This is a genomic window from Rhizobium sp. CBN3, assembly GCF_030518245.1.
Classification (GTDB): domain Bacteria; phylum Pseudomonadota; class Alphaproteobacteria; order Rhizobiales; family Rhizobiaceae; genus Rhizobium; species Rhizobium aethiopicum_A.
Window position 1 is genome coordinate 1 of sequence record NZ_JAULSE010000010.1, and the last position, 54923, is coordinate 54923.

The 54923-nt window shown below is 59.6% G+C and carries 61 protein-coding genes, 6 tRNA genes and 2 pseudogenes (1 of these 69 running past the window's edge); 32 read left to right on the forward strand and 37 right to left on the reverse strand.

Going from position 1 to position 54923, the window contains the following annotated elements:
• The first annotated feature begins 307 nt into the window (after nucleotides 1-307).
• Entirely contained in the window at nucleotides 308-619 is a 312-nt protein-coding gene (locus QWJ46_RS16125) for a hypothetical protein (RefSeq protein WP_302752102.1), read from the forward strand.
• Between the two features lie 163 nt (nucleotides 620-782).
• Here the strand turns inward: QWJ46_RS16125 and QWJ46_RS16130 are convergent, their stop codons facing one another.
• Nucleotides 783-1262, reverse strand: coding sequence for a hypothetical protein (locus QWJ46_RS16130; protein WP_302752103.1), 480 nt, complete (start codon nucleotides 1260-1262; stop codon nucleotides 783-785).
• 746 nt (nucleotides 1263-2008) lie between these two features.
• Here QWJ46_RS16130 and QWJ46_RS16135 point away from each other — a divergent pair.
• Both QWJ46_RS16135 and QWJ46_RS16140 read left to right on the forward strand, forming a co-directional pair.
• Nucleotides 2009-2212 carry a hypothetical protein gene (locus tag QWJ46_RS16135; RefSeq protein ID WP_302752104.1) on the forward strand — a complete coding sequence of 68 codons (204 nt, stop codon included), beginning with the start codon at nucleotides 2009-2011 and terminating at the stop codon, nucleotides 2210-2212.
• A 235-nt stretch (nucleotides 2213-2447) separates the two neighbouring features.
• Complete coding sequence (locus QWJ46_RS16140; protein ID WP_302752105.1) at nucleotides 2448-4553, forward strand: right-handed parallel beta-helix repeat-containing protein; 2106 nt, start codon at nucleotides 2448-2450, stop codon at nucleotides 4551-4553.
• A gap of 588 nt (nucleotides 4554-5141) precedes the next feature.
• On the opposite strand, the gene QWJ46_RS16145 is transcribed toward QWJ46_RS16140, so the two are convergent.
• Nucleotides 5142-5218, reverse strand: a tRNA-Arg gene (locus QWJ46_RS16145).
• Nucleotides 5219-5275: 57 nt separating this feature from the next.
• Nucleotides 5276-5581, reverse strand: a complete 306-nt coding sequence (locus tag QWJ46_RS16150; protein WP_008526983.1) for an ETC complex I subunit — start codon at nucleotides 5579-5581, stop codon at nucleotides 5276-5278.
• A gap of 670 nt (nucleotides 5582-6251) precedes the next feature.
• Here QWJ46_RS16150 and QWJ46_RS16155 point away from each other — a divergent pair.
• Nucleotides 6252-6328, forward strand: a tRNA-Pro gene (locus tag QWJ46_RS16155).
• Nucleotides 6329-6391: 63 nt separating this feature from the next.
• Here QWJ46_RS16155 and QWJ46_RS16160 read toward each other — a convergent pair.
• Nucleotides 6392-6877, reverse strand: a complete 486-nt coding sequence (locus tag QWJ46_RS16160) for a DUF192 domain-containing protein (protein WP_302752106.1) — start codon at nucleotides 6875-6877, stop codon at nucleotides 6392-6394.
• Nucleotide 6878: 1 nt separating this feature from the next.
• Entirely contained in the window at nucleotides 6879-7457 is a 579-nt protein-coding gene (locus QWJ46_RS16165; protein WP_064802232.1) for a cold-shock protein, read from the reverse strand.
• Between the two features lie 194 nt (nucleotides 7458-7651).
• On the opposite strand from QWJ46_RS16165, the gene gloA reads away from it, so the two are divergent.
• From gloA to QWJ46_RS16190, 5 genes are all read left to right on the forward strand, one after another.
• Complete coding sequence (gloA, locus tag QWJ46_RS16170; RefSeq protein WP_085778026.1) at nucleotides 7652-8092, forward strand: lactoylglutathione lyase; 441 nt, start codon at nucleotides 7652-7654, stop codon at nucleotides 8090-8092.
• Nucleotides 8093-8258: 166 nt separating this feature from the next.
• Entirely contained in the window at nucleotides 8259-9326 is a 1068-nt protein-coding gene (locus QWJ46_RS16175) for a D-Ala-D-Ala carboxypeptidase family metallohydrolase (protein ID WP_302752107.1), read from the forward strand.
• Nucleotides 9327-9525: 199 nt separating this feature from the next.
• Nucleotides 9526-9600, forward strand: a tRNA-Glu gene (locus QWJ46_RS16180).
• A gap of 75 nt (nucleotides 9601-9675) precedes the next feature.
• A tRNA-Glu gene (locus tag QWJ46_RS16185) sits at nucleotides 9676-9750 on the forward strand.
• A 176-nt stretch (nucleotides 9751-9926) separates the two neighbouring features.
• Nucleotides 9927-10001 (forward strand) — tRNA-Glu (locus QWJ46_RS16190).
• Nucleotides 10002-10051: 50 nt separating this feature from the next.
• On the opposite strand, the gene recJ is transcribed toward QWJ46_RS16190, so the two are convergent.
• The 5 genes from recJ to QWJ46_RS16215 form a co-directional block, all read right to left on the reverse strand.
• On the reverse strand, nucleotides 10052-11854 hold the full coding sequence (recJ, locus tag QWJ46_RS16195) for a single-stranded-DNA-specific exonuclease RecJ (RefSeq protein ID WP_302752108.1): 1803 nt from the start codon (nucleotides 11852-11854) through the stop codon (nucleotides 10052-10054).
• Nucleotides 11855-11934: 80 nt separating this feature from the next.
• Nucleotides 11935-12180, reverse strand: coding sequence for a hypothetical protein (locus tag QWJ46_RS16200; RefSeq protein WP_184460369.1), 246 nt, complete (start codon nucleotides 12178-12180; stop codon nucleotides 11935-11937).
• 157 nt (nucleotides 12181-12337) lie between these two features.
• Nucleotides 12338-13663: a homoserine dehydrogenase gene (locus QWJ46_RS16205; RefSeq protein WP_302752109.1), complete on the reverse strand. Its 1326-nt coding sequence runs from the start codon at nucleotides 13661-13663 to the stop codon at nucleotides 12338-12340.
• Nucleotides 13664-13725: 62 nt separating this feature from the next.
• Nucleotides 13726-14943: an LL-diaminopimelate aminotransferase gene (locus tag QWJ46_RS16210; protein ID WP_302752110.1), complete on the reverse strand. Its 1218-nt coding sequence runs from the start codon at nucleotides 14941-14943 to the stop codon at nucleotides 13726-13728.
• Between the two features lie 222 nt (nucleotides 14944-15165).
• Entirely contained in the window at nucleotides 15166-15579 is a 414-nt protein-coding gene (locus QWJ46_RS16215) for a hypothetical protein (RefSeq protein ID WP_184460370.1), read from the reverse strand.
• Nucleotides 15580-15725: 146 nt separating this feature from the next.
• Between QWJ46_RS16215 and phaC the strand changes: the two genes are divergently transcribed.
• Nucleotides 15726-17576, forward strand: a complete 1851-nt coding sequence (phaC, locus tag QWJ46_RS16220) for an alpha/beta hydrolase (protein ID WP_302752391.1) — start codon at nucleotides 15726-15728, stop codon at nucleotides 17574-17576.
• A 209-nt stretch (nucleotides 17577-17785) separates the two neighbouring features.
• On the forward strand, nucleotides 17786-19123 hold the full coding sequence (locus tag QWJ46_RS16225) for a tlde1 domain-containing protein (RefSeq protein WP_302752111.1): 1338 nt from the start codon (nucleotides 17786-17788) through the stop codon (nucleotides 19121-19123).
• Nucleotides 19124-19162: 39 nt separating this feature from the next.
• Here the strand turns inward: QWJ46_RS16225 and QWJ46_RS16230 are convergent, their stop codons facing one another.
• Nucleotides 19163-20320, reverse strand: coding sequence for a pyridoxal phosphate-dependent aminotransferase (locus QWJ46_RS16230; protein WP_302752112.1), 1158 nt, complete (start codon nucleotides 20318-20320; stop codon nucleotides 19163-19165).
• A 204-nt stretch (nucleotides 20321-20524) separates the two neighbouring features.
• Here QWJ46_RS16230 and QWJ46_RS16235 point away from each other — a divergent pair, with 204 nt between their 5' ends.
• From QWJ46_RS16235 to QWJ46_RS16260, 6 genes are all read left to right on the forward strand, one after another.
• Nucleotides 20525-21283: a DsbA family protein gene (locus tag QWJ46_RS16235; protein ID WP_064802212.1), complete on the forward strand. Its 759-nt coding sequence runs from the start codon at nucleotides 20525-20527 to the stop codon at nucleotides 21281-21283.
• Between the two features lie 160 nt (nucleotides 21284-21443).
• Nucleotides 21444-21881, forward strand: a complete 438-nt coding sequence (gene aroQ / locus QWJ46_RS16240; protein ID WP_302752113.1) for a type II 3-dehydroquinate dehydratase — start codon at nucleotides 21444-21446, stop codon at nucleotides 21879-21881.
• Between the two features lie 20 nt (nucleotides 21882-21901).
• Entirely contained in the window at nucleotides 21902-22378 is a 477-nt protein-coding gene (accB, locus tag QWJ46_RS16245; RefSeq protein WP_184460374.1) for an acetyl-CoA carboxylase biotin carboxyl carrier protein, read from the forward strand.
• Between the two features lie 10 nt (nucleotides 22379-22388).
• The gene (gene accC / locus QWJ46_RS16250; protein WP_184460375.1) at nucleotides 22389-23738 is read left to right on the forward strand and encodes an acetyl-CoA carboxylase biotin carboxylase subunit; all 1350 of its coding nucleotides are present in this window, start codon (nucleotides 22389-22391) and stop codon (nucleotides 23736-23738) included.
• Between the two features lie 7 nt (nucleotides 23739-23745).
• On the forward strand, nucleotides 23746-24360 hold the full coding sequence (aat, locus tag QWJ46_RS16255; RefSeq protein ID WP_302752114.1) for a leucyl/phenylalanyl-tRNA--protein transferase: 615 nt from the start codon (nucleotides 23746-23748) through the stop codon (nucleotides 24358-24360).
• A gap of 75 nt (nucleotides 24361-24435) precedes the next feature.
• Complete coding sequence (locus QWJ46_RS16260) at nucleotides 24436-25362, forward strand: DUF2167 domain-containing protein (protein WP_302752115.1); 927 nt, start codon at nucleotides 24436-24438, stop codon at nucleotides 25360-25362.
• Nucleotides 25363-25434: 72 nt separating this feature from the next.
• Here the strand turns inward: QWJ46_RS16260 and QWJ46_RS16265 are convergent, their stop codons facing one another.
• The 5 genes from QWJ46_RS16265 to gatB form a co-directional block, all read right to left on the reverse strand.
• Nucleotides 25435-25869, reverse strand: coding sequence for a DUF2155 domain-containing protein (locus QWJ46_RS16265; RefSeq protein WP_302752116.1), 435 nt, complete (start codon nucleotides 25867-25869; stop codon nucleotides 25435-25437).
• A 114-nt stretch (nucleotides 25870-25983) separates the two neighbouring features.
• Complete coding sequence (locus QWJ46_RS16270; RefSeq protein ID WP_184460379.1) at nucleotides 25984-26382, reverse strand: NADH:ubiquinone oxidoreductase subunit NDUFA12; 399 nt, start codon at nucleotides 26380-26382, stop codon at nucleotides 25984-25986.
• Nucleotides 26383-26484: 102 nt separating this feature from the next.
• Complete coding sequence (locus QWJ46_RS16275) at nucleotides 26485-26958, reverse strand: GNAT family N-acetyltransferase (RefSeq protein WP_302752117.1); 474 nt, start codon at nucleotides 26956-26958, stop codon at nucleotides 26485-26487.
• A gap of 4 nt (nucleotides 26959-26962) precedes the next feature.
• Nucleotides 26963-27466 carry a GNAT family N-acetyltransferase gene (locus QWJ46_RS16280; protein ID WP_302752118.1) on the reverse strand — a complete coding sequence of 168 codons (504 nt, stop codon included), beginning with the start codon at nucleotides 27464-27466 and terminating at the stop codon, nucleotides 26963-26965.
• Between the two features lie 3 nt (nucleotides 27467-27469).
• Nucleotides 27470-28972: an Asp-tRNA(Asn)/Glu-tRNA(Gln) amidotransferase subunit GatB gene (gene gatB / locus QWJ46_RS16285; RefSeq protein WP_302752119.1), complete on the reverse strand. Its 1503-nt coding sequence runs from the start codon at nucleotides 28970-28972 to the stop codon at nucleotides 27470-27472.
• A 141-nt stretch (nucleotides 28973-29113) separates the two neighbouring features.
• Here gatB and QWJ46_RS16290 point away from each other — a divergent pair, with 141 nt between their 5' ends.
• Nucleotides 29114-29425, forward strand: a complete 312-nt coding sequence (locus QWJ46_RS16290) for a DUF1294 domain-containing protein (RefSeq protein ID WP_302752120.1) — start codon at nucleotides 29114-29116, stop codon at nucleotides 29423-29425.
• A gap of 3 nt (nucleotides 29426-29428) precedes the next feature.
• On the opposite strand, the gene QWJ46_RS16295 is transcribed toward QWJ46_RS16290, so the two are convergent.
• Entirely contained in the window at nucleotides 29429-29938 is a 510-nt protein-coding gene (locus QWJ46_RS16295) for a GNAT family N-acetyltransferase (RefSeq protein ID WP_302752121.1), read from the reverse strand.
• Between the two features lie 298 nt (nucleotides 29939-30236).
• On the opposite strand from QWJ46_RS16295, the gene QWJ46_RS16300 reads away from it, so the two are divergent.
• Nucleotides 30237-30494, forward strand: a complete 258-nt coding sequence (locus QWJ46_RS16300; protein ID WP_302752122.1) for a YjhX family toxin — start codon at nucleotides 30237-30239, stop codon at nucleotides 30492-30494.
• 636 nt (nucleotides 30495-31130) lie between these two features.
• Here QWJ46_RS16300 and QWJ46_RS16305 read toward each other — a convergent pair.
• Together QWJ46_RS16305 and QWJ46_RS16310 are read right to left on the reverse strand one after the other, a co-directional pair.
• Entirely contained in the window at nucleotides 31131-31391 is a 261-nt protein-coding gene (locus QWJ46_RS16305) for a hypothetical protein (protein ID WP_302752123.1), read from the reverse strand.
• 44 nt (nucleotides 31392-31435) lie between these two features.
• Nucleotides 31436-31975 (reverse strand): Imm21 family immunity protein, encoded by a 540-nt coding sequence (locus QWJ46_RS16310; RefSeq protein ID WP_302752124.1) that lies wholly within the window; start codon nucleotides 31973-31975, stop codon nucleotides 31436-31438.
• Between the two features lie 70 nt (nucleotides 31976-32045).
• Here QWJ46_RS16310 and QWJ46_RS31270 point away from each other — a divergent pair, with 70 nt between their 5' ends.
• A complete protein-coding gene (locus QWJ46_RS31270) occupies nucleotides 32046-32138 on the forward strand; it encodes a hypothetical protein (RefSeq protein WP_368046092.1) in 93 nt (30 codons plus the stop codon).
• Between the two features lie 109 nt (nucleotides 32139-32247).
• Here the strand turns inward: QWJ46_RS31270 and QWJ46_RS16315 are convergent, their stop codons facing one another.
• From QWJ46_RS16315 to QWJ46_RS16325, 3 genes are all read right to left on the reverse strand, one after another.
• Complete coding sequence (locus tag QWJ46_RS16315) at nucleotides 32248-32901, reverse strand: hypothetical protein (protein ID WP_302752125.1); 654 nt, start codon at nucleotides 32899-32901, stop codon at nucleotides 32248-32250.
• A gap of 16 nt (nucleotides 32902-32917) precedes the next feature.
• Nucleotides 32918-33073, reverse strand: a complete 156-nt coding sequence (locus QWJ46_RS16320) for a hypothetical protein (protein WP_302752126.1) — start codon at nucleotides 33071-33073, stop codon at nucleotides 32918-32920.
• A gap of 65 nt (nucleotides 33074-33138) precedes the next feature.
• Nucleotides 33139-33600 (reverse strand): hypothetical protein, encoded by a 462-nt coding sequence (locus tag QWJ46_RS16325; protein WP_302752127.1) that lies wholly within the window; start codon nucleotides 33598-33600, stop codon nucleotides 33139-33141.
• A gap of 22 nt (nucleotides 33601-33622) precedes the next feature.
• Here QWJ46_RS16325 and QWJ46_RS16330 point away from each other — a divergent pair, with 22 nt between their 5' ends.
• Nucleotides 33623-33787, forward strand: a complete 165-nt coding sequence (locus QWJ46_RS16330) for a hypothetical protein (protein WP_221122832.1) — start codon at nucleotides 33623-33625, stop codon at nucleotides 33785-33787.
• A gap of 118 nt (nucleotides 33788-33905) precedes the next feature.
• Here the strand turns inward: QWJ46_RS16330 and QWJ46_RS16335 are convergent, their stop codons facing one another.
• The 5 genes and pseudogenes from QWJ46_RS16335 to QWJ46_RS16355 all read right to left on the reverse strand — a co-directional run bounded on the left by QWJ46_RS16335 (nucleotide 33906) and on the right by QWJ46_RS16355 (nucleotide 37297).
• Entirely contained in the window at nucleotides 33906-34181 is a 276-nt protein-coding gene (locus QWJ46_RS16335) for a hypothetical protein (RefSeq protein WP_302752128.1), read from the reverse strand.
• 26 nt (nucleotides 34182-34207) lie between these two features.
• A pseudogene (locus tag QWJ46_RS16340) lies at nucleotides 34208-34673 on the reverse strand (N-acetyltransferase family protein).
• A 20-nt stretch (nucleotides 34674-34693) separates the two neighbouring features.
• The gene (gene gatA / locus QWJ46_RS16345; protein ID WP_302752129.1) at nucleotides 34694-36175 is read right to left on the reverse strand and encodes an Asp-tRNA(Asn)/Glu-tRNA(Gln) amidotransferase subunit GatA; all 1482 of its coding nucleotides are present in this window, start codon (nucleotides 36173-36175) and stop codon (nucleotides 34694-34696) included.
• Nucleotides 36176-36235: 60 nt separating this feature from the next.
• Entirely contained in the window at nucleotides 36236-36523 is a 288-nt protein-coding gene (gene gatC, locus QWJ46_RS16350; RefSeq protein WP_011425142.1) for an Asp-tRNA(Asn)/Glu-tRNA(Gln) amidotransferase subunit GatC, read from the reverse strand.
• 69 nt (nucleotides 36524-36592) lie between these two features.
• Complete coding sequence (locus QWJ46_RS16355; RefSeq protein ID WP_302752130.1) at nucleotides 36593-37297, reverse strand: metal-dependent hydrolase; 705 nt, start codon at nucleotides 37295-37297, stop codon at nucleotides 36593-36595.
• 113 nt (nucleotides 37298-37410) lie between these two features.
• Between QWJ46_RS16355 and ruvX the strand changes: the two genes are divergently transcribed.
• Nucleotides 37411-37905: a Holliday junction resolvase RuvX gene (gene ruvX, locus QWJ46_RS16360; protein ID WP_302752131.1), complete on the forward strand. Its 495-nt coding sequence runs from the start codon at nucleotides 37411-37413 to the stop codon at nucleotides 37903-37905.
• Here ruvX and QWJ46_RS16365 read toward each other — a convergent pair.
• The 3 genes from QWJ46_RS16365 to QWJ46_RS16375 form a co-directional block, all read right to left on the reverse strand.
• Complete coding sequence (locus QWJ46_RS16365) at nucleotides 37842-38174, reverse strand: DUF6105 family protein (protein ID WP_302752132.1); 333 nt, start codon at nucleotides 38172-38174, stop codon at nucleotides 37842-37844. The two genes, ruvX and QWJ46_RS16365, sit on opposite strands and share 64 nt — an antisense overlap.
• Nucleotides 38171-38374 (reverse strand): hypothetical protein, encoded by a 204-nt coding sequence (locus QWJ46_RS16370; RefSeq protein ID WP_302752395.1) that lies wholly within the window; start codon nucleotides 38372-38374, stop codon nucleotides 38171-38173. The genes QWJ46_RS16365 and QWJ46_RS16370 overlap by 4 nt, the downstream gene beginning before the upstream one ends.
• 98 nt (nucleotides 38375-38472) lie before the next feature.
• On the reverse strand, nucleotides 38473-39132 hold the full coding sequence (locus tag QWJ46_RS16375) for a TetR/AcrR family transcriptional regulator (protein ID WP_302752133.1): 660 nt from the start codon (nucleotides 39130-39132) through the stop codon (nucleotides 38473-38475).
• A 237-nt stretch (nucleotides 39133-39369) separates the two neighbouring features.
• On the opposite strand from QWJ46_RS16375, the gene map reads away from it, so the two are divergent.
• From map to QWJ46_RS16410, 7 genes and pseudogenes are all read left to right on the forward strand, one after another.
• Nucleotides 39370-40206, forward strand: a complete 837-nt coding sequence (map, locus tag QWJ46_RS16380) for a type I methionyl aminopeptidase (RefSeq protein WP_302752134.1) — start codon at nucleotides 39370-39372, stop codon at nucleotides 40204-40206.
• 7 nt (nucleotides 40207-40213) lie between these two features.
• Nucleotides 40214-41038, forward strand: a complete 825-nt coding sequence (gene radC / locus QWJ46_RS16385) for a DNA repair protein RadC (RefSeq protein ID WP_302752135.1) — start codon at nucleotides 40214-40216, stop codon at nucleotides 41036-41038.
• A gap of 257 nt (nucleotides 41039-41295) precedes the next feature.
• The gene (locus tag QWJ46_RS16390; RefSeq protein WP_302752136.1) at nucleotides 41296-42483 is read left to right on the forward strand and encodes an alpha-hydroxy acid oxidase; all 1188 of its coding nucleotides are present in this window, start codon (nucleotides 41296-41298) and stop codon (nucleotides 42481-42483) included.
• Nucleotides 42484-42487: 4 nt separating this feature from the next.
• Nucleotides 42488-42619: pseudogene (locus tag QWJ46_RS16395) on the forward strand (JAB domain-containing protein); the annotation flags it as partial.
• A gap of 117 nt (nucleotides 42620-42736) precedes the next feature.
• Nucleotides 42737-44143 carry a Si-specific NAD(P)(+) transhydrogenase gene (sthA, locus tag QWJ46_RS16400; RefSeq protein WP_184452526.1) on the forward strand — a complete coding sequence of 469 codons (1407 nt, stop codon included), beginning with the start codon at nucleotides 42737-42739 and terminating at the stop codon, nucleotides 44141-44143.
• A 55-nt stretch (nucleotides 44144-44198) separates the two neighbouring features.
• Nucleotides 44199-45002, forward strand: coding sequence for an endonuclease/exonuclease/phosphatase family protein (locus QWJ46_RS16405; RefSeq protein ID WP_302752137.1), 804 nt, complete (start codon nucleotides 44199-44201; stop codon nucleotides 45000-45002).
• Between the two features lie 160 nt (nucleotides 45003-45162).
• Nucleotides 45163-46932, forward strand: a complete 1770-nt coding sequence (locus QWJ46_RS16410; protein ID WP_302752138.1) for a radical SAM protein — start codon at nucleotides 45163-45165, stop codon at nucleotides 46930-46932.
• Between the two features lie 137 nt (nucleotides 46933-47069).
• On the opposite strand, the gene QWJ46_RS16415 is transcribed toward QWJ46_RS16410, so the two are convergent.
• From QWJ46_RS16415 to QWJ46_RS16435, 5 genes are all read right to left on the reverse strand, one after another.
• A complete protein-coding gene (locus tag QWJ46_RS16415; RefSeq protein ID WP_302752139.1) occupies nucleotides 47070-47492 on the reverse strand; it encodes a nuclear transport factor 2 family protein in 423 nt (140 codons plus the stop codon).
• A 225-nt stretch (nucleotides 47493-47717) separates the two neighbouring features.
• A complete protein-coding gene (tig, locus tag QWJ46_RS16420) occupies nucleotides 47718-49202 on the reverse strand; it encodes a trigger factor (RefSeq protein ID WP_302752140.1) in 1485 nt (494 codons plus the stop codon).
• Nucleotides 49203-49382: 180 nt separating this feature from the next.
• A tRNA-Leu gene (locus QWJ46_RS16425) sits at nucleotides 49383-49467 on the reverse strand.
• A 152-nt stretch (nucleotides 49468-49619) separates the two neighbouring features.
• The gene (locus QWJ46_RS16430) at nucleotides 49620-50210 is read right to left on the reverse strand and encodes a GDYXXLXY domain-containing protein (RefSeq protein WP_302752141.1); all 591 of its coding nucleotides are present in this window, start codon (nucleotides 50208-50210) and stop codon (nucleotides 49620-49622) included.
• A complete protein-coding gene (locus QWJ46_RS16435; protein WP_302752143.1) occupies nucleotides 50207-51301 on the reverse strand; it encodes a DUF2157 domain-containing protein in 1095 nt (364 codons plus the stop codon). The genes QWJ46_RS16430 and QWJ46_RS16435 overlap by 4 nt, the downstream gene beginning before the upstream one ends.
• Nucleotides 51302-52184: 883 nt before the next feature.
• Here QWJ46_RS16435 and QWJ46_RS16440 point away from each other — a divergent pair.
• The 3 genes from QWJ46_RS16440 to trmFO all read left to right on the forward strand — a co-directional run bounded on the left by QWJ46_RS16440 (nucleotide 52185) and on the right by trmFO (nucleotide 54313).
• Nucleotides 52185-52331 (forward strand): DUF1127 domain-containing protein, encoded by a 147-nt coding sequence (locus QWJ46_RS16440; RefSeq protein ID WP_004678838.1) that lies wholly within the window; start codon nucleotides 52185-52187, stop codon nucleotides 52329-52331.
• 299 nt (nucleotides 52332-52630) lie between these two features.
• The gene (locus tag QWJ46_RS16445) at nucleotides 52631-52774 is read left to right on the forward strand and encodes a DUF1127 domain-containing protein (protein ID WP_085777942.1); all 144 of its coding nucleotides are present in this window, start codon (nucleotides 52631-52633) and stop codon (nucleotides 52772-52774) included.
• A gap of 105 nt (nucleotides 52775-52879) precedes the next feature.
• Complete coding sequence (trmFO, locus tag QWJ46_RS16450; RefSeq protein WP_184452540.1) at nucleotides 52880-54313, forward strand: methylenetetrahydrofolate--tRNA-(uracil(54)-C(5))-methyltransferase (FADH(2)-oxidizing) TrmFO; 1434 nt, start codon at nucleotides 52880-52882, stop codon at nucleotides 54311-54313.
• Between the two features lie 9 nt (nucleotides 54314-54322).
• On the opposite strand, the gene QWJ46_RS16455 is transcribed toward trmFO, so the two are convergent.
• Together QWJ46_RS16455 and QWJ46_RS16460 are read right to left on the reverse strand one after the other, a co-directional pair.
• On the reverse strand, nucleotides 54323-54790 hold the full coding sequence (locus QWJ46_RS16455) for a hypothetical protein (RefSeq protein WP_302752144.1): 468 nt from the start codon (nucleotides 54788-54790) through the stop codon (nucleotides 54323-54325).
• Between the two features lie 70 nt (nucleotides 54791-54860).
• Nucleotides 54861-54923 carry the final stretch of a phytoene/squalene synthase family protein gene (locus QWJ46_RS16460; protein ID WP_302752145.1) on the reverse strand. Its footprint extends 795 nt past the window's final position, so only the last 63 of its 858 coding nucleotides appear in the window; its start codon lies off the right edge, out of view — the gene reads right to left on this strand; the stop codon is at nucleotides 54861-54863.

The following is a 54923-nucleotide window of genomic DNA, read 5'->3' on the forward strand; positions in this document are numbered from 1 at the left end:
TCAGTCGGGCATTCTTATGAATGTTCATTCGCGGCGATCCCTCCGACTCGAGATGTGGTAGCTCCAGTCTCCTCGATCCGCTCCGAATGGACAACCTCCCGAAAGCTCACACCTAGAGCGGTTCAGCTTTTTCATGGAAGCGCAGAAACCGCTCTAAGTTTTTGTTTTTACGCACTCCGGGACGGAAAACCGATTCACACTTTTCCTAGAATTGCTCTAGCAGCCCAACCCTCTTGCCCGCAGGCGTCGAAACAAATAACCTCCCGCTCGATTACTTCGATGATCAACCAGAGGAGAACTAAACCCAATGAGATTGATGGCAGTCGTTGGCGTTGCACTTAGCCTGGGCTGTATTTCGGCCGCAGAATCTCCTTCAAACTATCAATCCTACAGCGGCGTACGCGTCGACACAGACGCCACCTTCCTCTCTCGATACGATAAAGCTCTTCAGTGGTGCGTGCCGGAGGCAGGCTCATGGCGACGCGGGTCACCGGATCCGCAGAGCCTGTACTATAACGCGGCGCTCAGAAATTGCCTCTACAGGCGCGGCTTTGTCGATCGAGGCGTCTACGCTTACCCCATCCCCAAGATTTACTTCGATCATTTTCTGGATCGCTGAGAAGAACCGAACGGTTCTAGTCTGCCATAGGACTTCAAAAGCCAGGAACACAAGCCCGGCTGTATCGGCGTGGCTTGTCGACGGCGGCGGCCGCATATCAGCTTTTGGCGCTGTCGGATGACCGGCCCTTGCCGTCCGGCAATTACCGCAGGGATGATGGAAGCTACAGCGCCGCTTTCAGGGCAACGGGAGCAGCGGGATCGGACCGAGCTCCATAAGTGCGGAGGTCGGGAGCTGCGGGATGGACTGCGAACCCGACGGTCGAGACAGCATGGACTTTCATGTCATCGCGAACTTCGTAGAACTTGTCGCCATCGATATAGATAAAGTGGCAGCTTGGCTTTTCGCCTTTACCGGCAGAACAGGCCTTATCGCCCTTGAAGGTGAGTTTTGTTTTCACGTCGATCGTTTTGCCGCCGATATCGGCTTTACCGGTAATGGTGCCCTTCTTCCAACTCCAAACGAGTTCGGCGGACACAGGCTTTTCCAGATCGAGAATTTCTACTTTCACAGGCTTACCGTCAGCCAAAGCTTTGAACTCGTCCATTGTAGCCTTTTTGGCCCCCGCAGGAAGATCAACGGCGTAGGCGTTCATTGCATATAGAAATGCAGCGGCGCCGATGCTCAAAAAAATCGTTCTCATACTCGCCCACTAAGAATTGACAGGGAGTGTACACGCCGTTTTCGGCGGCAGCATCCCACCTATTGTGGCTAGGAACAGTAAGGCTTAGGTTGAAACATATATAATTCTACAACATTTCAACTTTTCGGCGACATCCTCAGAATTTCCGTCTTTTTATTGGCTGCGGCGTACCACACGAATAAACCTCTTGCGACAATTACTGGACAGTCTTGGACAATATTATTCGCCTCCGCGACGTATCAAAGATGATCTCTATGGAACTGCTTGCCGCCTGCGTGACGACATGACAGCCAACCGAAATCGTCATGGCTCCGGTATCGGAAAGACCAGCCACGAAGAAGATCAATATTTCTCTCCCCATAGAACAACTGCGAGGCCGAGAGCGTCTGAACATTCGCCGTTGCGCTCGATGTGCCGCCGAAGGACCCGCGCCGCAATTGGGATCAGCCGCCTCCATGCCAAATGAGGCGTCCGAGCAAATTTCCCTTATAATCTGGCGATTGGAACCCGAGCCATGGATGAATTGCCCTGCCCACGCTCTCTAAATTGGCAGGTTCGAGTTCAGGATTGTTCGGGATACGCCACCACCTGAGCGGTGTTTTTCGGCGCGATCACACGCATTCGAAGCCGTTGCGCTGAGTATAGGCTTCCGCGAGAGCCTGCGCTTCGAAGGCGAATTCCACCTGCTGGCATGTGTCGGCGGAGGAGCGGTGTGCCCATTATCTAATCAGTTTTGAAAGCGACTCATGATCGAATCGAGCACCCCCGGAGAGGGTGTTGGCCTTGCCACAGCCATCCATTTAGCCCCAATCATGAAGGCGAAGCTGCCAAAAATTGAAAAATTCAGAAAAAATGTTGATCCCGCCTTGGCAGCAGGATTCCAGTCACGTCCATCAGATTTTCCTAATCTTTTCAATGGGCGAGTGTCGCCCTGGTTGCGGAAAGAATAATTCGCGGTAAGCGAGATATATATTTTGTCCCAATTTGGGCGAATCTGATTTCCGCAAATATTTCAAAATGTAACTTCGGAGTGATCCTGATATTGTGGCAGCAATATGGCTATTATTCTCAAGTACTTACTGGTTCGATGCTGTTGCGCCCTTGAGAACGTCGTCCTATAAGCCCCGCCGCAACGCATGATTAACCACAATATATTAGACAACGCTGAAGTTGAGGAACAAGACCATGACAACATACTACGTAGCTTCGAGCAGCAGCGGCGGCGGTAACGGCAGTGCCTCGTCTCCTTTTCGCACGATCAGTGAGGCGATGGCTTCGAACCTTAAGCCTGGCGACGAGGTCGTGGTGAAACCAGGCACCTATAACGAGAGCATCAACATCGACAAGGACGGCTCGGCGGCAGGCGACATCACGCTGCGCTCGGAAGTGCCCGGCGGGGCGCTGATCCGGCCGCCCGCGGGCTCGTGGAACGCGATCAGTGTCAACGCCAACCACGTAGTCATCGACGGCTTTGACATCAGCGGCGCCAACGGCGACGGCATCGAAGCGAACAATGTCCACCACGTCCAGATCCTCAACAACAAGGTCCACGGCAGCGGGGAGTCGGGCATCCAGTTCAACCAGTCGGACTTCGTCCACATCGAAGGCAACGAGACTTACAATAACGCTTCGACAGGCTGGTTCTCGGGCATCTCCATCTACCAGAACCGGAACATCACCGGTGATACCTCGACGGACGGATACCGGAACATCGTGCGCAACAACATCTCGCACGACAACGTCACAAAGTCTGGTGAGCACACCGACGGCAACGGCATCATCATCGACGATTTCCAGAGCACGCAGGCGAGCGGTAACCCGAACTACACGTTCAAGACCCTGGTCGACAACAACCTCGTCTACGGGAACGGCGGCAAAGGCATCCAGGTTACCTGGAGCGACTCCGTCACTGTGTCGAACAACACCGCATACCACAACAATCAGGACCCGGCGAACACCGGCACCTGGCGGGGCGAGCTCAGCAACTCGGCATCGAGCAACAACACCTGGGTCAACAACGTCGCCGTAACCGACCCGTCGCTGAACAAGAACAACACTGCGATCGACAATACGTCTACAGACGCCTACACCAACAAAAACGTCGTGTGGGCCAACAACATCACCTACAACGGCACGGCCGGCCAAGCCTCGGTTAAGACCGACGGCGGCAACGCGATGCCCACCACGGCGGACGGCAATAAGCTCGGCGTTGATCCGAAATTCCTGGGGGCATCGAGCGACGACTTCCACCTCGGTTCTGGCTCACCGGCGATTGACAGCGGAACCATCAAATACGGTGTCAGCTCGGTCGATCTGGACGGCGACGCGCGTGTCGTAGGAACTGTCGATGCGGGTGCTTACGAATCCGGCTCCGCCCCGGCATCGGGAACACCGACCGCACCAACGCAACCGACAACGCCAACCACCGGTACGCCGACTACGGAGACGCCAACGACGGAAACTCCCACCACGGGAACGCCAACCACCGGTACGCCGACCACCGGAACGCCAACGACGCCGACTACGGAGACCCCAACCACGGGAACGCCAACCACGACGACGAAGCTATACACCGGCACCAACGGCAATGACATCATGCCGCACACCGGTCAGTCCAACGGCGGCAACGAAACCTTCAAGGGTCTCGCCGGCAATGACGTGTTGAAGGGCGGCGCCGGCGCGGACGTGCTGGACGGCGGTAGCGGCAACGACACGGCCAGCTATGCGGGCTCCAGCGCCGGGGTCCACGTCGACTTGGCGACTTGGACCGCATCCGGCGGGCACGCCACCGGTGACAAGCTCGTCAGCATCGAAAACCTGACCGGCTCCAGCTATGACGACGTGTTGACCGGCGGCAATAACGGCGGCAACGTTCTCAACGGCGGGGCCGGCGCGGACAAGCTGAACGGCGGCGCAGGCGCAGACGTCATCATTGGCGGTGCCGGGAAGGACATCATGACCGGCGGCACCAGCTCGGATACGTTTGTCTTCAAAACGGCGACGGAAACCGGGTCCGGCTCGAACCGCGACGTCATCACCGATTTCCAGCACGGCATCGATAAGATCGACCTCTCGGCAATAGATGCGAATGGCTCTGCGCAGGGCGATGGAACCTTCCATTTCCAGGCTCAGGAGAATGCTCTGTTCGACCGTAAGGCTGGCGCGCTCGCGTGGCACTACGAGGACGACCATACCGTTATTCAGGCCGACTTGAATGGCGACGGCGTTCATGATTTCGAGATTCAGCTGCAGGGCCACGTCCAGCTGGGAGCAGGCGATTTTCTCCTGTAATCATACCCGTTGCGGCGGTCGTCCGATCGCCGCAACAATGGTGCTAACAATCGCCAAATGTCGACGGCGGGGTAAAACCGCCACGAGGCGCGCAAGCTTCGGCTACTTCAGCGCGTGGATGAGCAAGCTGGGAGGGCGTAGCCCGAGCGGCGATCCCATCCACGCGCTGCGGTTTTCAATCCACCTAATCTTGATCCACAGCAGCATTGAAGCCTCGTCTTAGGGCGAAACAGCGCAAGAACTGCTGCGACCAGCGGGACGCCTCTGTCCAACACCGTACTGGAAAACCTGGCAGATCCCTTTTCCGTCTTAGCAGCAGGAAAGCGCGGGTGTTCCTCCTGTGCGATCCGTGTTTGTCAAGACTTGCCCCGCTTCGGCGGGGCTTTCTCGGATCGAACACCCGAGCCGATGCAATCAATCAGTTGATCTTGGGCTAATGCGCGGCTGGGAGGCCGCGTATACTGAGCAAAACGCTCGCCCAGCAAGCGATTCGGCTGCAACTGTTGCCCGCGGAAGGCCGCCAAGAAAACGCTCGCAATATCTTTTGAGAAACTGAACGAGAACACCTAACTCCTTAACCGAAGCAGGTGGCGACCCCTGCAGGAATCGAACCTGCGACAACCTGCTTAGAAGGCAGGTGCTCTATCCAGCTGAGCTAAGGGGCCGTCCGGCGGTCACGTTTAAAGAGCGCGACCGAATGCGCCATATGTGGACGAGAAATCTCAATGCGTCCAGGGCTGTGTGCGGGTGTAGCGGAAATTATCCGGGTAGGCCACCACCTGACGAGCCGGGTCTTTCGGCGCGATGACGCGGTATTCGATGCCGTTGCGCTGGGCGTAGGCTTCGGCAAGTGCCTGCGTTTCAAAAGTGAGTTTTACCTGCTGGCGCATGTCACCCGAGGAGGTGTAGCCCATGATCGGATCGATCTTGCGCGGCGACTCCTGATCGAATTCAAGCACCCAGAGATGGGTCTTGGCCTTGCCGGACTGCATGGCGGTCTTAGCAGGACGATAGATCTTGGCAGACATGACTGCGGCATCTCCGAATATGCGGGGACAGGGCGCCCCGCCTTTCATGGTCTCAATCCCGTTGCCGGGCCCTTGCTTCGTCGTTTGCGATAACGCGAAGAGTTGAATTTTGCTTATCCGCGAATCCCCGTTTTTTCAAGAAAAAAGCGGATCGCGACGCCGCTGCGACAGCCACACCGACAATGCGCCAATGTGTTGGGGAGCAAGGCTTATCGTTAACTCAGGTGGCTCAGCACATTGTTCCCTCAAGTCGCTTGCCATTCCACCTAAATCCGCAGGAATTCCAGGCGATTGCGCAATATTACCAATTGTCTCATGTTGTGATCACAAGCTGATTGCCGCAGCCAGCCACGGGCACTAGTTTGCGGCTCAATCGGCTTCAGTGGATGCACGCATGATGAGACGTTCGACAGAGTTCAATGCCATTATGATAGGAGGTGGCATCACCGCTTTCTTCTATGTCGCTATCAGCTATGCCCAATATATCGGCCTGATTGCCCGCGGCTAAGGCTGATCGCCCTTACGTCCAATTGCGGCTCACAGGCAAATTGACGGCCGACCGGGATTTTCCCCTTGCGTCCACAGGCCTGGTGAGAAATCTCCGGCGACAGCTGGATTTATGGGTTGCGACGGCGAAGTGAACCGTGTATTCCCGCTGCCAATCACGGCACGGAGTGTAGCGCAGTCTGGTAGCGCATCTGGTTTGGGACCAGAGGGTCGGGAGTTCGAATCTCTCCACTCCGACCATTCAATATCCCGATTTCTTGGATTTCCTGTTGGCCACATCGCACCTAGCGAGTTGGTGCGCCGTCACTTCGCCTTCGTCGTCATGGCGCTGACGATTCTGTCGCCCGGCTTGATTCCGAATTTGGTGACGATGCCGGCATTGAGTTCGACGACGTATTTCACCGGGCTCATGGAATCGATGATGTCGCGTGAATAGGGTTTTGCGTTTTCCTTGATGTGGCGGATCGTGCCGGTGTCGTCGGCAAAGAGCATGTCGAGCGGCAGGATGGTGTTCTCCATCCACATGGCGACGCGCCGTGTTTGCCCGAAGTCGAAAATCATGCCGGCGTCATCGGCCATCGACTTGCGGAACATCAGCCCGCGGGCGCGCTGATCACCGGTGGCGGCGACCTCGACGGTGAAATGCAGTGTCTTTCCCGCGGCTGTCTGGATGAGCAGCGGCTCCTTGTCGAACCGCATCTCCTCCTCAGCCAAAGCCGGCAGGGCGACCAAGAAAAAAAGCGCCATGACGGCGCTTCTGATCGCATGAAACAGGACAAGACCGCACATGTCAGTGCGACCGGCTTGCCGGGCTCGGAACGTCGGGATGGATCTCTGCGGCCATCAGGCCCTTTTCGCCATCGCCGAACCGGACGAGGACCACCTGGCCGGGGCGCAGCTCCGTCAGCCCGAAGCGGCGCAGCGTCTCCATGTGCACAAAAATGTCTTCGGTGCCCTCACCGCGCGTCAGGAAGCCGAAGCCCTTGGTGCGGTTGAACCACTTGACAAGCGCACGCTCGAGCCCGCTCGTGGCCGTGACCTGCACATGGGTGCGCACCGGCGGCAGCTGCGAGGGATGAATGGCAGTCGACTGATCCATCGAGAGGATCTTGAAGGCCTGGTAGCCACGCTCGCGGCGCTGGACGAGAGCGACGATGCGCGTTCCTTCGAGAATCGTTTGGTAGCCGTCGCGGCGCAGGCAGGTCACATGCAGGAGGACATCCTGCATGCCGTTATCAGGCACGATGAAGCCGAAGCCCTTGGCGACGTCGAACCATTTGACGACACCGGTGATTTCGACAAGATCGACCGCTTCTGACGACAACTCGTCGACATCGGTGTATGCGTTCGATGAAATCCTATCAGCCATTATCGCCAGCCCCTCGAATACGCGTCACACTGTTACGGTTAACTGATTCTTGAAATCAAGATTAACATCTTGGTAACGGATAAGCGCAAGTCCTAGTTTTCGGTTATTCCCAGCTGCACATTTTATAAAGATGACTTGCCCGAAGCTGACCTCGGCTCGCCAAAAAGGCCAGCCCCTATAAAGGAGTAGATAGAATGCGTTATCTTCATACGATGGTTCGCGTCAAAGATCTGGACGCTTCGCTTGCCTTCTATACCACGCTGTTCGGACTGGAGGAGATTCGCCGCCATGAGAACGAGAAGGGCCGCTTTACCCTGGTTTTCCTGGCCGCTCGCGACGATCTCGACCGTGCGCGCAGCGAAAAAGCCCCCTGCCTCGAGCTCACCTACAACTGGGATACGGAGGATTATAGCGGAGGACGCAATTTCGGCCACCTCGCCTATGAGGTGGATGATATTTACGCGATCTGTCAGAAGCTGATGGATAACGGCATTACCATCAATCGGCCGCCGCGCGACGGCAACATGGCCTTCGTGCGCTCGCCCGATGGCATTTCGATCGAAATTCTGCAGAAGGGAAGCCCGCTTCCGGCCGCCGAACCCTGGGCTTCCATGGGCAATACCGGCGCCTGGTAAGGGTTTTGGCCGCAAGGCTTTTGCGAAGCTTGCGGCTTTTGCGATTTCGGGTCCGGCCGGCGCCTTGGCGCTTGCCGCGACCCGGCCCCGCAGGCAATCTCCCGGTGACTCGAAGCGGAGGATGGCGATATTTCGCCGTTTTTCGCATCAACCGGAGACCGATTGCTTGCGTGACCTCGAGATGCGGATGCCCATTACGGGCGCATTGCTGATCGCCACCTCGATGCTGGCGCTTTCCGGCTGCGTATCGAACAAGAAGACGCTCGATTCCGCCGCGGCGGTTCCGGCGACGGCGGCCGCAGCGCCACAGCTTGGCGCAACGGCGCCCGTGAAATCTGCCCCGCGCTCAGTCTATACCGACCCCCGGCTTGTCAACGTCTCCGGCGCCCGGGCCGCGCCACAGGTCGTGGCAGGGGATGCGAATGCCGCCGTCCCGCCGGCCGATCCGGCAATGGCGGCGCCTGCCAATATAGGCGGGCTCGTCATGCAGTCGACACGGATCAACGCGCAGGCGATGAGCATCTTTTCGGATCACCAGCCGCCGCCGCAGAACAACAGCACGTCCACCGTCATCCAGCCGCAGGCTTATGCGCCGACGGAAGGAGTGGCACCTGCAAAAAGCAGCGTCTACAGCCAGCCGATCATGCCCTCACAGCAGGCCGCCCCGGTGCGGCCGCAGCAATCGTCCGAAAATTCCGGCACGCAGCCTGCGCCCGTACAAACAGCCTCGCTGGCGACGGGCGGTATCCCGGCCTCGACGACAAACGCGCTTTACAGCGCGCCGAAGCAGAACCTGCTCGGCAGTCTTTCCGGCCTCCTACACAAAGCCGCCCTGCCCGGCATGACGCGTGTTGCGCCAAACGGGCTGCACGTCCAGAACGACAATGTCGAGGTCGGCTGCTTCAAGCCTGACCTGCTGAAAGTGATCAAGACGGTCGAAAACCATTTCGGCCGGCCTGTCATCGTCACGTCAGGCTATCGCGACGAAGAACATAACCGCCTGGTCGGTGGCGCTGACGAATCGATGCACAAGAGTTGTGAGGCCGCAGACATTCAGATCGACGGCGTGTCGAAGTGGGATATCGCCGTCTATATAAGATCCTTGCCGGATCGCGGCGGGGTCGGCACCTATTGCCACACCGACTCGGTCCACCTCGACACCGGCAAGAGCCGCGACTGGAACTGGGGCTGCGGCGATAAACGGGCGCCCGTAATCACCGCAAGAGCGATCTGACATCGTCGGCACGAAGTTCCCTCACCTTAGGTCAGCTGAACTTCATCTGCTTCTGGGAGGCGGTACAAGCCTTTGATTCGGCAGCGGTAATCTGAAATGCCAGGGCCGGCCGGAATATCTGTCATTTTTTTTGAAAAAATCGAATTTGCCGCTTGCGGCTTTCGAAGGTGCTGACTATAAGGGCGCCACCACGAAGGAAGCGCCCTTCGTCTATCGGTTAGGACACCAGATTTTCATTCTGGGAAGAGGGGTTCGACTCCCCTAGGGCGTGCCACTTTCTCTCCATATAGAAGCCATCGCATCCGCTTGCAGAAGCCGGCGCGTACGCCTATTTTAACGAGGCTGGCCTGCGCCCTTCGTCTATCGGTTAGGACGACAGATTCTCATTCTGTAAAGAGGGGTTCGACTCCCCTAGGGCGTACCATCGAGCTTATGATTGCTGCCCACCACCCTGTCGGTTCGATATTTCCAGCCATCCGTCGCCTCGTAGCACCATGGTTTTCCACAGCCCAAAAAAATCGGCGAAAACTGTGATTTTTTCGCGCCTTGGCGCTTGCGGCTTTCAAAGGTGCTGACTATAAGGGCGCCACCACGAAGGAAGCGCCCTTCGTCTATCGGTTAGGACACCAGATTTTCATTCTGGGAAGAGGGGTTCGACTCCCCTAGGGCGTGCCACTTTCTTCCTTATAGTTTGATTCATCCGCTACCCGTTTTTCGCAGTCATCCTATTTCGCCGGCGCTGCGTCGCAGACGCGCAGCTGGATGCGGCGCGCGCCTTGATAATGTTCGGCGCCGAGCGAGCCTGCGACGTGGAGGCTCGCGCCGCGTGAATTGATGAGAAGGTTGCCGAGGCCGGTATCGGCGGCGCGGAAGGCGATTCCATCGAGCCGTGACCCGTCCATCGCCTCCAGCGTCACCTTCACATGTTTCTCGCCGACCATGCGCGCGTCTCGTACCCGATGCGCCGGTACCGCAAAAAGCGGCTGAGCGTGGCCGGAGCCATAGGGGCCGGCGGCTTCCAGGCGGTCGATGAGTTCAAGCGTGGCGCCGCTCGCGCCGATTGCGCCATCGATCTTCAATGTCTCGTTGGCGACGAGGCTCGCCACCGTCCTTGCGGCCTTCTCCGTAAAGAAGGTCCTCAACCTGCCGAGATCGGCGCGCTCGACCGTCAGCCCCGCCGCCATGGCATGGCCGCCGCCCTTGACGAGGATGCCCTCCTCGACCGCAGCCCGCACCATCCTGCCCATGTCGAAGCCATTGATGGAGCGGCCTGAGCCGGTGCCGCGGCCGGAGGGATCGAAAGCGATCGCGAAGGCGGGCCGTTTGAATTTCTCCTTCAGCCGCGCGGCGATCAGCCCGACGATGCCTGGATGCCATTTCTCATGGGCGGTGACAATGACGGAGGCGCCCTCGCCGTCGCCGTATTCGGCAAGCGCCTCGGCTTCCGCCTCCTGCAGCATCATCGCCTCCATCGCCTGACGTTCACGGTTGAGCTCGTCGAGGCGCTGCGCGATCACCTCCGCCTCGCCGGCATCATCGAGCGTCAGCAGGCGGCTTCCGAGTGCGGCGTCACCGATCCGTCCGCCGGCATTGATGCGCGGGCCGATCAGAAAGCCGAAATGATAGGGGGTCACGGGGCCTGCGAGCCCTGCCTTGCGGAAGAGCGCGGCAAGCCCGGCATTGCTCTGGTGGCGGGCAGCGACCAGCCCCTTGACGACATAGGCGCGGTTGAGCCCCTTCAGCGGCACGACATCGCAGACCGTCGCAAGCGCCACAATGTCAAGCCATTGCAGCAGGTCGAGCGCCAGGATGCGTTTGTTGCCGGCCGCGCGCAGCAGCCGCAATGTCGCGACCAGCACCATGAAGACGACGCCGGCCGCGCAGAGATGCCCCTGCCCCGACAGATCGTCCTCGCGGTTGGGATTGACGAGCGCATGGCAGGGCGGCAGCTCATGTGTCACCTGATGGTGATCGACGACGACGACATCGATGTCGCGCGCGGCAGCGGCGGCAAGCGCGTCGTGACTGGTGGAGCCGCAATCGACAGTGACGATCAGCCGGGCGCCATTGTCGATCAGCTGGTTGATCGCCGCCGGATTGGGGCCATAACCTTCAAAGATGCGGTCGGGAATGTAGATGTTCGCCTTGACCCCGAAATGGCTGAGAAAGCGGAACATCAGCGCCGAGGAGGCCGCTCCGTCGACGTCGTAATCGCCGAAAATCGCCACGCTCTCGCCGCGCTCGATCGCACGCACGAGGCGGGTTGCCGCCTTCTCGCAATCGGTCAGCGTGTGGGGATCGGGCATCAGGCTGCGAATCGTCGGATCGAGGAATTCGATCGCTTCGTCAACCGGGACGCCGCGTCCTGCGAGAACGCGGGCGATCAGATCCGGCAGCCCGTGAACCTGCGCCATGGCGAGCGCCCGGTTCTGGCCGGCCTGGTCGAGTCTTGCAACCCAGCGATTGTCGAGTGCGGATTTCTCCACGCCAAGAAACGCGCGCTGTACCGGATCGACGAGATCTGCCATTCCAAACTCCGCTGACTTCATCTGTTCTTTCTACAGGAGCAGCGGAGATAACATAGCGACGGATTTGCAGACACGGATTTTTACCAGAAGATCAGCCAGACGATCACGGCGATGCCACCGATCTGCACCAGCAAGACCGAAAACAGCGTCAGCAGAATTGCCCAGTTGCGGCCTTCCGTATGTTCATCGTCAAGGGCCTCGTCATGGCTGTCGTCCCGAAGGTCAGGGCGCATCGGCTTGAGGATGTCTGCAAACATATCAGGGCGGGCTGGCGGCACCTTGCTCGGGCTGCCATGCTCCTTTCCGGCGTGGCTGTCCTTGCTCATGAAATACTCCACGCCGGCGACTCACCATCTGTGGTTTTATTTATATCAATATTTCGGCATTTGGTAATATAGACTTCCGCAGGAGAGGCTGAACGATTAACAAAAAAAGCCGCCCTGCCAGAGACAGAGCGGGCTCATACCCTCAGGCGAAAAATGCTTAAGCTTCTTCTTTCGGCCGTTCGATTCGAATCACCTGCGGTTCGCCGAAGAGATAGCCTTCCGACTTTATCGAGGCGACCGCCTTGCGCACGGACTCTTCCATCGTCGCATGGGTGACGAGAATGATCGTCTGGTGATGCGATGGGGCCAGATGCTGCGTGGAGCGCTGGACGATCGATTCGAGCGAGATGTGGTTTTCCGCCATGCGGGTGGCGACGCTTGCAAAGACGCCGGTGCGGTCGAGTACAGTCAGGCGGATGAAATATCCGCCCTCGTGACTCTGCATCTGCGCCTTGCGGTAAGGTTCCAGCGCCTTTGCGGGATGACCGAGCACCGGCACGCGCTGAGCGCCCGGCTGGCTCTTGGCGATATCGGCGATATCGCCAAGCACGGACGAGGCCGTCGCATTGCCGCCGGCGCCTGGACCGACCATCAGCAGTTCGCCGAGGACGTCGGATTCAATTGCCACCGCATTGGTAACGCCGTCGACTTGGGCGATGACGGAATCGACCGGGACCATGGTCGGGTGCACACGCTGCTCGATGCCGGTCTCGGTGCGCTGGGCAACGCCGAGCAGCTTGATGCGATAACCGAGTTCGGCGGCGGCGTGGATGTCCTCGATGGAGATATTGGTGATGCCTTCGAGATAGATGTCGTCGGCCGCGATGCGATTGCCGAAGGCAAGCGTCGTCAGGATGGCGAGCTTGTGAGCGGTATCGTTGCCCTCGATATCGAAGGCGGGATCGGCTTCGGCATAACCCAGCCGCTGCGCTTCCTTGAGGCATTCGGCGAAGGAAAGCCCCTCCTTCTCCATCTTGGTCAGTATGTAATTGCAGGTGCCGTTCATGATGCCGTAGATGCGCGAGACGGCGTTGCCCGTCAGCGATTCGCGCAGCGCCTTGATGACGGGGATGCCGCCGGCGACCGCCGCCTCGAAATTCAACAGCGAGCCCTTCTCTTCCGCGATCGTCGCAAGCTCGACGCCGTGATAGGCGAGCAGCGCCTTGTTGGCTGTCACCACATGGAGACCGCGCTGAAGTGCGGCGCGCACGGAGACGTTGGCAGCCCCTTCGGCGCCGCCCATCAGTTCGACGAAGACGTCGATATCGCCCTTTTCGGCCAGATCCTCGGGCCGATCGAACCAAGTGACGGCAGAAAGATCGACGCCTCGGTCCCGCTTCTTGTCGCGCGCGGAAACCGCGGTGATGGTGATCGGACGTCCGCAGGTGACAGCAAGCTCGTTGCTCTTCTGCTGAATGATGCGGACAAGCGAGGCGCCAACGGTGCCTAAGCCCGCAATGCCGATTTTGAGGGCATCTGCCATGGATCGATCCTGAAATGTCTGTGTGGCGGCAGCCGCCGAACGCGGCTGCCCAAGAGTTGGAATTAACGGTGGGCGTTGAGCGAGATGACGTTATGCATCGTCTCGTCTGCCGTCGACATGAACTTCTTGATGTTGCGCGCAGCCTGACGGATGCGGTGTTCATTCTCGACAAGCGCCAGACGGACATAGTCGTCGCCCATCTCGCCGAAGCCGATGCCCGGAGCAACGGCGACGTCGGCCTTTTCGACCAGCAGCTTGGAAAACTCAAGCGAACCGAGATGACGGAACTTTTCCGGGATCTTCGCCCAGGCGAACATGGTGGCTGCCGGCGGCGGCACTTCGAAGCCTGCCTTGCCGAAGCTTTCGACCATGACGTCGCGGCGGCGCTTATAGACATTGCGAACTTCGGCAATGTCGGAGCCATCGCCGTTCAGGGCATGCGTCGCCGCCACCTGGATCGGCGTGAAGGCGCCGTAATCGAGGTAGGATTTGACGCGGGTGAGCGCCGCGATCAGCCGTTCGTTGCCGACGGCAAAGCCCATGCGCCAGCCGGGCATGGAGAAGGTCTTCGACATCGAGGTGAACTCGACCGTCACATCCATTGCGCCCGGCACTTCGAGAACCGACGGCGGCGGAGCGCCGTCGAAATAGATCTCCGAATAGGCAAGGTCAGACAGCACGATGATGTCGTGCTTCTTGGCGAAGGCGACGACGTCCTTGTAGAAATCGAGCGTCGCGACAAAGGCCGTCGGATTCGAGGGATAGTTGAGGATCAGCGCCAAAGGCTTCGGGATCGAATGGCGGACCGCGCGCTCAAGCGGCGGGAAGAAGGTCTCGTCCGGCTCCACCGACATCGAGCGGATCACGCCGCCGGCCATCAGGAAGCCGAAGGCGTGGATCGGATAGGTGGGATTCGGGCAGAGGATCACGTCGCCGGGCGCGGTGATCGCCTGCGCCATATTGGCGAAGCCCTCCTTGGAGCCGAGGGTGGCGACCACCTGCGTATGCGGGTTGAGCTTGACGCCGAAACGGCGGGCATAATAGGCGGCCTGGGCGCGGCGCAGGCCCGGTATGCCCTTGGAGGAGGAATAACGGTGGGTGCGCGGATCCTGTACGACCTCGCACAGCTTGTCGACGATCGCCTGGGGAGTCGGAAGGTCAGGGTTTCCCATGCCGAGATCGATGATATCGGCGCCGCCCGCTCGCGCGCTTGCTTTCAAACGATTGACCTGTTCGAAAACATAAGGCGGCAAACGCCGGACTTTGTGAAACTCTTCCATTTCATTCCCCATGGAAAGGCGGCATTTTAAGCCGCGGTCGAAGTTCGTTCCGTCTCCCGGCAGCTGCGACACGAACTTCACAATCGCAGCGCCGTATTCATCAGACCCAAGCCAAGCGGCAAATCTTTGACGGAAAGGCCGCACGACCACGCATTATCGGGAAAATCGCATCTTCCGATCCATCCGGAAGGCTTTGCGTCCAAATTGCCTGAAAGGCAAGATTTATTTGGAGATTTCGGAAAGCGTCTGCGCACCGTGCTCGGCGGCAAGGCGGCGCATTTCGGCGACCTTGGCCTGATATTCGGCTTCCGAGATCGTGCCGGCCTTGCGCCGGGTGGAAAGCGCGGTCAACTGATGCTGCAGTTCGGCCGCCTGTTCATCGCTCATCTGGACATTGGCCGCCGTCAGCGGCGCGCCGAAATTCGGGTAGCCGTCCGGTGATTTCGTCAGACCGCCCTCGACCGCCTCGCCCTTGGTTGCCGGCATGACGACGGCGGTCGGCGCCGCCCGCTTGGCGGCGGCTGCGGCTTTTTCCTCCGCCGTCAGATTGCATCCGGCAAGGGTCATCGCCGCCGCGGCGCAGATCAATGCGGTGCGGTTGAAGGTTGCGATGCGCCGGATGCCGTTCTTGTTCATGCCTCAAAATCCAGTTCTGATTGCCTCGACTGTTAAATTTGTCGCAGCCACAAAGCAATAGCACGAGCCGATGCGGGTGGAACTTGTTTTCTCGTTCGGTCAGGATGTACAACAAACGGATAAAAAGAGTGCTGCCGCCGGAGGAAATGGTGACCGACAGCAAGCAGGAAAGTGGCGGCCAGAAGAATGGCGACAAGACCGGTTTCGACGCAACCGATCTCGAACCCTATCTGTTGAAGGATCCCGAGACCATGGCGATGAATTTCGCCCGGGCGCTCGAAAATCTCGGCCAGGCCGCCTCGGCCTGGCTTGCGCCGCGCGAACGCGGCGAGATCACCGAAACCGCCATCGATCCGATGACCGACATGGTCAAGACGCTTTCCAAGGTCAGCGAATATTGGATTTCCGATCCCCGCCGCACCTTCGAGGCGCAGACCCAGCTGATGTCCTCGTTCTTCGGCATCTGGATGCGCTCGATGCAGCGCGTGCAGGGCGAGCCCCTGCCGCCCGAGCCCGACACCCGCAAGGACAAGCGCTTTTCGGACGAGGATTGGCAGAAAAATCCGTTCTTCGATTTCCTCCGCCAGGTCTATTTCGTCACGAGCGACTGGGTGGACAAGCTGGTGTCGGAGACCGACGGCCTCGACGAGCACACCAAGCACAAGGCCGGCTTTTACGTGAAGCAGATCACGGCAGCCCTTTCGCCGAGCAACTTCATCGCTACCAACCCGCAGCTTTACCGCGAGACGATCGCAAGCAACGGCGAAAACCTGGTGCGCGGCATGAAGATGCTCGCCGAGGACATCGCTGCCGGCAACGGCGAGCTTCGCCTTCGACAGACAGACATGACGAAATTCGCTGTCGGCCGCGACATGGCGCTGACACCGGGCAAAGTCATCGCCCAGAACGATATCTGCCAGATCATCCAGTACGAAGCCTCGACCGAAACCGTGCTGAAACGGCCGCTGCTGATCTGCCCGCCCTGGATCAACAAGTTCTATATTCTCGACCTCAACCCGCAGAAATCCTTCATCAAATGGTGCGTGGACCAGGGCCAGACAGTGTTTGTCATATCCTGGGTCAATCCGGATGCGCGTCACGCCGAGAAGGACTGGGGGGCCTATGCCCGCGAGGGCGTCGATTTCGCGCTCGAGACGATAGAGAAGGCGACCGGCGAGAAGGACGTCAATGCCGTCGGCTACTGCGTCGGCGGCACGCTGCTGGCGGCGACGCTGGCGCTGCATGCCAAAGAGAAAAACCGGCGCATCAAGACCGCGACGCTCTTCACGACGCAGGTTGATTTCACCCATGCCGGCGACCTCAAGGTCTTCGTCGACGAGGAGCAGCTTGCCGCGCTCGAAGAGCATATGAAGGCGGCCGGCTATCTCGACGGCACGAAGATGTCGATGGCCTTCAACATGCTGCGCGCTTCCGAGCTGATCTGGCCTTATTTCGTCAACAGCTACCTCAAGGGTCAGGAGCCCCTGCCCTTCGACCTGTTGTTCTGGAACGCCGATTCGACGCGGATGGCGGCGGCAAACCACGCGTTTTACCTGCGAAACTGCTATCTCCGCAATGCGTTGACGCAGAACGAGATGATCCTCGACGGCAAGCGCGTATCGCTGAAGGACGTGAAGATCCCGATCTATAATCTCGCCACGCGCGAGGACCACATCGCGCCTGCAAAATCGGTCTTTCTCGGCAGTCAGTTCTTCGGCGGCAAGGTGGAATTCGTCGTCACCGGCTCGGGACATATCGCCGGCGTCGTCAATCCGCCCGACAAGAAGAAATACCAGTTCTGGACGGGCGGCCCGGCCAAGGGCAACTACGAGACCTGGCTCGAGCGGGCCACCGAGACGCCCGGGTCGTGGTGGCCGCATTGGCAAGCCTGGATCGAGACGCAGGAGGGCAGACGCGTTGCGGCGCGCAAACCCGGCGGCGGTGCGCTGAACGCGATCGAAGAAGCACCGGGAAGTTATGTGATGGAACGCACCTGAGACGCCGGCAGGCATCTCTTTTTGCAGACATCCTAAAAAACAGCGATATCGCGTAAACAAATTAGAAACCATAATTCGTCATCCTCGCGAAACAGTCGGAAGTCGCAAGCGGCCTAAATTCGGCCCCTTTGCGCCCTTACCGGCCCCGGCGAAGTTTTAGTCAGTCAGTGCCGCCGGCCTGCGTAGCGAGTTTGAAAGACGAGTGTAGTATGGCGTTTGCGGTAGGGACGTTGGATAACGTCGCCCCTCTTGGCGGATCTGCTTTGCGTTCGCACAGATCTCGCGGTTTTCTTTACGGTGTCATCGGCGCCGGGCTTTTAACCTCAACATGGCTGATCGCGACCTTGGCAACGATGCATTCGGTCGCTGCGCCCTTTTCTCCGCCCGATAGCCTGGCACAGATCCGGGCCACCTCGAAGGTGGCGTCGTCAACTCGCCTCGAGAGGTTGATCCATGTCGGCAAGGGTGACCGGCTGACCGCCTTCGACGCGAAGCCGAAAATGCCGCTGACCGCAAGCCTCATCCAGTCTCACGCCGAAAAGACTGCCGCTGCCGCAACGGCATTGGCGGCTCTGACGAAGAACAATCGGCTCGTCATGGCTGCCGAGCAACCGGTCGTCGCCGCAATTTCCGACAGCGCCAAGTTCCGCAAGGATGATGCGATCGCGCCGCCGCCGGTCGAACTCGCCTCGGCAGAGATTGAAGAGGACGACGGCGACCGGATCATCGTTCCGTCAAAGGAGGCCGTCGCCGCGGCCCAACTCCAGGCGATGCTCGCGCTGGCCGATGCAGGCCCCCGGCAGATCGCGCCTGCCCCGATCGAGCCGGTCGCCTCTCCTGTCAGGACCGCCTCGGCTCCCGCAACAGAATCCGCGGCGGTGGAGGTCGCAGCGGCAGAGGATCAACCCTTCGATCTCGTGCTGTCGCCTGATGCAGGTTCCGTGCCGTTGCCGATGGCGCGTCCGGACGGACTCGTCGGCAAACCGGCGCCGGCCGTCAAGGGTGCGCAGCGCTCCGCCGGGCCTGTCCTGGCCTATGCCCAGCCGAACTCACCGATCGAGGACGATGAGGACGATGCCGTGCCGCGCTACGACAAGCCGGTCTTCTCGCCGAAACTGCGGGCAGGTGTCGCGATCTATGATATCGAAAACAGCACCGTCTACCTGCCGAACGGCGAACGGCTGGAGGCTCATTCCGGTCTCGGCAAGATGCGCGACAATCCGCGTTACGTGGACAAGAAGATGCGCGGACCGACGCCACCGCATACCTATGTCCTCACGATGCGCGAGGCTCTCTTTCACGGTGTGGAAGCGCTGCGCTTGACACCGGTGGAAGGCTCGGATGCTATCTATGACCGCGTCGGCCTGCTTGCCCACACCTATATGCTCGGCAAGAACGGCGATTCCAACGGCTGCGTTTCCTTCAAGGATTACAAGCGCTTCCTGGCCGCCTACAAACGCGGCGAGATCAAGCAGCTGGTGGTGGTGCCGCGGCTGAACAACAAGCCCGCCTCGACGCTCGCCTCGCTGTTTTCGTCGCGAAGCTAGTTTAAGAAGGAGGTGGGCAAGCAGCCGCTTCCCGCAGCCCTACGTCAGCCAGACGGCTATCCGCTCCACCGCCTCGGCGATCTCTCCTTGCGAACCCGCATAGGAGAGACGCAAGGTTCGATGTCCCTCCAGCGGATCGAAATCCAAGCCCGGCGTCGCCGCGACGTTGATTTCTGCGAGCATGCGTTTGGCAAAACCCATGCTGTCATTGGTGAAGTGCGAGACATCGACATAGGCGTAGAAGGCGCCGTCCATCGGCGAAGCGGGCGCAAGGCCGATCCTGGGCAGGCGGTCGAGCAGCAGCGCGCGGTTTGCGGCATAGCTCGCCTTGACATGATCGAGCTCTTCGCTTGCGCCAAGCGCGGCCACCGCTGCGATCTGAGAGAGCTCGGGCGGCGAGATATAAAGGCTCTGCGCCACCCGCTCGATCGGCCGCACCAGCCGCTCCGGCAGCACCATCCAGCCGATTCGCCAGCCGGTCATGCAGTAATATTTGGAGAAGGAGTTGATGACGATCGCCTCGTTGGTCAGCTCGAGCGCGCTCGCCTCCTCTCCCGCGAAGGTCAGCCCATGATAGATTTCATCGGAGATGAAGGCGATGGATTGGGCGGCGCAGTAATCTGCAAGCGCCTTCAACCCGTCACGGCCGGTCACGGTGCCGGTGGGGTTGGCGGGGCTTGCAAGCAGCACGCCTTTGAGCCGGACGCCGCTTTGCTGCTGCGCCGCATCGAGGCTCTCGGGTGTCAGGGTGAAGTGGGTCTCGGCCGTCACCGGCACTTCGAGAACCTCCAGCCCCAGCGCGCCGAGAATGTTGCGATAAGCGGGATAACCCGGTCTTGCGATCGCCACGGCATCGCCGGCATCGAAAAGCGTGAGGAAGGCGAGATTGAACCCTGCCGAGGAACCTGTGGTGATGGCGATGCGCCTGGGATCGATCTCCAGACCGTGACGATCCTTGTAGTGCCAGGCAAGTGCGGATTTCAGCCGCGCCGTCCCCAGCGCATCCGTATAACCGATCCGGCCTTCGACAAGGGCGGCGCTTGCCGCTTCGAGGGCAGCTCGAGGCGCGGGATGCGAGGGTTGGCCGACCGCCATCGAGATGACGGAATGGCCGGCTGCCCGCCGCTTCGTCGCCTCCGCCAACACGTCCATGGCATGAAAAGGCTCGACTTCGCTGCGTTTCGATATGGAAAACAAGATCGCTTCTCGCTCGGCTTCTTCGCTATTGGCCAGACAATTGCCGCATTAATCGGCTCATCACAATCCCGCGAGGGCGGCGCAGGGATGAAAATTCCTGTTTGAACAGAACTCGACGCACCGTACCTTGACGCGACGCGTTCAAGTCCATAACCCGGCGACGGTTTTCTCGACCAAGACTGCATCGCCGATGACGAGGATATCATGGCCTTCTTCTCAAAAAGCTTCACCGCACTGGCGCTCGCCGCATCGATCGCGCTTCCGTTTCCGGCGGCAGCGCTCGACGATCAGCAGAAGAAGGAGTTCGGCGAATTCATCAAGCAATATCTGATCGAAAACCCGGAGATCATGCTCGACGTCCAGGACGCGCTGCAGAAGAAGCAGGAAGCTGCGCGGCTGGTGAAGGCCAATATGGCAATCGAGGAGAACACCGCCAACATCTTCAATTCAAAGGATGACGTCACGCTCGGCAATCCCAAGGGCGATGTGACCGTCGTCGAATTCTTCGATTATAATTGCACCTACTGCCGTCACGCGCTTCCCGACATGCAGGCGATGCTGAAGAAGGACACGAACGTCCGCTTCGTGCTCAAGGAATTCCCGATCCTCGGGCCGGATTCGGTTGCCGCCCACAAAGTGGCCGACGCCTTCCGCAGGCTGGCGCCTGCCAAATATGCTGATTTCCATGTCGCCCTTCTCAGCAGCGAAGGCCGCGCTTCGGAAGACAGTGCGATCGCTGTCGCAGGCTCTCTCGGCGTCAGCGAAGACAAGATTCGCGCCGAGATGGCGAAGAGCCCGAACGATGGGATCGTTCAGGCGACCTATCAGCTTGCCTCCAGCCTCGGCATCAGCGGCACGCCCTCTTATGTGATCGGCAACGAGCTGGTCCCGGGCGCCGTCGGGCTCGACGATCTCGAAGCCAAGGTCAAGAACATGCGCAGCTGCGGCAAGACCGCCTGCTGAGGAAGCGGACAGCCGACCGGCCGCTCATCAAATCGCCAGAATCGAAGCGTTTCAGCCATGTGGACAAATGTGGCGCGATTCCTGCCGGCCAACCCGTAAGGGCTTTCATTCAGACCTCGCGGAGTCTATAGGTTGCCGTCGTGCATTTACGGAACATTCGATGACGCAAACGATTTTTGTCCTGAACGGTCCAAACCTGAACATGCTGGGTAAACGAGAGCCCGGCATTTATGGCGGCAAGACGCTCAAGGACATCGAGGCAGACTGCAAGGCAGCCGGGCGCGAACTCGGCTTTGATATCGACTTCCGTCAGAGCAACCACGAAGGCACGCTTGTGGACTGGTTTCACGAGGCCGACGAAAAGGCCGCCGGCGTCGCCATCAACGCAGGTGCCTACACGCATACGTCAGTTGCGTTGCACGACGCGATCCGCGCTATTTCGATTCCCGTCGTCGAGCTCCACATATCCAACGTCCATACGCGGGAAGAATTCCGCCACGAATCGATGATCGCGCCGGCATGCAAGGGCGTCATCTGCGGCTTCGGGCCTCACAGCTACATCCTGGCGCTCCACGCGCTGAAGAACATCACGGCATAAGAAGAAGACAGGGCAACACCATGGCTGAAAAGAAATCGGGTATCGATCAGGCACTGATCCGCGATCTCGCCAACATCCTCAACGAGACGGATCTGACGGAGATCGAGGTCGAGCAGGACGACTTGCGCATCCGCGTTTCGCGCGGCGGCATGCCGCAATACGTCCAGGCACCGATCGCTGCACCGGCCTTTGCCGCTCCGGCAGCAGCCGCCGCTCCGGCAGCCGCCGCTGCCGCCCCCGCCGCAGCACCCGGCCGCAACCCGGCGAATGTCGTTAATGCGCCGATGGTCGGCACCGTCTATATGGCGCCGGCTCCGGGCGCACGTCCCTTCATCGAAATCGGCGCCACCGTCAAGGAAGGCCAGACGCTCATCATCATCGAGGCGATGAAGACGATGAACCAGATCCCCTCGCCGAAATCGGGCAAGGTCACCGAGATCCTCGTCGATGACGGACATCCCGTCGAATACGGCCAAGCCCTCGTCGTCATCGAATAGGCCCAAGCCCATGATTTCGAAAATCCTCATCGCCAATCGCGGGGAAATCGCCCTTCGCGTGCTTCGGGCCTGCAAGGAGCTCGGCATTGCCTGCGTCGTGGTTCATTCCACCGCCGACGCCGATGCCATGCATGTGCGTCTTGCCGACGAAAGCGTTTGCATCGGTCCGCCCTCCTCGCGCGAGAGCTATCTCAATATCCACCAGATCGTCGCCGCATGCGAGATCACCGGCGCCGATGCCGTGCACCCGGGCTATGGCTTTCTGTCGGAGAACGCCAAGTTTGCCGATATCCTGGAAGCGCACGGCATCACCTTCATCGGGCCGACGGCGGATCACATCCGTATCATGGGCGACAAGATCACCGCCAAGACGACGGCGCTGGAACTTGGCATTCCCGTCGTTCCCGGCTCGGACGGCGAAGTGAAGACCGAAGAGGATGCGCTGCGGACGGCCGCCGAAATCGGCTATCCCGTGTTGATCAAGGCAACGGCCGGCGGCGGTGGGCGCGGCATGAAGGTCGCCAAGAGCGAGGCCGATCTGATCGAGGCATGGTCGACGGCGCGCACGGAGGCGGCAGCCGCCTTCGGCAACGATGCCGTCTACATGGAAAAATACCTCGGCAAGCCGCGCCACATCGAAATCCAGGTCTTCGGTGACGGTGAAGGCAACGCCATTCATCTCGGCGAACGCGACTGTTCGCTGCAGCGCCGTCACCAGAAGGTCTGGGAAGAGGCGAATTCGCCTGCGCTCAACGTCGAGCAGCGCATGAAGATCGGCCAGGTCTGCGCCGATGCCATGAAGAAACTGAAATATCGCGGCGCCGGCACGATCGAATTCCTCTACGAGAACGGCGAGTTCTATTTCATCGAAATGAATACCCGCCTGCAGGTGGAGCATCCGATCACCGAAGCGATCACCGGCATCGACCTGGTGCACGAACAGATCCGCGTCGCCTCCGGCGGCGGTCTGTCGGTGACGCAGGACGAGGTGCACTTTTCCGGCCATGCCATCGAATGCCGGATCAATGCCGAGGATGCGCGCACCTTCGTGCCCTCGCCCGGCACGATCACGCATTTCCATGCGCCGGGCGGCCTTGGCGTGCGCATCGATTCCGGCGCGTATCAGGGCTACAAGATCCCGCCCTATTACGACAGCCTCATCGGCAAGCTGATCGTGCACGGCCGCACCCGTGTCGAATGCATGATGCGCCTGCGCCGCGCCCTCGACGAATTCGTCGTCGACGGGATCAAGACGACGCTGCCGTTGTTCCAGGATCTCGTCTCCAACCAGGATATCGCCAACGGCGACTACGACATCCACTGGCTGGAACATTACCTCGCCAACACGCCGGCGGCATAGGACAGGAATGGCAGGATCGCGCAGGAAGTCACCAGGCATAACCCCTGACATCCTCCTGCGCGCCTATTCCATCGGCCTCTTTCCGATGGCCGAATCTGCCGACGACCCGGAGATCTTCTGGGTCGAACCGGAATTGCGCGGCGTTCTGCCGCTCGGTGATTTCCACATATCGAAAAGCCTCGCCAAAACGGTGCGCAGGAAACCCTTCGAAATCCGCTTCGATCACGCTTTCGACCAGGTGATCGCGGCTTGCGCGGAGGAAACATCCGGGCGCCCGAGCACCTGGATCAACCAGACGATCCGGTCGCTTTATTCCACGCTGTTCGAAATCGGTCATGCCCATACCGTCGAAGCCTGGGACGGCGATCAACTGGTCGGCGGTCTCTACGGCGTCTCGCTTGGCTCGGCCTTCTTCGGCGAAAGCATGTTTTCACGCCGAACAGACGCCTCGAAAATCTGCCTTGTACACTTGGTCGACCGGCTGAGGGAAAAGGGCTTCACGCTGCTCGATACGCAATTTACCACCGAGCACCTGAAGACGTTCGGAGCGATCGACGTACCGAAGGCCGAATATGCGCTGTTGCTTGCCAGCGCGATGGAATCGCCACACCTCAAGTTTTAAACGTGATCGTTTCACCCTTGCGTTGATTTTCGAGCCGATTTGAATAGGTTCGGCCATGCAACGGGGGATAGAATTTTGAAACGATATTTTGCGGCTGCAATCCTTTTCGCCTTGTTCACGGGTCAAGCCGGGGCAAGCCCTTACCAGGAGATGTTCCCTGGCAGGGCTTTTTCGGACGCAGAAAAACCACTGCTGCAAAAGCTCGATTTTCAGCAGGGTGCGATCAAGCTGCCTGCTGCAAAGGCAACGATGAACGTGCCAGAAGGCTTCTACTATCTCAATTCCGCAGATACGAAGAAGGTGCTGGTCGATATCTGGGGAAATCCGCCGCAGGCGGCGGAGGGAACGATGGGGATGATCTTCCCGGTGAAATACGCGCCGACCGATATCGCGGCCTGGGGTTCCATCGTCGAATACAGCGCCGACGGCTATGTCTCAGATACCGACGCCGCCACGACCGACTACGATGAACTGCTGCAGAACATCAAGGATTCCATTCGGGAAAACAACGTCGAGCGCGAAAAGCAGGGTTTTCAAAAGATCACGCTTATCGGTTGGGCCTCGACGCCGCATTACGACAAGTCTGCGCATGCGTTGCATTGGGCGCGCGATCTGCTGTTCGGCGATGATGCGCAAGCCCCGCATACGCTCAACTACTCCGTACGCGTTCTTGGCCGCGAGGGCGTATTCGAGTTCGATTTCGTGGCCGGCCTGAGCCAGTTGAAGGAGATCGAGCAGGTCATTCCGACCGTCACGACGCTCGTGCAGTTCGACAAGGGAATGGCCTATACCGATTTCGTCGAAGGTGACAAGATCGCGGCCTACGGAATGGCCGGGATGATCGCCGCCGGTGCTGGCGCCAAGATCGCCGCAAAGGTGGGGCTCCTGGCGCTTGCCGCCGCCTTCCTCAAAAAAGCCGGCATCCTTATCGTCATCGTGCTTGGCGGTGCGCTTCGTTTTGCCAAAGGTCTTTTCACGAGGAACAAGACACCGTCCGCATAGGCTCGCGGCCTAACCGGGGGATGGCGCCGAAATTGTGAAGCTTTTTCGGCGTCTGCCTAGCTGATATATCAATCAGCGGGCTGTCGCCTTGTCCGGTGCCGGCACATCCGAGCTTGTCTTGCAGTCCTTCAGCCAGACGTCGTAGATCGGGTGCTCGACGGCGTTGAGGCCGGGGCTGTCGGCGAACATCCAGCCGGTGAAGATGCGGCGGATCTTGCGGTCGAGGGTGATTTCGTCGACCTCGACGAAACCGTCGATCTTCTGGGCTTCGGCCTGGTCGCGCGAATAGCAGGCCTTCGGCGTCACCTGCAGGGCGCCGAACTGTACCGTCTCATTGACATAGACATCGAACGTCGTGATGCGGCCGGTGATCTTGTCGAGACCGGAGAAGACGGCAACCGGATTGTCGATGCGGGCGGCATGCGCCGCAACCGGTGGAAGCAGAGCCGAGAGCGCCAGCAGCGATCCGGCGCCACGCAGGACCACGTTCCGCGTGAAGAGCTTCATATGCACCCGTCTCCAGATATTTTCGGTTCACGGCCGCGGTCAAGCGCGGCCAACCTGCGGGTAAAGGTCAATTGTGGCCAAAAGCCGGGCTTGCGATCGCCCGGTCGAGCCGTCTCAGTTGCCGGGCGTCCAGGCGTCGTAATCGCCGGTGACGCGCGGCCGCTCACCGGGAACTGCGAGCGAGCCCGGCGGACGGTAAGCCTGCGGCGAACCGGTGAGGTTCGGACGATGCGCCTTCTGCCATTCCTTGGCGACATAATTTTCCTTGGACGGCGGAACATCAGTGCGATGATGCATCCAACCATGCCAGCCCGGCGGAATGGCGGAAGCTTCGGCATAGCCTTTGTAGATCACCCAGCGCTTCGGCAGACCGTAGGAGGACATGCCGCCTTGATAATAGACGTTGCCGAATTCATCCTCGCCGACGCGCTTGCCAAAACGCCAGGTCGCAAAACGCGTGCCTATCGTCTGACTGTTCCACCAGGTGAAGATTTGAACCAGAAGATCCCGCATGTCTTTTCCTTGTGCCCGCCAGCGCGGGCCAAACCAGAATTTAGCTCCCCGCTTATGCCGTCGCCAAGCCGAATTGTCCAGCGATTCCACGAGAGGCGAGGGTCATTTCAAGGCCATCTTGAAACCGAGATGCGAAGGCTTGAAGCCAAGCCTTTCATAGAAACGATGGGCATCCTTGCGTATGACATTCGAGGTCAGCTGTACCAGCCGCACGCCGCGGCTTTTTGCCTCGGCAACGGCGAATTCGATCATTCCAGTGCCGATGCCCTGCCCGCGCATGTCGGCCCGCGTCTGCACCGCCTCGATGATCATCGTCGAAGAACCGCGGCCTGTCAGCGAGGTCGTGAGCATCGTCTGGAACGTACCGACGATTTCGCGGCCGCGCTCTGCGACATAAAGCGTCTGGTTCAGCGAAGTCTCGATGACGGCGAAGGCCTCGGCATAATCGGCAAAAGCCTCGGCATCCGTCGTATCGCCGTGACCGCCGAGAGGATCGGCGGCAAACAGCGCCACAAGCGCCGGAAGATCGTCCCTGTGCGCCTGGCGAATGAGAATATCGGACAATTCGACCGCCACGGGATCAATGCCCTTCCAGCGGTTTTTCGAAAATCAGCGAGGGAATGCCGGATTGTCCGGGCGCGCTGTTCTCGCTGCGGCCGACTTCGGCGAAACCATGCGCCCCATAGAAGGCGATCGCCGCCGCATTCTGCGGCTCGACCTCCAGACGCATGATCTCAGCATCCGGAAAGCAGGTTTCGAGCTCGGCGAAGATATCGCGGCCGATGCCCTGGCGCTGCAGCGACGGATTGACATAGAGGAGATGCAGCATGACCGTCTTCGTCAGCGCTGGCGACATCGCGGCATAACCTACGCCGCCGATGTTGCGGCCATTATCGGCGACGAGGAGCTCGGCATCTTTGCGCGCCAGCCGTGCCTTCAACGCTGCCGGCGTAAAGAGACGGGCGATCAGCTCGTCCACCTTTGTTTTGCCGTGGAGTTCATCATAGGTGGCGTGAAAGCTTTCCACCAGAAGAGCGCGCACCTTCTCGAGGTCGCGCTCGCCGGCGGTGCGGACGAAATACACCGCTTATTCCTCGATTCCGAGCTTCGCCTTGACGAGCGCCTGGACCGCCTGCGGATTGGCCTTGCCGCCGGTCGCCTTCATCACCTGGCCGACGAACCATGCCGCCATGGTCGGCTTCGCCTTGACCTTTTCGACCTGTTCGGGGTTGGCGGCGATGATCTCGTCCACGGCCTTTTCGATGGCGCCGGTATCCGTCACCTGTTTCATGCCGCGCGATTCGACGATCTCGGCGGGATCGCCGCCTTCGGTCAGCACGATCTCGAAAAGGTCCTTGGCGATCTTGCCGGAGATGGTCCCCGCCTTGATGAGGTCGATGATGGCGCCGAGCTGGGCCGGCGAGACCGGTGTCTGTTCGATGTCCTTGCCGGTACGGTTGAGTGCGCCGAGTAGGTCGTTGATCACCCAGTTTGCCGCCGTCTTGCCGTCACGGCCGGCGGCCACGGCCTCGAAATAATCGGCGATCGCCTTTTCGGAAACGAGCACGGAGGCATCGTAGACCGACAGGCCGAGTTCACGCACGAAGCGCTCCTTCTTGTCGTCGGGCAGTTCCGGCAGATCGGCTTCGAGCGCCTTGATGAAGGCGTCGTCGAATTCGAGCGGCAACAGATCCGGATCGGGGAAGTAGCGATAATCATGCGCGTCTTCCTTCGAGCGCATCGAGCGCGTCTCGCCCTTGTTGGGGTCGAAGAGGCGCGTCTCCTGATCGATCGTGCCACCGTCTTCCAGAATGCCGATCTGGCGGCGGGCTTCGTATTCGATCGCCTGGCCGATGAAGCGGATCGAGTTGACGTTCTTGATTTCGCAGCGCGTGCCGAAAGCCTCGCCCGGACGGCGGACGGAGACGTTGACGTCGGCGCGCATCGAGCCTTCGTCCATGTTGCCGTCGCAAGTGCCGAGATAACGGACGATCGACCGCAGCTTGGTCATATAGGCCTTGGCTTCGTCGGACGAGCGCATGTCAGGCTTGGAGACGATCTCCATCAGCGCCACGCCGGACCGGTTGAGGTCGACATAGGACATGGTCGCGTGCTGGTCGTGCATCGACTTGCCGGCATCCTGCTCCAGGTGCAGGCGCTCGATGCCGATCTCGATGTCCTCGAAATGGCCCTGACGGTCCGGCCCGAGCGAAATGACAATCTTGCCCTCGCCGACGATCGGGTCCTTGTACTGCGAGATCTGATAGCCCTGCGGCAGGTCGGGGTAGAAGTAGTTCTTGCGGTCGAAGAGCGAACGTTTGTTGATCTCAGCTTTGAGGCCGAGACCGGTGCGCACGGCCTGCTTGACGCATTCCTCGTTGATGACGGGCAGCATGCCGGGCATGGCGGCATCGACCAGCGAAACGTTCGAATTCTGCGGCTTGCCGAATTCCGTCGAGGCGCCGGAGAAGAGCTTCGAGTTGGACAGCACCTGGGCATGGACTTCCATGCCGACGATGACTTCCCAGTCGCCGGTGGCGCCGGGGATGAAGCGTTTCGGATCGGGCGTGCGGACGTCGACAAGGGTCATCTGATGCTCTTTGCAGGCTGTTCTTTTCCACTGGTGAGGTAAAGGAAATGGCGTTCCGGTGCAAGGCTTTCGCCATCGCGCACCGCGGTTTGACGGAGCGACATTTGCCGCGGGTTAACCGAGGCATGGCAGTGTAGCCACATGACGATGACCGACATCACCAAAATGGCCGTACTGTTTCTGGCGCTGAACCTCATCGTCTTTTCGATCTATTTCCTCGATAAGCAGGCGGCGCGCAATGGCGGGTGGCGCATCAGCGAGCGCACGCTTCTGACTCTTGCGCTGATCGGCGGCAGCCTCGGCGCGGTGGCGGCGCAGCAGTTGCTGCGGCACAAGACGAGAAAGGAGCCGTTCCGGTCGATCCTGGCGGCAATCCTGATCCTCCACGGCGCCTTGGCCACGGCGCTGACCCTCGCGCCGCTATGGGCCCCTCACCTTCATCTGGATTTTTAAACGTCAGAATTCCTGCCCATAGCCGCCTTGGCTGTCCGAAACCAGCGGCTTCGTCAGCCCGACAGAGGGCACGTCGCGGTCAAGCTTCGGATTATAGGCGACCGACAGCCAGTGGATGCCATAACCGTGCTTCCGAAAAAAGCCGATTGCCTCGCTATTGCCGGAATGGGTCTGCACCGTCGCCGTGTCGAAACCTCGACCGGCAATATCCTTCTCGATGCGTTCGAGGAGGGCTGAGCCGAGTCCCTGCCGGGTGAAGATGGGATCGATCCAAAAATCCGAGATGGTTTCATCCAATCCCTCGCGTGCAGCCCAGCCTACGACCTGGCCGTTCTGCTCGATGACGGTGATGGTCAGCCAGTCATTCTCCACGAAGTTGCGAAAGGCGTTGCGCGCCGCGTCGATCATCGCATCCGATTCGCCGATCGACGCCATCGCCTTCTGCCAGGCCCTGAGCCCGATCTCGCTCAATAGCTCCGCTTCCCCGTCTCGGGCGTTGCGAATGTGGATCAACGACACCTCCGCGTTACCCCTCTAACTAGATCACTGAGTCGCGGAATTTACCAGTAGCGGCAAAGGGACGATCAACCGAAACCAGGGTTTTCGACCGGTTTTCACCGACAGGGATGCTCTTGACCGCTTTTTTCGGGCTGAATAATAGATGTTTTATGTTGAGCCAGTCTGAGACCCGGTAAAGGCCCTGCCCGCAAGTTTTCTTGCGCGCATGGGCCCGAAAAACGAAGCCCTGACGTTCGAATGAGCGCCAGATCGTTTTTGTGCGCGCCTACGGCGCGATACCGGATCTCACAACATGGACATTTCCCGCACGGAGCAGCGCATCCTGCATCTCATGGCCCAAGGTGGCCGTATCGAAATTACCCGCGACGACAACAGAAAAATCGAGAACGTCAGTTGCTTCACCCGAGACGGCTGGCTCTATCCCGGCGTCGACCTCGATCTCTTCAGGAGATTGAAACGGCTGAAGGCGATTAGGTCTTCAGGCGGCCAACCCTACCGGATAACCGAACGAGGACTGAGACTGGTCAGGTCTCAGTTGGACAATAGATAGGTCAATTGACTAACTCACCCTGATCGCGCCTTGAACCGGCGCGGTCAGGGCCAGTTCCTATTCACGTGCGACCATTTTCAACAGTTCGCATAAAAAGTGAGCTCCATTCTAGGCGTGTAGTCCCGGAGAGTAACGGGGTAACCTACGCACGACTTACCGCTGAGACAAACAGGTTAGAATGGATGGAACTGAAGCGCGGCCATCCCAATTGGCTTACCTATTGCGTCCCGACAGTTCTCAGCCAGGCGTCTCCAATTTCTGCGCGCTCAGCTTCCCACTCGGGCGGAAGATCTGCGATCTGATTAAGCGTCGGGTCGGCATCGAGCAAGACGCCCACGCTAACATGGTATGGTTCAAGCGGATCACTATGATCAACACCCCCGCATATAAACTGCCAGTCGCCGTCTCCTCTAATAACGAGGAGTGCAGGTCGTTCACGCCGGAACAGATGGCCACAGCAGTAGACGCCTAACCGTGGATCTTCGAACTTTGAACTGCCCATCCCGTATTCCTATCTAGCCATGTGGCATCCATTGCCGCCGCTCTTCTTCACCCTTGCTCCGTCGGGGCCATAGGCGAAGCTCACCGTGGCGCCGTTCTGGGTGATGCTCGCCAGCCGGTTGGCGCCGTCCCAGCTCAGCGTGCGGGCACATCCGAGACCATGTTGCCGTTGGCGTCATAGTCGATGGTCTTGGCGCCAATCTGCGTTGCCGCATGCGGGCGGATCGCGGATGCCGCCGCGGGATAGACATAGCTGCCGATCCGGGTGCGGGAGAGAAGATTGTGATTTGTATCGTAGCTGTAGGTCTCGTCGAGCGTGTTGTCGCCGGCATTGTCGGCGCCGGTCAGGCGAGAGAGATCGTCATAGGTGTAGGTAAATTTGCCGTTGGCTGCCATGTCTGTGCCCGAAAAAGCGATCCGTTGCCCTCGCGGAGACTCAGTTACGTCTGATACCGACGAAACTCGTGAATCAATAAGGAACTTCTCTCATCTGGTTCAAACAATTTGCTAACGACGATATATTTGCCCGGCTGAAAATCCAAACTCAAGTACGCATCCCCGACTTCAGAAAACGGATAAGCGGAGTCGAAAATTACTATTTCACCCTCTCTTATTTCAACATTGACAGACTCGACGGAATCTATCTCATCAAGAACTTTTAGATCATTCAATTTTTCGACCACATCAACTCCCTGATCTGAATAAAAAATTCTTACTATAAATGGAATATCCCCAACTCCGTAAGAAACCCGTGTTTCCAGCGGCATATCTCCAAGGACGACCGCGAAGCCAGTATTCAGCGGGATGACACCCAGATAATCTTGAACATCACAAGCTCTTTCGTAGTCACTAAAAAATTTAGTATAAATTCCATTCCCGAAGTTAGTCCCTCCGACTCCGAGCCATTGAGCTGCATTACGCCTTTCTATACATACAAGCGGTCCGCCACCAGATTTAATCCGATCTAACGAATTCTTCATGATTATCTAACTCCACCGAGCCATCGGAGCTCCTGCCCTGTACATTGCTGCACATTTTACATGCAACCCGCTGACGGCAAGCGATCCGGATCTCGGCAACTGGTCCTATGACTATGACGATGCCGACCGGCTGATCCGCAGACGGATGCACGCGGCGCGGTGACGACGATGGCCTATGACAGATGGGCCGAGTCACCCGCAAGGAGATGACGGAGCCGGTGCGATGGTGCCGACGCTGCTGGCCGAGAACAGCTGTGATGAGCTGGCCGCAATCACGTTGATATCGCGCCAAGATCCCGGAACACGTTATCCAAATACTCGCGAACTTCAACAGAGCGATCTAGGCCGGATCTTATGTTTACATTCTCGTACGGTCTAAGAGCAGCACGTATTACACCTGGGCTTGTGCCGTCGATGCTTGAAGCGAGGTAGGCATATTCCGCAGCCCTTGCCGCGCCATTACACCAGGCCCACGGCATCCATTTGTAATCACTTATCAGAAGATCGCAAAGCTTGTCCTTCGAGATCAAAAACCCTCCCAGCTCACGGTCGAAGCGATGGATGTCGGCTTTAGCCTTCTCAAGCATTAACTTCAAATTCCCGCCATGGTCACTCAACCGTAGCGATGACCGTTCTCCCCATGAGTAGTATTGCCCCAATTGGCACCGCTGATTAAATCGGCTTTCCACCCTACTGTTTCTCCCGCCGTAGAGTTTCAAGCACTTTTCTGCAAAACTAAACGCGCCAATGTTCCGCAGCCCAAAGTCACATGCGAAGTTGTTTACGGGTCTGCCAAATAAATTCCACTCAACAAAACTCTCTGTCTCGCCATCATTGCTACGGCAATATAAAAATTTTGATACTTTCATGAACCCTATCTGCGCCATTTTTTCGTCTATCGCAGATGTGATTTCTTTTAGAAACATTTAGGCGCTGCTCCCATCACTTCACAATCGCGTCGAGCAGTATCTTGCTCTCAGATAAGAGAGAACGAAGAACGGCGTTTGGCGCATGCCGATTTTCGAAGCGCCACCAAATTGCATTACAGAAATATTTTTCCGAACCTTGGCTGCGATCAAGCTTCACCGTATCAGACATTGATGTTTTCACCTCGAAACCGACAATCTTTCCGAACTAGTCGCCCCAAGGATGAAAGCTCTATGTCACGCCGAATCTGTTTCCGGTGTCCAACCAGATTCAATTCGCTCGACCAACAACGTATCGTTCCACACCCCACGAATCGGCAGCTGACGCTGTTCAGCAGATAACTGCCCGATCAGCCATTCCTTTTCACCGTCCCACAGCCACCACACGCCCACCTTCCGCGTAGCCGGATCTACAACACCGGCACGGAACGTCGGGAATTTCGTGGCGTAAGATGGCAGCGGCACATTGTCAACAATTGACACAATGCCTCGATCAACCGCTGCGCTTAGCGGAAAGAAACACATAAACACTGGCCGGCTGTTTGCTAAATCGGCAAAGCTGTCGGGCCGATCATCAAAAAAATTCCCAAATACCCGAAGCAACGCACCATATTGCTTATGCTTGTGCGCGTAATGCGCGTAAGCCAATCCTTTCGCGGTGTTGATCTCGATAATATCGCCGATTCTCAGCATCGCCATTTTAGTACCCCGGATAGCCAACTTGTTTCAACAGATCGGCCCACGTTGCTTTGCTCCAGCATATGCAGTTGAGATGCTGTTGATCACGTTCATCAATCCAGCATTTCTGGCCAAACCGTACTTCTCAAAAGAATTTGCACAACAGCCTTGGCAGGTTGAAGACTGTCGGCTGCAGCGCATCCTTTGACGCGGGAGACAAGGAGCCCATCGCGGCCGGGGGGCTGTCAGGTCGCAGCTGGACAATAGATAGGTCGGCGACCAACTCACTCTGGCCGCGCCTTAAACCGGCGCGGTCAGGGCAAAGCTCAAGCCTTTGCAGACAATTCCGCCCGCATCGCCGCCCACTCGTCGGCGATCGTGCCCGTGCCGCGCATCTTGCCGGCGCGGCGATACCAGTAGTCGGCATTCCAGTCGTCGCCCTCGATGCGATGGCAGAGGGCGTGGCCCCAGTCGAACGGCTGTTCGCCTTCGTGGCGCTGACAGATATCGTGAACTGCCTGCCAATCCGCGCCCATCGCGAAGCCGCCGGCGGCAAGGTGATCGATTGCCTCGATCAGGCGCACAAGATCATTGCCTGCCATGTCGCCCTCCCAGTTTCGGCTATTGCTCAGCCTAGCTGCTTCTCCAGGTGCACCTTTTCGAGCGGGACGCCCATGCTCCTGGAGAATTCGATACCGTGCCAGATGATGGTGAAACCGCACCGTTTGTAAAGCCGGATCGCGCCTATGTTCCTGGCATGGGTGTCGATCCGGGCGGTCGTCAGTCCTTCAGCCGTCATCAACTCGCACAGATACGACAGCAGAGCCTCGCCCCCCCCCCTTACGCTGATGATCGGGATTCACCCAGAGATCGGACACATAGTTGGGTTCGCCTTCACGTGCGCCCCACCCGACGATCTCACCACCTATTTCAGCAACGAAGATCTCGCCTTTCGTGTCTTTGGGAAAGACGGCGAACTCATGCTGCACTTTGGCAATCACATCAGGGTCGCGATAATTCTCGTCGAAGGCGTCGGCTGCGGCCCGTGCGGCGAAGCCGACGGCTCCGACCGTTTCTCGGTCGGCGGAGGTCATCTTTCGGATCGTGAGACCCGTTACCACCACTTGGCCGGCGTAAATTTGCCGGCGGCCTGTTCGATGACGTAGGCGGTCTTGAAGAGGGTCTCCTCGTCGAAGGCCTTGCCGATGAGCTGCAGGCCAAGCGGCAGGCCCTTATGGTCGAGGCCGGCAGGCACGGCGATGCCGGGCAGGCCCGCCATGTTGACCGTCACCGTGAAGATGTCGTTCAGGTACATCTTCACCGGATCGGCCGCGAGGTTTTCGTCAGCAACGCCGAAGGCGGAGGACGGCGTCGCCGGCGTCAGGATGGCGTCGACGCCCGCATCGAAGGCCAGTTCGAAATCGCGTTTGATCAGTGTGCGGACCTTCTGGGCGCGGATGTAATAAGCGTCGTAGTAGCCGGCCGACAGCACATAGGTGCCGATCATGATGCGGCGCTTGACTTCCTGGCCGAAACCTGCGGCGCGCGTCTTTTCGTACATGTCGACGATATCCTTGCCGTCGACACGCAGGCCGTAGCGCACGCCGTCGTATCGCGCGAGGTTCGAGGACGCCTCGGCAGGCGCGACGATGTAATAGGCCGGAAGCGCGTATTTGGTGTGCGGCAGGGAGATATCGACGATCTCGGCGCCGGCATCCTTCAGCCAGGCGATGCCGTGGCGCCAGAGGGTCTCAATCTCCTCAGGCATGCCGTCGACGCGGTATTCATTCGGAATGCCGATCTTCATGCCCTTCAGCGACTGGCCGAGGACGGCCTCATAATCGGGCACCGGCAGATCAACAGACGTGGTGTCCTTGGCGTCGACGCTTGCCATCGACTTCAGCAGGATAGCGGCATCGCGCACATCACGGGCAATCGGGCCTGCCTGGTCGAGCGAGGAGGCAAAGGCGACGGTGCCCCAGCGCGAGCAGCGGCCATAGGTCGGCTTGATGCCGACGGTGCCGGTGAAGGCGGCCGGCTGGCGGATTGAGCCGCCGGTATCGGTCGCTGTGGCGCCGGCGCAAAGATGGGCGGCAACAGCAGCGGCCGAGCCGCCGGAGGAGCCGCCTGGAACGAGTTGCTGGTTGGAGCCCGACGCACGCCAGGGATTGATCACCGGGCCGTAATAGGACGTCTCGTTGGACGAGCCCATGGCGAACTCGTCCATGTTCAGCTTGCCGAGCATGACGGCGCCATCGTCCCAGAGGTTCTGAGTGACGGTCGATTCATAACGCGGCTCGAAACGATCGAGGATATGGCTACAGGCTTGGGTGTGGACGCCGACGGTTGCAAACAGATCCTTGATGCCGAGCGGAATGCCTTCGAGCTCGCCCGCCGTGCCGGCTGCAATCCGCTCGTCGGACTTCCTGGCCATGAGGCGGGCGAGATCCGGCGTCACCTTGACATAGGCGTTCAGCCGGTCGTTGGCCGCGTCAATTGCCGCGATATAGGCTTCGGTCAGTTCGAGCGCGGTGATTTCCTTGGCGCGCAGCTTCTCGCGGGCTTCGGCAATGGTCAGACTGGTGAGTTCGCTCATCTTTGTTTTCGCTTCAGGTCTTGAAAATGGCAACAGGGTCGGAAAGAGGCTTTCGACGCCTTATTCGACGACTTTCGGCACCAGGAAAAAATTATGGTCGGTGACCGGCGCATTGGCGACGATATCGGCGGCCTTGTTGCCGTCGGTCACCTCGTCGGCCCGCTTTTTCATCGCCATCGGCGTCACCGACGTCATCGCCTCGACGCCATCGACATTGACTTCGGAGAGCTGCTCGACGAAGCCGAGGATGCCGTTCAACTCGCCGACCATGCGATTTGCCTCATCCTCGGAGACGGCAATACGGGCAAGTTTGGCGACGCGCTTCACGGTGGCAAGATCGACGGACATGGCATTCTCCGGATAGGATTTTTCCCACCCGCTATAAAGGCCATGTCCGCCCGGTGCAACGGGGTTTCGTCAGATCGACAGGCTCTCGGCAGGCTTAAGCGCCCTCGCCTCAGTCTTCGATCCCTCCATGCCGGCAACGAATTTATCGGCCGTCTGGTCGATGATCGGGAAGGTGCCGTAATGGCAGGGGATCGCGGTCTTGAAGCTGAAATAGCGCTGGCAGGCGAGTGCCGCCACCGCGCCGCCCATGGTGAAGCGATCGCCGATCGGCACGAAGCCGATATCGGGCTGGTGCAACTCGTTGATCAGCGCCATGTCGGAGAAGATGTCGGTGTCGCCCATGGCGAAGATCGAGGCTTCGTCGTCAAAATGCAGCATCAGCCCATTGGCGTTGCCGAGCGCATGCGAGACGCCGTCCTCGGTGATCTGGGCCGAGGAATGCAGCGCATTGGTGAAGGTCGCGGAGAAGCCGCCGAACGTGACCGTGCCGCCGGTATTGCCCATCTCGACCCTCCCGACGCCCTTGGAGCCGAGCCAAGCGGCGAGATCGGCATTCGCAAGAACGACGGCGCCGGTTTCCTTGGCAAGCGCCACGGTATCGCCGACATGGTCGCCATGGCCATGGGTCAGCAGGATATGCGTGATGCCTACAGACACATCCTTGATGTCCTGGCCGGAAAAGGAGGCGTTATGGCTGAGGAAGGGATCGAGCAGGATCTTCGCCTTTGATGTCTCGATGCGGAAGGCGGAATGGCCAAGCCAGGTGATCTTCATGAAATCTCTCCTTACGTGATGCAAAATCTGATTTCGATGGTAAGGACATATCTCATGCCCCGGCAAAGGAAAGCGGCGGCGGCTTCAATTTCTTTTGACGGGATGAAACGGCAATGACGGTGCTGACGATCGAGGAAATGGCTGAAACCCTCGCCCCCGGGCAGGCGATCGCCGGGCTCGATCTCGGCACCAAAACGATCGGGCTTTCGATGTCCGATCTCGGCCGGCGTTTCGCCACGCCGCGTCCGGTGATCCGGCGCGTCAAGTTCACCATCGATGCGCAGGCGCTGCTGGACTTTGCGGCAGCCGAAAAGGTCGCAGCCTTCATCATCGGCCTGCCGATGAATATGGACGGATCGGCGGGTCCGCGGGTGCAGGCGACACGCGCCTTCGTGCGCAACATGGAACAGAAGACGGCGCTGCCCTTCGTCTATTGGGACGAGCGGCTTTCGACGGTGGCGGCCGAACGGACCCTCATCGAAATGGACGTCTCGCGCGCCAAGCGGGCCGAACGGATCGATTCGGCCGCGGCAAGCTTCATCCTTCAGGGCGCGCTCGACAGGCTGTCCTCGCTGACAAGGTCTGCGGGAGACGAATTCAGCGCCTGACGCGCCTGCCACCAGGCGGCGATCGACTTCCGCTTTCTGAAGCCCAGGATGGCGAAGACGACGAGACTGTCCGCCGCAATGGCGCGAGCAACGAGCGGCGGGATGGTTTCCGGCGGAATACCGAGGGCTTCGCCATAAATCGCGAAGGTCAGGTCATGGACCTGCCGTGTCAGCATGAAGATGCCGAAATTCATGTCGTAATAGGAGAGCCAGTACCATGCGCCCAGAAAGACGATAGGACCGGCCCAGAAGACTAGAAACCACTTCATGCGGCTTCTCCTCCCTTGTGGGCAACGGGCAGATCGAGCGAAACCAGCCAGGTCGACAATGCCATGATGCAAAGCACCAGCGCCGGAACTGCAATATCCAGCGCCAGGACTGCGAAGAACATCATTGCCGTCACCAGAATTGCGGCTTTGGCGATCTTGCTTCCCATGGGCGTCAACTCGCAGGTTCTCACTCGTATCATCTCTGCTCTCCGCCACACTGTCGGGTTAACCGGCCCCACGCAACGTAAACCATTCGTTAAGGTTAACACTGCGGCGCCTCCCTGTGGATGAAGGAGTGTCAGCCGTAGACGCCGCGCACGAGACGCTTCAGTGCCGTCGCTGCCTTCTCCCAGTCCTTTGATGTCTTCAGCGACAGGCCGGCGCACTGGCCGCCGGCTGCGCCGGACAGCACGAGGTGCTGGATCGCCGCGATGACGACGGCATTGACGGCTGCCGCATCCACGCCCTTCGGCGGCGCCAGCGAACCGCGCATGCGATCCTGCCAAAGGGCGAGAGCCTTCGAACGGGCCTCGGACAACCGCCTCACCTGCTCGGTGTTTTCCGATACTTCCCAGGCGAGGATGCGGCGCATCAGCGGATCATTTCTCAAGGCGTCGAGCAGCAGAAGCGCCAGCCGCTCCATCAGATCGCCATAGGTGAGCATGAACATGCCGCCGCCGTCTTCCGGGATGCGATCCCTCACCCACGTGCCGAGATCCGCGCCGATCGCCTCGACCAAACCGTCAAGGCCGCCATAGTAGCGATAGATCAGCTGCTTGTCGCAGCCGGCGCGGCGGGCGACCGCATTGATACCGAAATTCTGGAAGCCCTCCTCGGCCAGCAGGCTCTTGGCGGCGGCAAGGATGGCGCGCTCGGTGGCGCCGCGATCGCGCACGCGCCGTTCCGGCTCCGCGCCGACCCCAAGCGAATTATCAAGATTTTCAGCTTCATTCAGCATGACCGACCCTTCCCCGCTGTCACCAATCGGTGAGTAGCGGGGAGCCCTTATCCGATCAATCCTATCTCCTTGGGAAGATTGTGGATATTTCCTCCAGCACTCAGAATCCGGCGTCGGATGGGCGCGGAAGACGGCGCGAATCCTTTCAGAAATCTCGCCCCGACGGTTGATCGCGATGGACGAACCCGGCATAGCTGCATTATGAACAAATCTAACAATCTCCGCTAAGGCCCTGCAATGGTGAATTATATCGAAGCCTCCTCCGCGCCGCCGAAGAATACGGGCGCCATCCGGCTTTATGATGCGCAGGCGTTCGAAGGCATGCGCAGGGCTTGCCAGCTGACCGCACGCTGCCTCGATGCGCTTGCCGATATCGTCAGGCCCGGCCTGCTTACCGACGAGATCGACCGATTCGTATTCGATTTCGGCATGGATCACGGCGCCTTTCCCGCGACGCTGAATTATCGCGGCTATACCAAATCCACCTGCACCTCGATCAATCATGTCGTCTGCCACGGCATTCCAAACGACAAGCCGCTGCGCGAAGGCGATATCGTCAATATCGACGTTACCTTCGTGCTCGACGGCTGGCATGGCGATTCGAGCCGGATGTATCCGGTCGGCACGATCAAGCGCGCCGCCGAGCGGCTGCTCGAGGTCACTTATGAATCACTGATGCGCGGCATATCAGCCGTCAGGCCCGGCGCCCGCACCGGCGCGATCGGCGAGGCGATCCAGGCCTATGCGGAGGCCGAGCGCTGTTCGGTGGTGCGCGATTTCTGCGGCCACGGCGTCGGCCGGCTGTTCCACGATTCGCCGAACATCCTGCATTATGGCCGCGCCAATGAAGGGCCGGAGCTGCGCGAAGGCATGATCTTCACCATCGAGCCGATGATCAATCTCGGCCGGCCGCATGTGAAGGTGCTCGCCGACGGCTGGACGGCCGTGACCCGCGACCGCTCGCTTTCGGCGCAGTATGAACACACGGTCGGCGTCACCGCCGAAGGCTGCGAAATCTTTACGCTGTCACCGGGTGGCCTCGACCGGCCCGGACTGGCGCCACTTGCCAGGTGACGATCTGATGGCGAAGCGGCCTGTTGCGACATCTTCCGACGACAAGCTGCCTTTCGAGACTGAAGAGCCTGTTGCCGACGAACGCTCGTTCTTCGGCGGTCGGCCGCAAAAACCAGCCTTGCCAAACGCCCGGACCGCCCTACCCGCCTCGCTTTCCGGGCCGGAACATTATCACGGCCATCGCGAGCGGCTGCGTGACCGCTTCCGCGAGCTGGGCGATACGGCGCTTGCCGATTACGAGATCCTCGAGCTCTTGCTCTTCCGGCTGATCCCGCGACGCGACACCAAGCCGATCGCCAAGGCGCTCATCGAACGATTCGGCTCTCTCGCCGGCGTCTTTGGCGCGCCGGCTGGTCTCCTGACGGAGGTGAAGGGCGTCGGCGAGAATGTCGCCCTCGACCTCAAATTGATCGCAACCGTGGCTCACCGGACTCTGAAGAGCGAGATCAGAAGCAAACAGGTTCTCTCCTCCTGGTCCTCGGTTATCCAGTATTGCCACGCCGCCATGGCGCACGAGACACGCGAACAATTCCGCATACTGTTCCTCGACAAGCGCAACGTGCTGATCGCCGACGAGGTGCAGGGCCGCGGCACGGTCGACCATACGCCGGTCTATCCCCGCGAGGTGGTCAAACGCGCGCTCGAACTATCGGCAACGGCGATCATCCTCGTCCACAACCACCCGTCCGGCGACCCGACGCCCTCACGCGCCGACATCGACATGACGAAGGTGATCGTCGAGGCAGCCAAGGCGCTCGACATCACCGTGCACGACCACATCATCATCGGCAAGGACGGCCATGTCAGCCTGAAGGGGCTGAAGTTGATGTAATCCCGCTACGTTGAGGCGCGACCACACAACCAGCGCCCAACCTTGCCCGGCCCCAAGCCCTGCACGGAGACGATCAGGCGGCATGCTGCTGACGCTCATTCTGCCCTCGATCCGGAGAGGTCGCAGGCAAGCATGCGAAGCGCGCGAAGACTGGCGGAAAGCTTCAGTTGACAGCAGTCGCCGGCGCGGGATTCTATGCAATCCTGCGCCGCTACGCTGAATAATACCCGCCCGAAATACCGAGAAGATAAAGCTTCATGACGATCTCCAGCGGTAACACCGATCGATCGACCAGGCTCTGCCGCGATGCGCTCTGCCTCGATGACTTTGAAATGCGGGCACGGCGACATCTGCCAAAGCCTCTGTTCGGTTATATCGCCGGCGCGACCGAGACCAACGCGTCGCTGCGGCATAACGCAGAAGCCTTCCAGGCCTATGCCTTTCGGCCTCGTGTACTTCGCGACGTCTCGAGGCGCAGCACCGAGACGAGCCTCTTCGGCAAGACCCATGCCGCACCGTTCGGCATCGCGCCGATGGGGATCAGCGCGCTGATGGCTTATCGGGGCGACATCGTGCTCGCGCAAGGCGCGGACCAATCGGGAATCCCGATGATCATAAGCGGTTCGTCACTCATTCCCCTGGAAGAGATCGCTGCGGTTTCGCCACAGGCATGGTTTCAGGCCTATCTCCCCGGAGAACCCGACCGTATCGACGCTCTCATCGATCGGGTCGCTGCCGCCGGCATCGGCACACTTCTGCTGACCGTGGATACGGCCACGCTGCCCAATCGCGAGAATAATGTAAGGGCGGGGTTTTCGACGCCTTTGCGTCCCGGGCTCCGCTTGGCATGGCAGGGCATCTCGCATCCCCGCTGGACAACCGGTACATTCCTGCGCACGATCGTCCGGCACGGCATTCCGCATTTTGAAAATTCCTACGCGACAAGAGGGGCGCCGATCATCTCCTCGAACGTCACGCGCGATTTCGGCAAGCGTGACCATCTCAACTGGAGTCACCTGGAACGGATACGGAAGCGCTGGGCCGGCAAGCTCGTGGTCAAGGGGATCATGCATCCTGAAGACGCGGCACGGGCTGCAGATACCGGGGCGGATGGAGTGATCGTCTCCAATCATGGCGGCCGCCAGCTCGACGGCACCGCATCTCCCCTTCAGGCCCTTCCGGAGATTGCGGCACGTGTTGGAGACAGCATTGCCGTCATGATCGACGGCGGCATCCGGCGTGGAACGGATGTCATGAAGGCCCTCGCGCTCGGCGCCTCTTTCGTATTCGTGGGCAGACCGTTCCTCTATGCTGCAGCCGTCGCGGGGTTACCGGGCGTGCGCAGAGCGGCGGATATCCTGAAGACGGAACTGCATAGCAATATGGCGTTGCTCGGGGTCACCAGTGTGACCGATATTTCCACGGACTACATCACTCGGGCATGAACAACCGTCGCGCGCTGACATCGATATGACGAAGGTGATCACCGACGCGGCGATGGCACTTGATATCACTGTCCACGACCCCATCATCATCGGCAAGGACGGCCATGTGAGCCTGAAAGGGCCGAAGCTGATCTGAAAAGCACAGGTCCGGCTGAATCGGCAGCCGTAAAACAATCTGTAACATTGACCGGCTACCGATAGAGGAGCGACATTTTTGTCGCAAATGATTCCATTTCCAATCCGAGGCTAGAGGATGTTTCAGTACGATCTCGTTGTAGTGGGTAGCGGTCCCGCAGGGCGCCGCGGCGCGATCCAGGCTGCGAAACTCGGCAAGAAAGTGCTTGTCATCGAACAGGGCAAGCGCGTCGGAGGAGTGTCCGTCCATACCGGCACCATCCCTTCGAAGACGCTGCGCGAGACCGCGCTCAATCTCTCCGGCTGGCGCGAGCGCGGCTTCTATGGGCGATCCTACCGCGTCAAGCAGGAGATCAGTGCGGAAGACCTGCGTCGCCGCCTGCTGATTACCCTCAACCATGAAGTGGAAGTGCTCGAGCATCAGTTCGCCCGAAACCGTGTCCACCACATGCGCGGCAAGGCGAGTTTCGTCGATTCCACCACCTTGCAGGTCATCAAGGATGACGGCGAAGCGCTGACGGTGAACGGCGCCAGCATTCTGCTTGCGGTGGGCACGAAACCTTTCCGCCCGGATTACATGCCATTCGATGGCAAGACCGTGCTCGACAGTGACGAGCTGCTTGATATCGAAGAGCTGCCGCGCACCATGGTTGTCATCGGCGCCGGGGTTATCGGCATCGAATATGCGACGATCTTCTCGGCCCTTGATACTGCAGTGACGGTGATCGATCCAAAGTCGACCATGCTCGACTTTATCGACAAGGAAATCGTCGAGGATTTCACCTATCAGCTGCGCGACCGCAATATGAAGCTGCTGCTTGGCACGAAAGCCGAGAAGGTCGAGCGGCTCGATAGCGGCAAGGTCCAGCTGACGCTCGACAACGGCCGTCATCTGGTGACCGACATGGTGCTCTTTGCCGCCGGACGCATGGGAGCGACCGACGCGTTAAACCTTCCCGCCATTGGACTGGAGGCCGACAGCCGTGGCCGTCTCAAGGTCAATCCGGAGACCTTCCAGACCTCTGTGCCGAATGTCTACGCCGCCGGTGACGTCGTCGGCTTCCCGAGCCTTGCCTCGACCTCGATGGAACAGGGCCGCATCGCCGCGCGTGTGGCGATCGGCGCGGTCGCCAAGGAGCCGCAGAAATATTTCCCCTACGGCATCTATGCGGTGCCGGAGATCTCGACCTGCGGCCTGACCGAAGAGGAAATGAAGGAGCGCGGCATCGCCTATGAATGCGGCATTGCCCGCTTCCGCGAAACCTCGCGCGGCCATATCATGGGCCTCGATACCGGGCTTCTGAAGCTGATCTTCTCGCTGAAAACCCGCCGACTGCTCGGCGTGCATATCGTCGGCGAAGGCGCCACCGAGCTGGTGCACATCGGTCAGGCGGTGCTCAACCTGAAGGGCACGGTTGAATATTTTGTCGAAAACACCTTCAACTATCCGACGCTCGCCGAAGCGTACAAGATCGCCGGCCTCGACGCCTGGAACAGGATGGGCGACATCAAATCGGAACTCTGAAAGCCCGACGGCGGCGCCACCATCTGATTCCGCCAACTAGGATGGAGCCGGGAGCTTGCGCATCATTTCGCTGAATGCATGGGGCGGCCGACTGCACGAGGCCCTGATCGCCTATGTCAAGCAGGCCGACCCTGATGTGCTGTGCCTGCAGGAAGTGCTGCGGGCGCCGAATGCGGATAGCGGATGGTCGATATACCGAGATGCGGGGCTGGAACTGCCGCAGCGTGCCAACCTGTTTTACGAGATCAGCGCCGCCCTGCCCGGCCACGACGCCTTCTTCTGCCCGACATCGCGAGGTGAGCTTTTCGATGACGACGCCGCCATTGTCGCGGAATTCGGGTTGGCGACCTTCGTCCGCAAATCGCATTCTATTATCGCCGAGGGGCTGGAGTTCGTGCATGGCAGTTTTTCCGCCGATGGCTGGGGTCAACATCCAAGACCAAGAAACGCCCATTGCGTACGCCTCTTCAGCCATGAGCAGAGCCGCAGCGTGACGATCGCCCACATGCATGGCCTACGCGATCCCGCCGGCAAAGGCGATACGGTAGCGCGCCAGGAGCAGGCTGCAGCGCTGGTCCGGCTCATCGAGCGAGTCTGGCCCGGCGACGAAGGGCTCGTCGTCTGCGGCGATTTCAACGTTTTGCCTGAGAGCGCAACCTTTGCGATTCTCGCTGGACTCGGGCTTTCCGACCTCGTCACCGGAAACGACCTTGTCGACACACGAACCTCCTACTATCTGAAGCAGGGCCGCTTTGCCGACTACATGCTGGTGACACCGGGGGTGAACATTGCCAAATTCGAAGTGGTCGAAGCGCCCGAGGTCTCCGACCACCGCGCATTGCTGCTCGATATCGGGTAGTATATTGAAGATTGATACGCTGCGCGGAGCGTTTCGCGCGCAGCGCCGTTTTTAGGCCTTGGTTCAAACCCTCATAAGTCGCATTGATACGCCATGCATGATATGTGCCTTCAACTCCATTTTGCCTCCGGCAAAAGCTTCTGAAGAAAGATAGATACTCTTGTCCCATGTCTTGGAAGCTGCGCGCCGACGTTTTCAGCTGATCCTGATCAAGCCGTCGCATTATGACGATGACGGCTACGTCATCCGCTGGTGGCGGGCGATGATCCCTTCCAATTCGCTCGCGGCCATATACGGCATCGCTGCCGAATGCGCCGAGCGCAAGGTGCTCGGGCCGGATACCGCGATCGACATTACCGTGATCGATGAAACCAATACGCGAATCGATTTTGCCGGGCTGCTCGCCCAGTTCAGGCGCCACGGCAATTTCGGCATGGTCGCGCTGGTCGGCGTCCAGTCCAACCAATATCCGCGCGCCCTCGATATTGCCCGCCCCTTCCGCAATGCCGGCCTGCCGGTCTCGATGGGCGGCTTCCATGTGTCCGGCTGCCTGTCGATGCTCGACGGCACGGCGGTCGGGCTCGATGCCTGCCGCGAGATGGGCATCTCGATGTTTGCCGGCGAGGCCGAGGGGCGGCTGGACATGGTGCTGCGGGATGCCGCCACCGGCGAGCTGAAGCCGCTTTATAATTTCATGAACGACCTTCCCGGCATCGGCGGCACGCCGGTTCCTTTCCTGCCGAAGGACAACATCCAGCGAACGCTCGGCCTCAGCACCAGCTTCGATGCCGGACGCGGCTGTCCCTACCAGTGCTCCTTCTGCACCATCATCAACGTGCAAGGGCGCAAATCGCGCTTCCGCTCGGCCGACGACGTCGAAAAGCTGGTGCGGATGAACTGGGCGCAGGGCATCCACAAGTTCTTCATTACCGACGATAATTTCGCCCGCAACAAGGACTGGGAGGCGATCTTCGACCGCTTGATCGAGCTCAAGGAGCGGGACGGCATTCCGCTCGGCCTGATGATCCAGGTCGACACGCTCTGTCACAAGATCCCCAATTTCATCGAAAAGTCTAAGCGCGCCGGCGTCACCCGCGTCTTCATCGGTCTCGAAAACGTCAATCCGGATAATCTGACCGCCGCCAAGAAGAACCAGAACAAGATCACCGAATATCGCAAGATGCTGCTCGCTTGGAAGGCGCAAGGTATCATGACGCTTGCCGGCTATATTCTGGGCTTCCCTGCCGATACGCCGGAATCGATCCGCCGCGACATCGCGATCATCCAGGAAGAGCTGCCGCTCGACGTGATCGAATTCTTCATCCTGACGCCGCTGCCCGGTTCCGAGGACCATCAGGTTCTCTGGAAGAAGGGTGTCGAGATGAACGACGATCTCAACATCTACGATGTCGAGCATGTCTGTACCGCCCATCCCAAGATGAGCAAGCAGGAGTGGGAAGACATCTACCATGAGGCCTGGTCGCTCTATTATTCGCCTCATCATATGAAGACGCTGCTGCGCCGCGCCGTGGCGACCGGGGTGCCGCTGGCAAGGCTCGTCAAGGTTCTCGTCTCGTTCGCAACCACGGTGCCGCTGGAAAACGTGCATCCGCTGCAGAGCGGCCTCTTTCGCCTGAAGACGCCGTCGGAGCGGCGTCCGGAACTCCCGCGCGAACATCCGCTGCTCTTCTGGCCGCGCTTTGCGTGGGAAACCGTCCGCAAACATGCTTCACTCGCCGGCACGATCATCGGCCTGACGATCTCGGCGTTCCTGATCTCGAGGGATGCGAAATCGAAGAGCTATATGGATCAGGCGCTGACGCCGGTCGCCGATGATGAGGAAGAGACGCTCAGCCTGTTCACCAAAACATCCGGCGGAACCGCAGCCGTCAGTCATGTCAGGAAAGTCGCGCAACTGACGGGGCATTGAGCGGCGATTCTTGCAATAGCGGCCGACGCCCTATCGGCCGGAGATGATTGATACCATCAAAGTCGAAGCTCGGAGGCTTTTGACATTCGTTCCGCTGGAACCCAGCCAAACCGCTCACACGATTGCGGCGTCACGCTCTATGCGATTTGGATCATCCGGCTCGTCTCGGCCACTTGCAGGGTGTCGACGAATTCGACGATCTTGACCGGTTTGCCATCATGGAAATGGATCTTGTCGACGAATTCCGTAGAGAAGGTTACGCCCGATGGGATGTGTCTTACCTCGCCTTCACGATGGGCAAAGACCATCTGCTCATCCTCGTCCACATAGATGCCGGTCGTCCTAACCTTAGATAGATCCCATGCCGCGATAAGCTGCGTTATCGTTTGGCGAAAGTCATGCCCGCTCGATTCGGTGGTCAAAGGCGCCAGTCGTGCATTGCCGACCATGCGAAAGGTGCAATCCTCGCCGAACAGCGCAAGCGTACCCTCGATATCACCACGGTCTCGCACAGAATATATTTCCTCCACCAGCATCTTCATGTCGTTCTTCGCGGTCATTTTCAGGTCCTCCACTACCCAAAGCTCTTGGTTTTTATGATGTCGTGATCCCGGGCGACATGCGCCAGCAAAATCCGCGCGGATGACAGTGCTCAACTATGTGTTGTTGCTGGCGAAGATAACACCATGATGAAGACGGCGTCGAGTACCCCGTCCGGATGACCCGAAAACAGAAAAGCCCCGCACGATGGCGGGGCCTTTGCAAACTTCAGAACTGAAAAGCGATTATTCGGCGCTTTCGTCAGCCGCCTTCTTCTTCGGAGCGGCCTTCTTCTTCGGAGCAGCTTCATCGCCTTCGCCGGCATCAGCAGCTTCAGCCTTGGCGGCGGCCTTCTTCTTCGGAGCGGCCTTCTTGGTTTCAGCCTTGGCTTCGCCTTCTTCCTCGGCGAGCAGTTCTTCCTTCGTCACCTTCTTGTCGGTGACGTCGATTTCGGTCAGCAGGTGATCGATGACCTTCTCTTCGAAGATCGGGGCGCGGATCGAAGCGGCGGCACCCGGCTGGCTGCGGAAGAATTCGAGGATCTGCTTTTCCTGACCCGGATACTGGCGCAGCTGATCGTAGATCGCGCGCTGCATCTCGTCTTCGGTGACTTCGACGCCGGCCTTTTCGCCGATTTCGGAGAGAACGAGACCAAGGCGGACGCGACGCTCTGCAAGCGTCTTGTATTCCTCACGCGCCTTCTCTTCGGTCGTGTCTTCGTCCTCGAAGGTCTTGCCTGACTGAGCGAGGTCGTTGTTCACCTGGCTCCAGATGCCGTTGTACTCGGCATCGACGAGCGAAGCCGGGGTCTCGAACTTGTACATCTCGTCAAGCTGGTCGAGGATCTGACGCTTCAGCTTCTGACGGGTCAGCGAGCCGTACTGCGATTCGATCTGGCCACGGACGATTTCCTTCAGGCGATCGGCGGATTCGATGCCGAGCTTGGAGGCGAGTTCGTCGTTGATTTCGACAGCGCCGGGGGCTGCGACGTCCTTGACCGTGATGTCGAAAGTCGCTTCCTTGCCGGCAAGGTTCTTGGCCGGATAGTCAGCCGGGAAGGTCACGGTGATGGTCTTCTCTTCGCCAGCCTTGACGCCGACGAGCTGGTCTTCGAAGCCCGGGATGAAGCGGCCGGAGCCGATCACCAGTTCGGCGCCCTGATCGGTGCCGCCTTCGAAGGCTTCACCATCGACCTTGCCGACATAATCCATGGTGACGCGGTCGCCGTTGGCAGCCTTGCCGGTCTTGCTCTCGTAGGAACGGGCGCTTTCGGCGACCTTCAAGACCTGTTCGTTGACTTCGTCATCCGAGATGTCGATGACTTCGCGCGTGACCTTGATGCCCTTGACAGACTTCAATTCGATCGGCGGCAACACTTCGTAGGAGAGCGTGAACTCGAAATCCTGCTGGGCGGTGAGGATCTTGTCGGCCTCGTCCTTGTCTTCGGTCATGGCGATTTCCGGCTGGGTGGCCGACTTTTCGCCGCGGCTGGACAGGATGGCGGCGGGCTGTTCGCGGACGATCTCGTTGACGAGATCGGCCATGATCGACTTGCCGTAAACCTTCTTCAGGTGAGCAGCGGGGACCTTGCCCGGACGGAAGCCGTTGATGCGGACCTTGTCCTTCACATCGGCAAGACGCTCATTCATCTTGTCTTCCATGTCCTTGGCCGGGATAACGACCTTGATTTCGCGCTTCAGCCCTTCAGCGAGCGTTTCGATAACCTGCATGTCTTCCTACCTTCATGTCGTGGCGGCCGTGCCCAGACGCCGTTCGTTTCTATGAGCACGACGCCGGCAGCGTGCCGCGCGTGGCTTTTCCCAATTCCTGCATCATTCCGCCCAAGGGGGAACGGCACTCGCTTCCGGGTATCAGGGGACTAAATTCTTAGTCTCCCCCTGCAAACAGCCTGGTGCGGGTAGAGAGACTTGAACTCCCACGCCTTGCGGCACCAGAACCTAAATCTGGCGTGTCTACCAATTTCACCATACCCGCGTTCACAGAACCGCATGCCTATGCCTGCGCATGAGGCCTTCCGAAGCGCGGCGTCTCTATATCACCCGATTTGGTCGAGGCAAAGGAAAAATGAACGTCCAATGACAGGCTATTCAAGGCCCAAACCCGCCCTGCCCCGAAGGCCTGAAGGATCAGTAAAGCGGTTCGTCGTAAACCGGCTTGCCGTCGACGAGCAGGCTGCGAATCTGCGCGCTTCCATCCGGCGAGACCCTCACCGCTATGGCGACGTTGCCATCGTTGCGGGCCTCCTCGATCGGTTTGCCCTGACCTTCCGGAACGTAGTAGCGCTCGATGCCGTATTCGACCCGGATGCTGTCGCCCGCGGCCAGCCCGCCGCTATAAAAAGGCTTGCTGCGCAGGATCACCGTCTCCGGCTGCGGCGGCAACGCCTGGAAGGACGATTCGCTCACCGTCCAGAAACCGTCCGCCTGCTTCTTCAACCGGACCCATAGCGTGCGTTCGCCGGGTTCGGCGGGAATGCCGCCGAAGACCGTCTGCACCGGGACGGTGGAAATGTCGTAATTCAAGACGACATAATCACCGCGCAGGAAATCGCGTGGATCGACCGGGGTCGTCTTCAGCAGGACTTCAGCGCCGTTGCTGAGGATCGACGCACGGCTCTGGATGATCGTGCCGAGGATTAAGGTCTGCAAGCCGGCGACGATGATCGCCGAAATGAGATAACCCCTGCCGGACTGCAACCTTGCCATCAACGAGCTCATGCGCGCGCCTCCCGTGAAAAGCGCCGTTCGAGACGGATGACGATCCAGGCGACGAGCGCCACCACGAGACCGGAGAACAGGAAGAGGCTCGACGTGCCGAGGATCGAGCCGACCGTGACCGAGGCGAGATAGAGCATCTCGGCGGCAAAGGTCGTATAGGCGAGATAACGCACCGCGCCGTTGTCCCTGCCATGCAGCGCAATCGCCAGCACGGCAGCGGCGAGCGTCGCCACCCCGAGCGCCACCAGCCGCCAGCCTTGCTCGATCTCGATATGCAGCAGCAGCAAGCCGATGACCGCAACGAGAAAGCTGTAGAAGGCCGGCGCCGCGCCGGCACTCCTGACGAGGGAGGCGATACGGGGGTGCGGCAACGCTGTCAGCGCGAACACCAGCATGCCGCCGATTGCGAAGGCGAGCGCCACCGCGATCTCCTCATAAAGGGTGTAGAGCCAGGCGAGCCAGCCGATCAGCAGCAGATAGGCGAGATGCCGGGCCCGCTCGGCACCGGTGTAACGCACCAGCGCGATTGTGATCACCGCCATGACCGGCGCCATCCAGGGATCAAGTCCGATCCAGTGCGTGTCGTTGTTCTCGAGGTAGACGGCGAAGGACGCCCAGGAGAGAAAGCCCGCGACAACGACCACCGCGCCCGAGCGGAACAGGATCGCCGAGATCGTCGCAATCGCGAACCAGAGATACATCACCGTCTGCTCGTCGCCGGAGAGATGATACATCTGCCCGACCAGCGAGATCGCGCCACCGAAGCTCATCGCGCCGATGACCAGCAGCCCGCTTGCTGCCGCTGTCGCACCCCGGGCAAACATGGAGGCGGCGGCAATGTGCACAGCCCAGATCAGCGCGAGAATGGCGCCGACCCGGACGAGCCGCGGAATGGCCTCCCAATTGGACGCGACGACCAGCAGGACGGCAGCGGCAAGCAGCACCGCCGCCAGCGCCATCAGCACTCGACCCAGGCTGAAACTTGCCGGACGGCTGTCATATTCGGTGAGAAGCTTGGCCGCCGTTTCCTCTCCAATCAGACCCTTGCCCACCCAGAGCGCGAGATCCCGCTCCAATCTGCCGCGATACATGCCTCCACCCCTTCATTTCCGTGACGCTCGCTCCGGCGCTACGGCTTCCATTGTTATAGCCGCAGCGAGCGGCTTCGCAAACGCCCGTCCCGGCGACAAACATCCAAATTCCTCATTGGTCTAATTTGGGTCAGATGTTAACCGGCCGCTAACGTCGCAACTGCTAATATGAGCATATGAAGGACAGGTATGCGGTTTACGCATACCCCTCATGTATTTATTGCACTGCAAAATATCAATTAGTCATACTATTTATCGCTCTAAGAAGCACGGGGATGGCGCCCCGGCCCGGTTTTCCGGAAGCCCACGGATGCTTTATTCGTGACGAGATTCGCAGCCGCGCACTCCTCCTCCCAAGCGCGCTGCGATAGACTGGCAACACTCCTCCTCCCAGTTGCCAGTCAATATAATGCGCCCGCCGGATCCTCCCCCGGCGGGCGTTTTGTTTTGACAACAACACAGCATGTAATTCAACCACTTATCGGCATCGCGCCGCAGCGTTGCCGGCAAAGCAGGCGCCCGACGTCTTCGTCGTATGAAGCTGTGGCACCGCATCGCGACCCCATCGTTTTGCTGCCGGCGTTGAGATGAATGAATAGCCTAGCGCTTCAGCGAAACGCCGTCGGGCCGATCAATCCAAGGGCAGCTTTGTTTCATCGCAGCGAGTGAGCGGGAGAAAAGGCGGAATTCTCCAGGGATTATTTTGCCTATTCGTTGACCAGACTGCGGTAAGATTGCGTAAAGCATTGCACAGCTCGCATGGGTGACTTGAAAACTTGGCTGTTTTCGTTCTTCGCGCCGCAACATATATTCCGGTCATCAAATAGAGGTCAGCGCCGATCGTTGGCTGCTGGCAGATCAAACCCTCGGAAAGGGGCTCAACATGAACATCACTCGCTCTTTTAACAACTGGCGCAAGTATCGTCAGACCGTCACGGAACTCGGTCGCATGACCAACCGCGAATTGCATGACCTCGGCATCGACCGTTCGGACATCCATCGCGTCGCTCGCGAAGCTTCTTCTCGCTAATTCAAGGCGATCACTGCTTCTTCCCAAGCAGATCGCCGATGATTGAAACGCCCGCTGCACCGCAGCGGGCGTTTTCTTTTGCAAGCAATCTACTGCCGCTCCGGTTGCGACCTTCCCCGTTCTTTCGCCCGCTTAAAAAATATTCACCGCTCAAATTGCGAGCATCATCGTGCACAATTGCATGGCAGACGCCTTTTATTTGCACTGCACAATGCGACCGATATCGCCTATATAAACATCAACCGCAGAGAGACAGGCGATCCCGCCGTCCCGCGGATATTTGTTCGAGGAAGAAGACAATGAACCCGATCCGCATCGCAAAAAGCTGGCTCAGCTATCGTCGTACAATCAACGAACTCGGCAGCCTGTCGAACCAGACCCTGTCCGATATCGGCGTCAGCCGCTACGACATCCGCAACATCGCATCCCGCTCTTTCCGCTAGTCGCGGACCTGGTAACGGGCACGATGCTTCAAGACGGCGCCATCAGGGCGCCGTTTTTGATTCCGGGGTGTTGGATCGCACCTGCCGACATGATATCAGCCCGGAATGAACACTATCTCCTCCTACTCCCCTATCCACGTCGTCGGCGGCGGGCTCGCCGGTTCGGAAGCCGCGTGGCAGATCGCCAGTGCGGGCGTTCCCGTCATTCTGCATGAGATGCGCGGCGTGCGCGGCACGGATGCGCACAAGACCGACGATCTTGCCGAACTCGTCTGCTCCAATTCCTTCCGTTCCGACGATGCGACCAGCAATGCCGTCGGTGTCATCCATGCGGAAATGCGCATGGCTGGCTCGCTGATCATGGCCGCTGCCGACCGCCACCAGGTACCGGCCGGCGGGGCGCTCGCCGTTGATCGCGACGGCTTTTCGGATGCCGTGACCCGCGCCATCCACGACCACCCGCTCATCACTGTCGTGCGTGAAGAGATCACCGGCCTGCCGCCGAGCGACTGGGATCTTGCCATCGTCGCCACCGGACCACTGACGGCGCCGTCGCTCGCAGCCGCCATCCAGGCGGAGACAGGCGAGGATTCGCTTGCTTTCTTCGACGCTATTGCGCCGATCGTCTACCGAGAGAGCATCGACATGGATATCTGCTGGTATCAGTCGCGCTACGACAAGGTCGGCCCCGGCGGCACGGGCAAGGATTATATCAACTGCCCGATGGACGAAGCGCAATACAACGCCTTCGTCGACGCGTTGATCGCAGGCGACACGGTCGGTTTCAAGGAATGGGAAGGCACCCCCTATTTCGACGGCTGCCTGCCGATCGAGGTCATGGCCGAACGCGGCCGCGAGACGCTGCGCCACGGGCCGATGAAGCCGATGGGTTTGACGAACGCGCATAACCCGACCGTCAAGGCCTATGCCGTTGTGCAGCTGCGGCAGGACAATGCGCTCGGTACCCTCTACAACATGGTCGGCTTTCAGACGAAGCTGAAATACGGCGCGCAGGCGGAAATCTTCCGGATGATTCCGGGTCTTCAAAATGCGGAATTTGCCCGGCTCGGCGGCCTGCACCGCAATACCTACATCAACTCCCCCACCTTGCTCGACCCATCGCTGACGCTGAAATCACGGCCGGGCTTGCGCTTCGCCGGACAGATCACCGGCTGCGAGGGTTATGTGGAAAGCGCCAGCGTCGGGCTGATGGCCGGGCGTTTCGCCGCTGCCGAACGCAAGGGCGAGGCGATCTCGCTGCCGCCGGCGACGACGGCACTCGGTTCGCTGCTCGGTCATATCACCGGCGGGCACATTGTGACGGAGGAGGAGCCGGGCAAGCGATCGTTCCAGCCGATGAACATCAATTTCGGGCTGTTTCCGGAGCTCGAGCCCGGCTCGATCGTCAAGCCCGAGGGCGTCAAGCGCTTTCGCGGCAAGGACAAAACGATCATGAAACGGCAGTTGATCGCGCGTCGCGCGCTTGCAGACTGCGCCGCCTGGCTCGGTCAGACACCGACCTTTGCCGAAAGTGCCTAAGCAGCTGTTCTACTGCTTGTTGGCGGCGGAAATACTGTCGGACGGCAGATCCTTATCCGGCTCGGTGATGTAATTGCCGAGCAGCCAGAGCGCCACTTCGGAAGCCTCCTTCGGCGAAGCAAACTCGAATCTGCCGTTGTGGTTGGGCGCATCCAGAAATTCGATCATCAACCCCCTGCCCGTCTCCGTGCTTACGGCACGCACACGGCCGGGCTCGATCAGATGACAGGAGAAATGGCGTGCCATGTTGCGCATGAGGCCGGCCTTGTTGTCGTGCAGGCGCACGAAGATCGCCTGACCGTTTTCGGTGGCCTGCAGCTGGCGGATCGCCTCGTTGGGAAAGGCGCGGCCGAACTCGATGATGGCCAGGCCCGTGTCGTGCAGACTGTCTTCCTTGTTTTGCGCGGCCATGCGTGTGGCCACGAAAGCAAAGAAGATGACGATGGCGAAAAGGACGCACCAGACGATAATGCCCACGCCGAGTCTCCGTTCAAAGCATAGTGGTGAGGTCTTGTAGCGCGCGAGACTTGCGCGAATTTGACCGATATCAGATTTTCCGGCGGGCCGCAGCCAGCGCCATTCTGAGTTGGCGGCGCCATTGCGGCGACTG

Coding starts and splice junctions, on each gene's coding strand:
- gatB (WP_302752119.1), bottom strand. CDS start 28,972: ATGACCCTTGTCGACGTCCGCACGCCCGATCCGAAACGCTTCATCCCC.
- QWJ46_RS16440 (WP_004678838.1), top strand. CDS start 52,185: ATGAACATCACTCGCTCTTTTAACAACTGGCGCAAGTATCGTCAGACC.
- QWJ46_RS16235 (WP_064802212.1), top strand. CDS start 20,525: ATGGCCTTCTTCTCAAAAAGCTTCACCGCACTGGCGCTCGCCGCATCG.
- map (WP_302752134.1), top strand. CDS start 39,370: ATGGTGAATTATATCGAAGCCTCCTCCGCGCCGCCGAAGAATACGGGC.
- gloA (WP_085778026.1), top strand. CDS start 7,652: ATGCGTTATCTTCATACGATGGTTCGCGTCAAAGATCTGGACGCTTCG.
- QWJ46_RS16215 (WP_184460370.1), bottom strand. CDS start 15,579: ATGAACAAGAACGGCATCCGGCGCATCGCAACCTTCAACCGCACCGCA.
- QWJ46_RS16365 (WP_302752132.1), bottom strand. CDS start 38,174: ATGAAGTGGTTTCTAGTCTTCTGGGCCGGTCCTATCGTCTTTCTGGGC.
- QWJ46_RS16265 (WP_302752116.1), bottom strand. CDS start 25,869: ATGAAGCTCTTCACGCGGAACGTGGTCCTGCGTGGCGCCGGATCGCTG.
- QWJ46_RS16355 (WP_302752130.1), bottom strand. CDS start 37,297: ATGAAGATCACCTGGCTTGGCCATTCCGCCTTCCGCATCGAGACATCA.
- trmFO (WP_184452540.1), top strand. CDS start 52,880: ATGAACACTATCTCCTCCTACTCCCCTATCCACGTCGTCGGCGGCGGG.
- QWJ46_RS16300 (WP_302752122.1), top strand. CDS start 30,237: ATGGACATTTCCCGCACGGAGCAGCGCATCCTGCATCTCATGGCCCAA.
- QWJ46_RS16290 (WP_302752120.1), top strand. CDS start 29,114: ATGACGATGACCGACATCACCAAAATGGCCGTACTGTTTCTGGCGCTG.
- QWJ46_RS16325 (WP_302752127.1), bottom strand. CDS start 33,600: ATGGCGATGCTGAGAATCGGCGATATTATCGAGATCAACACCGCGAAA.
- QWJ46_RS16375 (WP_302752133.1), bottom strand. CDS start 39,132: ATGCTGAATGAAGCTGAAAATCTTGATAATTCGCTTGGGGTCGGCGCG.
- ruvX (WP_302752131.1), top strand. CDS start 37,411: ATGACGGTGCTGACGATCGAGGAAATGGCTGAAACCCTCGCCCCCGGG.
- QWJ46_RS16205 (WP_302752109.1), bottom strand. CDS start 13,663: ATGGCAGATGCCCTCAAAATCGGCATTGCGGGCTTAGGCACCGTTGGC.
- tig (WP_302752140.1), bottom strand. CDS start 49,202: ATGCAGGTTATCGAAACGCTCGCTGAAGGGCTGAAGCGCGAAATCAAG.
- gatA (WP_302752129.1), bottom strand. CDS start 36,175: ATGAGCGAACTCACCAGTCTGACCATTGCCGAAGCCCGCGAGAAGCTG.
- QWJ46_RS16200 (WP_184460369.1), bottom strand. CDS start 12,180: ATGAGCAAGGACAGCCACGCCGGAAAGGAGCATGGCAGCCCGAGCAAG.
- aroQ (WP_302752113.1), top strand. CDS start 21,444: ATGACGCAAACGATTTTTGTCCTGAACGGTCCAAACCTGAACATGCTG.
- QWJ46_RS16415 (WP_302752139.1), bottom strand. CDS start 47,492: ATGACCGCGAAGAACGACATGAAGATGCTGGTGGAGGAAATATATTCT.
- QWJ46_RS16135 (WP_302752104.1), top strand. CDS start 2,009: ATGATCGAATCGAGCACCCCCGGAGAGGGTGTTGGCCTTGCCACAGCC.
- aat (WP_302752114.1), top strand. CDS start 23,746: ATGGCAGGATCGCGCAGGAAGTCACCAGGCATAACCCCTGACATCCTC.
- QWJ46_RS16390 (WP_302752136.1), top strand. CDS start 41,296: ATGACGATCTCCAGCGGTAACACCGATCGATCGACCAGGCTCTGCCGC.
- sthA (WP_184452526.1), top strand. CDS start 42,737: ATGTTTCAGTACGATCTCGTTGTAGTGGGTAGCGGTCCCGCAGGGCGC.
- QWJ46_RS16315 (WP_302752125.1), bottom strand. CDS start 32,901: ATGTTTCTAAAAGAAATCACATCTGCGATAGACGAAAAAATGGCGCAG.
- QWJ46_RS16150 (WP_008526983.1), bottom strand. CDS start 5,581: ATGTCTGCCAAGATCTATCGTCCTGCTAAGACCGCCATGCAGTCCGGC.
- phaC (WP_302752391.1), top strand. CDS start 15,726: ATGGTGACCGACAGCAAGCAGGAAAGTGGCGGCCAGAAGAATGGCGAC.
- gatC (WP_011425142.1), bottom strand. CDS start 36,523: ATGTCCGTCGATCTTGCCACCGTGAAGCGCGTCGCCAAACTTGCCCGT.
- recJ (WP_302752108.1), bottom strand. CDS start 11,854: ATGGCAGATCTCGTCGATCCGGTACAGCGCGCGTTTCTTGGCGTGGAG.
- QWJ46_RS16270 (WP_184460379.1), bottom strand. CDS start 26,382: ATGCGGGATCTTCTGGTTCAAATCTTCACCTGGTGGAACAGTCAGACG.
- accC (WP_184460375.1), top strand. CDS start 22,389: ATGATTTCGAAAATCCTCATCGCCAATCGCGGGGAAATCGCCCTTCGC.
- QWJ46_RS16160 (WP_302752106.1), bottom strand. CDS start 6,877: ATGTGCGGTCTTGTCCTGTTTCATGCGATCAGAAGCGCCGTCATGGCG.
- QWJ46_RS16140 (WP_302752105.1), top strand. CDS start 2,448: ATGACAACATACTACGTAGCTTCGAGCAGCAGCGGCGGCGGTAACGGC.
- QWJ46_RS16335 (WP_302752128.1), bottom strand. CDS start 34,181: ATGGCAGGCAATGATCTTGTGCGCCTGATCGAGGCAATCGATCACCTT.
- QWJ46_RS16130 (WP_302752103.1), bottom strand. CDS start 1,262: ATGAGAACGATTTTTTTGAGCATCGGCGCCGCTGCATTTCTATATGCA.
- QWJ46_RS16430 (WP_302752141.1), bottom strand. CDS start 50,210: ATGAGCTCGTTGATGGCAAGGTTGCAGTCCGGCAGGGGTTATCTCATT.
- QWJ46_RS16210 (WP_302752110.1), bottom strand. CDS start 14,943: ATGGAAGAGTTTCACAAAGTCCGGCGTTTGCCGCCTTATGTTTTCGAA.
- QWJ46_RS16125 (WP_302752102.1), top strand. CDS start 308: ATGAGATTGATGGCAGTCGTTGGCGTTGCACTTAGCCTGGGCTGTATT.
- QWJ46_RS16435 (WP_302752143.1), bottom strand. CDS start 51,301: ATGTATCGCGGCAGATTGGAGCGGGATCTCGCGCTCTGGGTGGGCAAG.
- QWJ46_RS16320 (WP_302752126.1), bottom strand. CDS start 33,073: ATGTCTGATACGGTGAAGCTTGATCGCAGCCAAGGTTCGGAAAAATAT.
- QWJ46_RS16165 (WP_064802232.1), bottom strand. CDS start 7,457: ATGGCTGATAGGATTTCATCGAACGCATACACCGATGTCGACGAGTTG.
- radC (WP_302752135.1), top strand. CDS start 40,214: ATGGCGAAGCGGCCTGTTGCGACATCTTCCGACGACAAGCTGCCTTTC.
- QWJ46_RS16445 (WP_085777942.1), top strand. CDS start 52,631: ATGAACCCGATCCGCATCGCAAAAAGCTGGCTCAGCTATCGTCGTACA.
- QWJ46_RS16305 (WP_302752123.1), bottom strand. CDS start 31,391: ATGGCAGCCAACGGCAAATTTACCTACACCTATGACGATCTCTCTCGC.
- QWJ46_RS16370 (WP_302752395.1), bottom strand. CDS start 38,374: ATGATACGAGTGAGAACCTGCGAGTTGACGCCCATGGGAAGCAAGATC.
- accB (WP_184460374.1), top strand. CDS start 21,902: ATGGCTGAAAAGAAATCGGGTATCGATCAGGCACTGATCCGCGATCTC.
- QWJ46_RS16225 (WP_302752111.1), top strand. CDS start 17,786: ATGGCGTTTGCGGTAGGGACGTTGGATAACGTCGCCCCTCTTGGCGGA.
- QWJ46_RS16310 (WP_302752124.1), bottom strand. CDS start 31,975: ATGAAGAATTCGTTAGATCGGATTAAATCTGGTGGCGGACCGCTTGTA.